This is a genomic window from Photorhabdus bodei (assembly GCF_003287735.1).
Lineage (GTDB): Bacteria > Pseudomonadota > Gammaproteobacteria > Enterobacterales > Enterobacteriaceae > Photorhabdus > Photorhabdus kayaii.
The window spans coordinates 1-57,671 of record NZ_NSCM01000026.1 but is presented as its reverse complement, the minus strand read 5'-3'; the positions used below and the strand labels follow the sequence as shown (position 1 = coordinate 57,671).

Sequence of the window (57,671 nt, the reverse complement as noted above, 5' to 3'; positions counted from 1 at the left end):
CAAATGACGGCAATTGGTCTTGGGGATGTCAGTGCATTTCCATTTGTGCAACCGCCTGATAAACGTAATATTCAGGATGGTGTTCGGCTTCTGGAAGAGCTTGGGGCTATTGACCAGAGTACTCTTGACCAAGGCGCAATGGCTAAGGCTAATTACTGTCTTACATCAATAGGGCGACAGCTTGCTCAGCTCCCGGTTGATCCTCGGCTGGCGCGTATGGTATTGGAAGCTCGTCATCATGGTTGTGTACGTGAAGTGATGGTTATCACTTCTGCGCTATCTATTCAGGACCCAAGAGAGAGGCCACTGGAGAAACAGCAGGCTTCTGATGAGAAACACCGTCGATTTGCTGATAAAGACTCCGATTTTATTGCATTTCTGAAATTATGGGATTTTTTGAAAGAGCAGCAAAAAGCACTTTCCTCTTCGCAATTTCGCAAACTTTGCCGTCAAGATTATCTTAACTACCTGAGAGTTAGAGAATGGCAGGATATATATACCCAGTTACGACAAGTTGTGAAAGAAATTGGTCTGTCGGTAAATAGTCAGGATGCAGATTACCGTGGTATTCATACTGCGTTACTTTCTGGGCTGTTATCTCATATCGGCCAAAAAGATACAGATAAACAGGAATATACCGGTGCGCGTAATGCCCGTTTTGCTATTTTTCCTGGTTCTGGTTTATTCAAGAAGCCGCCTAAATGGTCAATGGCGGCGGAATTGGTTGAAACCAGTCGCTTGTGGGGGCGTATTGCTGCGCGAATCGAACCTGAATGGGTTGAACCGTTAGCCGGGCATCTGGTGAAGTATCATCATAGCGAGCCGCACTGGCAGAAATCTCAGGGTGCGGTAATGGCTAGGGAAAAAGTCACTTTATATGGTTTGCCAATTGTGGCTAGTCGTCTGGTTAATTACAGCAAAATTGACCCAATGCTCTGCCGTGAGTTGTTTATCCGCCATGCGCTGGTGGAAGGCGATTGGCAAACTCGACATGCATTTTTCCGAGCGAATCTGAAATTACGCGAGGAAATTGAGGAGCTAGAACATAAATCCCGTCGTCGCGACATTTTGGTGGATGATGAAACCTTGTTTAGTTTCTATGATCAACGGATACCTCAGAATGTGGTTTCTGCTCGCCATTTTGATCGCTGGTGGTTGAAGACAGGTAAAGAGCAACCGGACTTGCTTAATTTTGAAAAAAATATGTTGATCAAAGGCGATGCCGATAAAATCAGTGCGCTGGATTACCCTAATTACTGGTATCAGGGGGCATTGAAATTACGGCTTAGTTACCAGTTTGAACCGGGCACGCAAGCTGATGGTGTGACCGTTCATATTCCGCTACCGGTGTTGAATCAGGTTAAGGATGAGGGGTTTGATTGGCAGATCCCCGGTATTCGTTATGATCTGGTTGTTGCGCTGATTAAATCATTGCCGAAACCGGTTCGTCGTAATTTTGTCCCTGCACCAAACTATGCTCAGGCATTTATGGAGCGGGTACCTCAACCACAATCGACCTTGTTAGATAGCTTTGAGAAAGAGTTACGGCGGATGACTGGTGTTACGGTGTCACGTGATGATTGGCAATTAGAGCAAGTACCCGATCACCTCAAAATGACATTTCGAGTGGTAGGAGAGAAGAACCGGACTATCGCTGAAAGTAAAGATTTATCTGCGCTGAAATTACGCTTGAAAGAGAAAGTTCAGGAGACACTTTCCGCTGTTGCTGATGATGGGATTGAACAGAGTGGGCTGCATATTTGGAGTTTTGGTGAATTGCCGGGACGGTATGAACAGAAACGTGGTGGTTACTCTGTTAAAGCATTTCCCGCGCTGGTGGATGAAAAAGAGAGTATCGGTATCAAATTGTTTGAAACTGAATTAGAGCAACAGATTGCCATGTGGGAAGGTACTCGTCGTCTGTTGTTGCTCAATATTCCTTCACCAATTAAGTATTTACATGAGAAATTGCCGAATAAATCCAAATTGGGACTCTATTTTAACCCTTATGGCAAGGTACTGGATTTGATTGATGATTGTATCTCCTGTGGTGTGGATAAATTGATAGTAGTGAATGGTGGGCCAGCTTGGAATGAGCAGGATTTTATTCAGCTACAGGACAAAGTTCGGGCTGAGTTGAACGATACTGTCGTGGAAATAGCTAAACAGGTAGAACAGATACTCACCACTATTTTTGCTATTAACAAACGCCTTAAGGGGAGAATTGATATTTCACTAGCCTTGGCGTTATCGGATATCAAAGAGCAGCTTTCTGGTCTGGTTTTCAAAGGATTTGTCACCGTTAATGGTTGGAAACGTTTGCCGGATGTCCTGCGTTATCTGCAGGGCATTGAGCGCCGTCTTGAAAAATTGGCGATTGATCCGCATAGAGATAGAGCACAAATGGGGCGTGTCGAAAATGTCCGGCAACAGTGGCAGCAATGGCTGGCGAAATTATCACTGCAACAGAAACAATTACCTGAGGTGCGAGAGATTCGTTGGATGATTGAAGAACTGCGGATCAGCTTGTTTGCTCAACAACTGGGTACGCCATATCCAGTCTCCGATAAACGAATTTTGCAAACAATGGAGCAAATTGCTTCCTGATTAAAAAGGAAGGTCATATTCTAAACTGCGTCTCAAATTTTGCATTTGTGATGCAGTTTTTTATAGGTTAAAGCCACCTATTCTAAAGGTGGCTTTTTGCTTAGACTAAAACGAATGAACTGGTTAGCAGGTACTTTCCGTATGTTTGGCTTTGTTAGCCTCGACGAAAGCATTAACCATAGCGGTTTTATTTTTGCGGTTACGAGCGTAGTCAGCTTGAGTTGCCTTCTTCTTGGTTGCTGTAGCACGTTTTAACAACATAATCGCCTCCTCCTAAATCTTCATACTCTAATATTAATCTTGACTGTACCTTTTGTAAAAGTCTTTCATAGGTTCTTTTATGAGAATCATTGTAACCACTAAAGTACAGGTAATGAACTTTAGATTCTTCAATATAATCCAGAATGTATGATATTAAGACATTAAAAAAGTAATTATTTTCATTTCTATTGTAATGAACAGTTTTATCTATTTTATCAAATGGAGTCCTGCCGTTTAATTCGTCTATAGGGATTGATTCATAAGATTGATCGAAGAAGATGATATACCCGTTATCTTTCAAGTTGCCTCTTTGTTGGCTGCACTCACTCACCCCGGTCACATAGTTCGCTATGCTCCCGGGGATTCGTTCCCTTGCCGTCGCGATGCATCTTGAAATCCATAGGGTATAGACACAGCGAATAAAATGTTTGGATTAACATCGTATATTTCAGCAATTCTTTCGGCTCCGACAATATCGTCAGTTAATGGAAAGAATACCAACCGAAAGGTTTGCGGTTTTTTACTATTAAAAGTGAATTCAATGTCATAACTGCTAATTTTACCGATTCCACCAATGGTTTTATTCTTGAGATTATGATACCTGGTCATTCTTTAATACTGTTGCTGTTTTGATAGTGGCTTATTATATCAATATTACATTGTCACTATCTTTCTAATTGTCTAATATGCGAGCGGGTTACAAATTTTATGTAATTGCGTCATCCAGCTAATTGGGTTTCCACACCCGGTCACAAATTTATTTGTGACGTATTTGACTTACCTGAGCCTAAATAACACGTCAATAAAATTTATTGAAAATAATTGTTAATTGTGTTAAAAAGCGCTGTTTTTACCACTAATGATTCATTTCATTCTCATTTATGATGACATTATGGATTTTTTTTAAACAAGGTGTGCAAAATGCCATTCATCGCCATGCTTTTTATGTCAATTATAACGTTTTTCTTCTTAACTATATTAGTTAACTATTTTTTCATATTAGAAAGAAATGTAAAAAAGACCATATGGGTATCGTTATTAATGGCTGTTATTTTCATATTCAGCCTCTTTGCACCAACAATTCTTTATCAAAATATTTTCTAGTTGACAAATATATTTCATATGGTCGCGCATTAAATGCGCGACTAATGGCTATTTTATCGATTGTTTTTATTGACCAAGCATGGGCTTAATTTTGTTTTCATAAATATCTTTGTTTACATCGAAATTAACTGATTCTGACCATTCTCCAGTGATAACATATGGAGTTCCATTAGGATTCCACTCTTTACCAGTTAAATCTTTCATGTCGTATGGATCGGTAAATTTATCATACAGTTCATAGTTTATTACACCAGACACTCTATATTTATCATCCACATTTTCTGCCTTGACATTTGTCAATTTTCCACGACTAGTTGCTCCTCCAATAGTCCACAATGGGTCAAGGAATGGTACTTTTTATTCCTCAACGAAATCATAATTATTTTCAAAATCAACTCTTTCACCTCTTTGAATTTGTGAAATAAAACGAGATTGAATGCTGCCTTCTGCTCTCTTAAATGCACCTGGTTTCTGCATCAATGCGCGGACTTTATCATGCACACCGATTTCATAGAGTGTGAGTACTTGGCCGAACTTTTTCAGATAAAAATAATAAAATAACAGCACATCAGCTAAGAAATAAACTTTCTATAACTGATGCAAATAAATTTATTACTGATAAGTTAATGTCATTGTTGCGGTTACATTTGCTCGCCCAGGGGTAATATTACGATCGGTCTGAAAATAGCGGGCGTGTAAAGGGATGGATAACTTCCCACCTGAATAGCTATTACCAATATTGATTTGTGAATGGATAATGGCAGGTTGGTTGTTATAAAGAATTTGCATACCTACACCGGAAGCAGTTGTATGATTATCATTTTGATCAAGCGCCCATACGTGATATAAGTTATTTTTTGCTTTCTTTCCGTCGAGCATTAATTGAATCTGGACATCATCATCACAGTCTAAAATAATCTCAAAATCTTTCCCTCCTGCGGTGCTATTAATACCAGAAAAATCACTTTTTTTGATATCTCCCATAGGAACAGTAATATTGGTATCTTTCAGTGAGCAACTTTTAGTAATAATTCTGGTATTTCCCAAACGGTAAGTATGCACGATGTGGTTATTTACCCGTGCTTGAATTAACTGCTCATTTTTGACAAAACCAGAACCTGTTGTTGGTGCTATTTTTATTAGCTGAATTGTCAAATAACCCCATGTTTTACCACAATACCAACGACCAGAACTGTCACAGCTTACAGGATTATTAGCGATACGGGGTAACCAGTCGATACCATAGCCGGGACCCCAAGTATTTATTCTTATACCTACACCGGGAACACCGGACTCGTAAATAGCATCCTTGTTGTATTCTGCACTTTTGTAGGATGTGTATCCCCATGACGTATTAACATTTGTATCGCAATAGAAAATATTGTTTTTATTGTCTAATTCATCTGCCCGATATTCATAAATTGTTGTGCCAATAGGTTGATCCCTTGGAACATATAAGGTTCCAAAAGAGAGATGAGTGATTTCTGATTTAAATCCTTTCTCAAACTGGCAGTTAGCGGAAAAACTATAAGAACTGACTATCAAACCAATTAATAAGTTGGTGATAATGAGAAAATATTTAAGTTTATTGTAAATATTAAACATAGCGTTTTCCTGTGGGTGGTTATTTACAGTGAGCTGCTATTATATAAACACCGGATAAAGGACTTTTTTCCGGTAATTTGTAATTAACGACACATTCCTGAATATCTTTATAACCCCATTTAACGAATAATTGTCCACTATCGGGTAGACCCGTGAGGTAAACTTGCCCTTCATGACTAACAATAGCGCTATTTACTTCGTCGATATCATGGCGTTTTTCTAACGTGACAACTGCACCAAAAGGAATAGGATTTTCATGATAATAGAGATTGATGAGAACTCTGTGACCTATCCGGGTTTTAAAATCGGCCAGGACTAATGCTCCACGAGTAGGAATAACGGTTTGGGCATTAACGTCAATATCGACATTATCTGCTAATGAATGCGTATCCAGTGCAATCCGATTTTTCCGGTAACTGCTGACATAAGGAATAATCGCATAACCATTCCAATCGGTGGCAATACCAACATTATTTTGGATCTTTATTCCTTGAGCGCCATCAGCCCGGACTAATGCCAATGTATCTCCCAAATGTTGTGAAAGCGTAATACCGTATGGGTGAGCAACAATGCCTCCTTGAAGACCATAATTTAATTGGTGCGAATGACGATCATAGCTATAACCAGTATTAAGTTGACCATAAGCGCCTTTATATTCCGCATGAATATGACCGCCAGCGCCAGTACCGTGATTCGTGTAACTCTGCTGTAAACTATAGATTAAATTATCGTCTTCCAGCGCTGTGCCACTTAAACCCACTTGATGGGAAATGTCTTTGTTTTTATTGGTATTAAAATTATAACTAGTCCAGCTATTCTTTAGCCAGCGATCTAATGGAATCTGTATGCTGAATGAAAAGATCTGTTCATTTTTATCCGTATCTGGAAGTTGGCTATAGGTATAATTCAAGCTGTAATTAACATTATTATAATTGGTGCTATAACCTGCGTTGATATTACGTTCATAGCCAGGTTGTTGCCAGTAATTTTGTTGAAAGGCGGACAGATATAAACTGCCAAAATTTCCCAGAGATTGATTAATATGCAGTTGTAATTTACTTCTTTTATTGGTGCGGTAACGCCAGTCACTTTTATTAGCATCATCTATGTCATTGGCTTCTTTAAAATCATAAAAACCACGTGTCGAATAACGATAACCTGCCAGAGTAAAATTAGTTCCTGTTAATGAAAGGTCTTTTGCATATTGAAAACGGTAGGATTGCCCTTTGGTACTTATATTAGATGGTAAATCGGTGTTAGCGTGAGTGATGTCAAAAGAGAGAGAGCCTAATATACCAAAGTTATAACCTGATCCTAAAGCAACGGATTGATAATCTTTTGAAAAAATCGTACCACCATAGGTAGTGATATTATTAGAAAAACCATAGACTAATGCGCCTTGGGTAAAATTAGGTTCTTGCCCATGATTATTTGATGATTGATATTGGCCCAGTGTTATCGAATATTGCAAGCCTCCTTCCCGTAACATAATCGGTATAGTCGAAAAAGACTGAGTAGATCGATATTCCTGACCATCTGCTTCCTTGATAATAACGTCCAAATCTCCACTTGTTGTCGTTGGGAAAAGGTCATTAATGACAAATGGGCCTGGTGAAACATAAGTTTGATAAATGATATAGCCGTTTTGCTTGATTGTAACTTGAGCATTACTTTGAGCAATTCCTCGGACACTAGGAGCGAAACCTTGTAAGCTGTCTGGTAACATATTGTCATCAGAAGCTAATTGTAAGCCACGGAATTGAACACCCTCAAAAATATAGGAGGGGGTAAAGCTGTCACCTAGCGTTAATTGTCCTTTTAGTGCGTGAATATCCCGTTGTAAATAGGTGTTAATACTTTTCCAACTCTTATCACGACTGGTATAGGTAGAATAATGGCGTAGGCGCCATGCTTGCCAATTAGCGCCTGTTCGAAGATTCAGATAATGGGTCTGCGTAGAGCCGGATGGATTATCTTGCCAGGTATTTGAACCACTATAATTATAGTTAATCAGTAATGAAGTTAATCCTTGCTGCCATAATTCAGGCGAAACATAACCTCTTGCCTGATTGTGTAATATTGCTTGTGGAATACTGATATCCAGCCTTTGCTGACTAAAATTGAAGATGGTGCTTGCTGATGGAATATATTGACTTAAATCAGACAACTCTGTTTCTGGTGGTAAACTGATCAGCTCTGGAAAGCTATCAACTTTTACTCCCATATCCTGTAATTGCTGAATTGTCAGCTTAGGCAGCAATTTATTATTTATCGTGACAAAGGTTACGTTCCTGGTATCTATTTTATCTCTATTAAGGTAAATATCTACCCAGTAAATACCGGGCGGATAGTTATCTTGCGTGAAAATAGAGAGATCAATGTCTTCAGATGAACCAAAATCAGTACCGATTTCCAGTGCATGAATGTTGAAATAATCTTCAGAATAAGTTTTAGCCGGGTAAAAAAGTACGCCAACAGCTATAAATGGCACTAATAAGAGCCATGAATGTTCAATATTGTATGGTTGCTTATTAATCTTATGCTGTGAGCACTTTCCCATAATTAATTTTCTGGCGTAGAGTAATGTAATAGTTTTATTAAATGGTTGTTTTTTCCTCGGCAGTAGCACCACCAAAATCATTAATTGCTTTCCAATTTACCTGTTTTATGTTCTTTGCCGGCAGAGGCCAGCTTAGTTGGCTAAAGGGTTTAATCATGCCCGCAGGTTTTATTTCATGTTGATCTACTTTAAGGTAAGAGAATGAAATGAAGTAAGGGGTGGGGTTCTCTGCGATCAATGAATTATTTTCCGTACGGAATTTGAGCTTTTTGTATGCGGTACTTGACTTTTCTGCTAAATTTGCAGGGCGGTAGAACAATTTAAACTTTGACTTAACTGTTATTTGCAATTGATTCTGGTCTGATTTCACCGAGGTAGGAATAGACTTTACATTTAACCAAAAAAGTGATTCTCGATCTTGAGGCAGGTTACTTTCTGTTTTTACAATACGCAGGATATTTTCATGACCTGCTGTGAGTTTAAAGATGGGAGGGGTAACGATAAAAGGGGTTCTCGTATTGTCATTTTCATCTTGGATCCAAGATTGAATTAGGTAAGGGGCATCTTTTTCCGGGTTATTTATAGAAATAGACGCTTCTTTTTTGTCACTCATGTAAATAACACGAGTTCCACCAATGACGACACCTGCGATAGCGAAATTTATGCTGGTAATATATAGAAAAATTATTGTCAATAGACGTTGATACTGCACAGTAACATCTCCGTTTTATTATATTATTATGTGTTATTTTGTGGGATTTGCGGGCATCCATGCCCCGTACTTCTTTATTAGAAACAAAACGTGGATGAAGTTCTGTTCTAAATTTGGCCTGCTTTAGTTATAAACAATCGTAAAATTAGCGACTGCATCACCCGATCCTGGGCTAATTGCTTGAGCTGTTGCAACATATTTTGCAATGAACTTCAGTTCTGCGGTTTTTTGATCAGTAAAAGCCTGGAGTTTGGAAGCTTGTGCCAAAGGAATTAGTGTTGAATTATCTTCTTCATAGATACCAACAGCAACACCATCAGCAACTTCTTGACCTTTATCATTGGATAAAGCCAGAAGATTATTATTTTTACTGTCTATCTGCCCGTCAAATTTAACTTGTGCATGGGTATGCTCTGGTGGGCAATCACTCATTTTAATACTAAAGGGGGTTGCAGCCGCAGTACTATCTACACCACTAAATGCATTTGAGCTAATTGTTCCCATGTTTACGTTTTGGTTCGCAGAGTCAGTATCGATTTTACAAGCATTAGAGATGATATTACCGGTAAAGTTAATCTTTCCGTCCGCTGCATTTGCTACAGGAATAAGTACAGAAGATACAAGTAAGGATGAAATAATCAGTTTAGCTTTCATTGTAAATAGATCCTAACCCTAACGTGCATGGCGTCAGGGAAGTAGAAATATTGATTTAATTGGAACTGTATAAACATCAATACAGCATGTAAATATTCATAGTTTTTATCCGATAACAACAACGATAACTCAAAATGTGTCTTTTTAGGGATAAAGTTAGGCGATCATAGCGATTAATTATGAAAAATCCAAAGAATGACTCGATAATATATTATATTTAAGATTTTTATCTGCATCTTTTACTTAAACAGGATTATTTTTTAATATTAATGTGATTTATTATATGTAATAAATCATTATGCTGGTCAATAAGAATATCTTTTAATTAATAATTGGTTATAAAATTAGTTGTGATTTATATCACAATTAATTTATTACACTTAAAAAGTTATTTTTTTGCTGTTCTACCATTTCTCGCTAACATTTTTTCTCCTTGAGAATATTTATTCTAAGGAGTAAGTCATTTGGATTAAATGGCTCTATAGTTTTCTCATGTGATCTTTCTATTTTATTATTTATAGTGATGCCTGTCTTAGCTAACGTCATATACCCGTTATCTTTCAAGTTGCCTCTTTGTTGGCTGCACTCGCTCACCCCGGTCACATAGTTTGCTATGCTCCTGGGGATTCACTCTCTTGCCGTCGCGATGCATCTTGAAATCCATAAGGTATAAACCCTCAAATAATTAACTCTGTAAGGGGAAAAAATGAAACAGTTCGTCTTTGCATTAGGCTTCTTGTCCATCGTGTTCGCAGTCGCGCAGCCCGTCTTAGCCACGGAAGTAGAGCAGAAAACCGTCACCAATGGTGCGGCACTGATCGAATATTCGGTGCGCGGGGAGGGACCGCTGATTGTGATGATTGCTTCAACCGGGAGGGGAACAGCGGAGTTTGCGCCACTCGCGAATCAACTAGTGGCACGCGGCTATCGCGTTGCTCTGCCCGAGCCGCGAGGAATCTCGGGGTCGACCGGCCCCATGGAAAATGTGACCTTCCACGACTTTGCTGGCGATTTTGCGGCAGTAGTTGCGGCGGAGGGAGGTAAGGCAATTGTGGTGGGGCACGCTTATGGCCATTGGATCGCCAAGACGATTGCTTCGGATTATCCCGAAATGACGCGTGGCATAGTACTTCTGGCAGGGGCGGCGAAATCTTGGCCCTCGGAACTCTCGGATGCGATCATGGTGATTAGTGATCCTAAATCCACTCGTGAGGAGCGGCTGACGAAACTTAGGCTTGCTTTCTTCGCGGCAGGCAATGATCCAACGCCTTGGCTTGAGGGTTGGCATTCTGATGTCATAAAAAGTCAGTCCTCGGCGCGCGAGCTAACCAATCGCAAGGATTGGTGGGCTGGCGGGGCGGTGCCTATCCTCGATCTACAGGCTGGTTCCGACCCGTTCCGACCTGAATCGTCTCGAATGGAGGCGAAGGATGAGTTCGGTAACCGTGTTACTGTCGCAGTGATTGACGGGGCCAGCCACGCGCTACCTGCTGAGAAGCCGATCGAAGCAGCGGATGCAATTGCGGATTGGGCCGACAAATTGAAATAACTTAAGGACAATATCTGGTTTCTATCAGGGCATTCGTATCGAATTTGTTTTGGTGCGAATGCCCCAGCTTGATTAAAGAATCATACCAATCAAGTTGCATTAACAATATTAGTTACAACATACTTATAAAGATAACAATAACAAAAATATGTCAGAACAACGAAAAACCAAACAAACTGCTATATAAAAATCCAGAAAGCCATTACAGGAGAATAATGGCTGGATCTGACGGGATTACTTGATTAGCAACCCAGTGGCAGGGATTGCTGTTATCAGCAATGCGACAATAGTGAGCTTTTCAGCCAGATGTAAGCTATTTTTCTGCGGGTTTTGGTGGCGTGCATACAAAAAAACAATAAGACCTGGCGCATAGAGAACAACAGACAATAGCAAATTCATCAAACCGGACGCATAAAGCAGCCATATGCCATAAATGCATGTTCCAACAGCAATGAGTAATAACCCCTTATTGCTGCGATCAAAAGCGACTTTTAAAAGAAATGCTCCGACAAGGAAATAGGGCACTAAAATCATTTCTGATGCAATTGTCAGCAATGAATTGTAGTTGCTTCCACTCAACCAGATCAAAACGAGAGAGAGTTGTACAGCGCCATTAGTGAACCATAATGAAGATGATGGCGAATTATTGCGGTTTTGCCGGTTAAATACTTTTGGAAAAGAGCCGTGTTGGGCCGCGATAAATGGCACTTCGGCTGCCATGATTGTCCAACTCAGATAAGCACCACAGACGGAGACAATCAATCCGGCAGCAATAATGATTTCACCTGCGGAGCCAACAAGTCCTACCATCAGGTTTGCCATTGATGGATTGCGCATTGCTGCTAACTCAGGTCGTGGTACTAATCCAAGGGAGAGTAGGGTGACCAAGATGTATATTGCTAACGCCGCAATGACAGCCAGCATGGTTGCAATACCCACATCTGTCCGTTTTTTCGCTCTGGCTGAAACCACAACAGCACCTTCAATACCAATAAAAACCCAAAGGGTAATTAACATGGTATCTTTTACTTGTTGCCAGACAGGAACCCCTAGATCGATGCCTTTAAAGTCGAAATGAAAGATATCCGTTTTGAAAGCTATGGCGGCAAGTATGATGAAAGCACCTAAAGGCAGCAATTTTGCCATTGTCGCCAATTTGTTGATTCCGGCTGCGGTTTGAACGCCGCGGAGTACTAACCAATGTACGAACCAGAGTAGAATAGATTCTCCCAATAGGGACTGCCAAGTATTGCCGTCACCAAAGATGACAATGCCCTCTTTATCAGTAAAGAAACTCAGAGCGGCAAAAACGATAACCAGATAGGAAACGTTGGCAACGACTGCGCATAACCAATATCCCCAGGCAGAGCAGAAGCCTATTAGTTCACCAAAGCCCTCTTTGGCATAAGTGAAAATCCCTCCATCAAGATCCGGACGAAGACGAGAGAGCAGTAACAGCGCGGTAGCCAGGAACAGGATACCGACACTTGTTATTCCCCAGCCGATCATTAACGCTGCCGGGCTGGCGATTTCAGCCATATTCTGCGGTAAGCTGAAAACACCCGCGCCGACCATAGAGCTGAGTACCAGAGCAGTAAGAGCTGTGAGACCTAGTTTCTTTTCCAAAAATATGTTCCTAATATGACATAAACTGCATTATTAACCAGTTTGTTATCCTGATCATAAAGATGAACTGGGTATCGGGTTTTCATCGCTTCCAAGCTGTACAGGACGGAGAAACAAACTGATTGAACCTAGAAATAGGGGAGGATTCTACGAAGGGTATGAGCTGGATGCAATGGTTTTCTATGCAAATAACTATAAAATTTATGCATTGTTTGATGGTGAATTTAGTGAGATGCAATTTGTTTTTATAAGCTGATATGAGTTATTTTTATAATGCTGTTTATTGTACTAAGGTAAATAGGTAATAAGCATGAATTACTATATACCCGTCATCTTTCAAGTTGCCTTTTTGTTGGCTGCACTCACTCACCCCGGTCTCATAGTTATCTATGCTCCCGGGGATTCGCTCCCTTGCCGTCGCGATCCATCTTGAAATCCATTGGGTATAGTGTTATTACTAATTAAGTAATTTTTATTTTAATTTTTTCGATCGATCTCAAAATTTAATAAAAATAGTTGTGAAAGATAAAGTTTTACCTCTAATTTTCATTTTGTTATGTAATATTACTGCTAAGTAATAATAATCTCTTGTTTTCATGTCAGATTATTAAATTAATCCATTAGATATGTAATTTCATAATGTTATGAATGTCTTATCAAATTAAAAAATATGGAATGTTTTTTTAATTCATTGATTTAATTTAAATATTTTTTTGATTTTAATTGATTCTGTTAATCTTATATTCAAGTTAATATATTTTTCATTGATTTTTCTATCAGTAACTAATTAATTTCCTGCAATGTGATATAAAACTAATCTTATATAAAAATAAAAAAATCATGTTGACAACGACTGTTTTGATTTATATTGTTTGTGAAAATATTACTCTGTGATTTATTAACTTATTTTTCTTGTATATGTTTTTAATTTTCAGGAATGATTATATGTACCTATGCCAAAAAGTATTCTCAGATGGTTAGAGGACAGTTGTTATTAAAATTTTTATCTTTTAGGTGCCGATGAATGGCTCAGTATTAAATATTCATAAAGGTTAGAACATATGAAACGTGTTCTTGTGGTGTCGTATTCCCAAAGTGGCCAATTGATCGAGGTGGTAAAAAGCTTAATTTCACCCCTGCAAGAGTTTGACGAGATATACATCCGTGAAGTTATTCTGAAACCGATTCCAGAATTTGAATTTCCCTGGAAGTTTTCTAAATTTGTTGATGTTTTCCCAGAAACAGTGCAGTTACATCCGCCTGAGCTAGCGCCTTTGAATCTGGAAGACGAAGAACCTTTTGATTTGGTCATATTAGGCTACCAAGTTTGGTATTTATCACCTGCTCCTCCGATAGTGGCATTTCTTAAGAGTGAAGAAGGAAAGCGTTTACTTAATGGCCGACCGGTGGTGACAGTTATTGCTTGCCGAAACATGTGGTTGATAGCTCAGGAAACTGTCAAAAGATTGTTGCATGAAAGTGGAGCATATTTGCGCGATAACGTGGTCTTTGTTGATAAAGCAAACTTTTTTGCAACAGTATTCACAACCCCGATATGGCTAATGACAGGAAAAAGACAGCCATTCCCTAGCTTACCGCGGGCGGGCGTATCGGAGGAAGACGTTAAAGATGCTACACGTTTTGGTGATGCATTGTTGGCAGCGCTCAAAACGGATAAAGAGAAAGTTGATGCTCCAATGTTGAAAGGTATGGGAGCAGCGGTTGTCGACCAAGCTTTTATTTTCGGTGAACGTGCGGCGCATCGAGGATTTAGATTTTGGTCCGGGTTGATTTGCCGTGTGGGCAAACGAGGGATATGGGTAAGACGCTCTTTATTAGCGTTGTTTGTAACCTATTTAATATTGATGGTATTAGTTGTTTTTCCTATTTCAGTGGTTGTTCGCCGTTTGCTTACCCCATTACTTAAAGAACGTCTTAATGAGTTACAGAAATACTATGAACAACCTTCTGGTTCTGCCCGCTACGATGATAAGGAGATAAATAAGTAAATGAGTAACAACGTTTATATCACTAAAGTTTCCGCGTTTATGCCAGGAAACCCAATAGATAATAATACAATGGAATCTGTCCTTGGTTTTGTTGGTGGTCGTCCATCAAGATCTCGTCATATAGTTCTTCGCAATAATGGTATCAAATATCGCCATTATGCCCTGGATCCAGAGACGGGTGAGACAACTTATACATCTGCTCAATTAGCGGCTGAGGCAGTAAAAGGTTTGGTTGATGAACACTTTTCTTTAGATGATATGCAAAGTCTGGCAGCAAGCAGTGGTACTTCTGATCAAATTATACCGGGTCATGGTGTCATGGTTCATGGAGAGCTCAAAAATATACCCTGTGAAGTTATCTCAACTTCCGGTGCTTGTGCTGCCGGTATGACAGCGATGAAATATGCTTATTTGTCCGTTCTCTCGGGAACGACAAGTAATGCGGTTTCAACAACGTCGGAAGTCCCTTCCACTGTATTGCATGCCCGCAATTTCCAGAGTGAAAACGAAGCTCGGGTTGCAGAACTGGAACGACGCCCTGAAATCGCTTTTGAAAAAGATTTTCTGCGTTGGATGCTTTCTGATGGTGCCGGCGCTGCTTTACTTGAAAACAAACCTCGACCTGATGGTGTTTCATTACGAATTGATTGGATAGATATTTACTCTTTTGCTAATGAGCAAGAGACATGTATGTACTCAGGTGGAGAAAAGTTAGCAGATGGAAGTTTGAAAGGTTGGGCTCAAATGAGTCAAGCTGATTGGCTTGCATATTCTGTTTTCTGCATCAAACAAGATGTCAGATATTTAAATGAGAGGGTCGTTAAATTCACACTTACCGAACCATTGAGACGGATAGTTGCTGATCGTAACTTATCGGCAGAATCTATTGATTGGTTCTTGCCTCATTACTCATCTGAATATTTCCGCATGAAATTTTCCGAGGGTCTTGAAGATATTAATTTTGGTATTGAACAAGAGCGTTGGTTTACTAACTTAACAATGAAAGGAAATACCGGATCGGCTTCTATTTATATCATGTTGGATGAGCTTATGAAGTCGGGTAAATTGAAGAAAGATCAACGTCTGTTATGTTTTATCCCTGAAAGTGCCAGATTCACAGGGGCATTCATGCACCTGACTGTCGTGTAAATATTTAATCTTAGTGTTAATGAAGAATGGGGAAGCAACCTGTTTCTGTTTCCCCTTGTAATTGGTACATCTAGGAAAATACAGCGTGGAAAATTTAGAGAATCGTGTCAAAAGTGTTGTTGCAGAACAACTTGGAATACCTGAAACCCAGATTCTTAATACACAAACATTCGAGGAATTAGGTGCCGACTCGTTAGATAATGTTGAACTGATTATGGCTCTGGAAGAGCATTTCGGAATAACTATTGATGATGAAGAAGCGGAAAAAATAGTGACGATCCAGAATGCTATTGATTGTATCGATTCGAAATTAGAATCCGCTAACTAATTTGAAGAACTTTATTATCTTTACAAATAAAAAAAGCACATATGATTATCATGTGTGCCTTTTTTTGGGTTAAATAGATTATTTGAACAGGTCTGCACTGATAGTGGAGGTTCCACCACTAGATTGCCATTCACGGGTAATATGATAGTACTTAGCCCCTTTAGCCGCGGCGCGTTTAGCCACTTCATAGGAAACATCAGGCGTGCTGTTGTAGTAACCTGAAAAGGTGATGGAATCAAAAGGAACCATCTGAGCAGCGCTGACTTTATTTAATTCTTGGATTTTTGTGCCATCAGGAAGAGTTACAGTGTAACGTTTACCTTTAGAATACTGGGTTTCAAAGAAGCGGCCAACAGAATTACTGGTTGAAGTTGAAGAGGCTAAACCAGGAATTTCTACTTTCTTAGCTGATTCGCCACCAGCAGCCAATGCAATACGTCCAGAATCGGAATCTGCCGGGATAACAGCTTCATCAGCCTGAATTTGGCGTTTTGGCGCATCATCTTTATAAACATAAGCTGTCACTGTCTGATTACCGCCATCATTGATTGCAACCTGACGAACAATAAAGAAAGCCGCAGCGCCTTTTTTCTTAGCTTCTTTTGCAATGGCTTCATTCAAATCGGGTTCATTGTCGTAAAAGCCGTTAATAGTGACTGTGTCGAATGGTTCCAACGTTATAGCTTCTGCTTTGGGTAATTCTTTGATGCCGCGGAATATACGATATTTAGGTGAATTATCAATTTCCTCTGCATCTTTGTGATACAGATCAGCTGTAACGCGCAGATTGCTGCTATTATTTAGATCGTCAAGGCTTTGGATATAAAACCCATCTGCCCCCATTTTGTCTGCATGACGGGAAACCGCATCGGCAGCTTCATAAATAGCATTAAAAGGGCCTGTAACCGTAATACGTTTAAATGGTTTCAGCTTTGCCGCTTTCTCCGGGGATAACTCCTGAGCTGCTTGAACAGTGGTAATACCCGTTAATGAGAGTACCGCTGCTGCAATGATCGTTGTTTTCAGCTTCATAAAAAATTCTTCCACCTTGCGCATTAAATAGTTGTAACTTGCTGAACATGGTTATGCATCACATAGCCGATAATTATTACATGTAATAATAGCTAATGTCCCACGAATTTATGCTATCAGTATGAATGAATGCAAGTTTATAGGATAGGGCGCTATAAGTTTTTATCAACATCGCGGGTAGTCCAGTTAAAATTGCGATTTGCACTGGTAATACTACACCGGTAATACTACACCGGTAATACTAGTTAGTTATTTTACGCATTAGTTATCTATCATCGATAATATTTTCAATTTGTTATCAAAATATTTGTTGATAGATTTTACTGATGGCAGTAATAAAGTTAATTTAGTCGCTAAATTGACTGTAACAAGCAATAATCATCATTAATCTTAGGCTTTAGGAAGGGAACATTATGCGTATTGGTGTACCGAAGGAGCGACTTGCCAATGAAGCACGTGTTGCAGCCACACCGAACACGGTGGAACACCTGCTGAAATTGGGATTTAATGTCGTTGTTGAGATTGGCGCAGGGCATTTAGCTAGCTTTGAGGATAGTGCTTACCAACAAGTAGGTGCTGAAGTTACTGATCGTCATAATATTTGGCGTTCAGATATTATTTTAAAGGTTAATGCTCCTGAGGATGATGAAATTGCATTAATGAAGGAAGGGAGTACGTTGGTGAGTTTTGTCTGGCCAGCACAAAACTCTGAGTTGATGCAGAAATTATCAGACCGCAAAGTCACGGTGTTGGCGATGGATTCAGTACCGCGTATTTCCAGAGCACAGTCGCTGGATGCGTTGAGTTCTATGGCGAATATTGCCGGTTATCGTGCAATAGTCGAAGCCGCTCACGAATTTGGTCGTTTCTTTACTGGTCAGATTACTGCGGCAGGAAAAGTCCCGCCAGCCAAGGTGATGATTATTGGTGCCGGTGTTGCTGGTTTAGCTGCTGTGGGTGCTGCGGGCAGCTTGGGCGCGGTTGTTCGTGCATTTGATACTCGTCCTGAAGTTAAAGAACAAGTTCAGAGCATGGGAGCGGAGTTTCTTGAGCTGAATTTTGAAGAAGAGGCCGGTAGTGGTGACGGATATGCAAAAGTCATGTCTGAATCCTTCATTAAAGCGGAGATGGCGCTTTTTGCTGAACAGGCAAAAGAAGTTGATATCATTGTAACAACAGCGTTAATTCCAGGGAAACCGGCTCCACGTCTTATCACCAAAGAGATGGTTGAATCCATGAAGCCGGGTAGTGTGATTGTTGATCTGGCCGCTCAGACCGGAGGGAACTGCGAATTAACGCAAGCAGATAAATTGGTTATTACTGCAAATGGTGTGAAAATTATTGGTTACACAGATTTGCCAAGTCGCTTGCCAACACAATCTTCACAACTCTACGGCACTAACTTGGTTAATTTGCTGAAATTACTGTGCAAAGAGAAAAATGGCGAAATCAATATTGATTTTGACGATGTTGTTATTCGTGGCGTGACAGTTGTCAAAGAGGGCGAAATTACCTGGCCGGCGCCACCCATTCAAGTTTCGGTTCAGCCGCAAGCAAAACCGGCATCAGTTAAAGCAGAAAAGCCAGCGGCGAAACCCGTTTCACCTTGGTTGAAATATGGTTTATTGGCATTGGTTGTTATCTTATTCAGTTGGTTAGCCAATGTTGCGCCAAAAGAATTCTTATCTCACTTTACTGTTTTCGCGTTGGCTTGTGTGGTGGGTTATTACGTGGTCTGGAATGTCAGCCATGCGTTGCATACACCGTTAATGTCGGTAACTAATGCCATTTCGGGGATTATTGTCGTTGGGGCGTTATTACAAATTGGTGATGGTGGATGGGTAAGTTTCTTCTCATTTATTGCTGTTCTTATTGCCAGCATTAATATCTTCGGTGGCTTCACTGTCACTCAACGTATGCTGAAAATGTTTCGTAAGGACTAAGGGGTAACTAATGTCGAGTGGAGTCGTTACAGCAGCATATATTGTTGCCGCCGTTTTATTTATTTTCAGCCTGGCAGGTTTATCTCGTCATGAAAGTTCTAAACGCGGAAATATTTTTGGTATCACCGGAATGGCAATCGCATTGATTGCGACTATTTTCGGGCCTGATACCGGAAGTGTTGTCTGGATTATTCTGGCGATGGTGATCGGTGCGGTGATTGGTATTCGTCTGGCAAATAAAGTTGACATGACTGAAATGCCGGAATTAGTTGCTATTCTGCACAGTTTTGTTGGTTTGGCCGCCGTGCTGGTCGGTTTTAATAGCTTTATTGCTCACGATAGTTTCGCAGAACCCGTGATGGAAAATATCCATCTGACAGAAGTTTTCTTGGGGGTTTTCATTGGTGCGGTTACCTTCACCGGTTCTGTTGTGGCATTTGGTAAATTATGTGGAAAAATTTCCTCTAAGCCGTTGATGTTGCCAAATCGCCATAAATTAAACCTTGCAGCGCTTGTGATCTCTTTTGTGCTGTTGATTACTTTTGTGAAAACGGAAAGTACAGGCCTGCAAGTGTTCACATTGTTGCTTATGACAGCAATTGCATTGGCGTTTGGTTGGCATTTGGTTGCTTCCATCGGTGGTGCGGATATGCCAGTGGTGGTTTCAATGCTGAACTCCTATTCGGGCTGGGCCGCAGCAGCGGCAGGTTTCATGTTGAGCAATGATTTGTTGATTGTAACGGGTGCACTGGTTGGTTCTTCGGGGGCGATTCTCTCTTACATCATGTGTAAAGCCATGAATCGATCTTTTATCAGTGTGATTGCCGGCGGGTTTGGTACTGATGGTTCTTCAACCGGTGATGAGCAAGAGATGGGTGAGTACCGTGAAACCACAGCGGAAGACGTTGCTGAACTATTGAAAAATTCAACTTCTGTTATCATCACGCCGGGGTACGGTATGGCTGTTGCACAGGCGCAATATCCGGTACATGACATCACGGACAAACTACGTGAGAAAGGAGTCAATGTCCGCTTTGGTATTCATCCCGTCGCGGGACGTTTGCCTGGGCATATGAACGTGCTGTTGGCAGAAGCAAAAGTGCCTTACGACGTTGTTCTTGAAATGGATGAAATCAATGATGATTTCTCTGATACCGATACTGTGTTGGTTATTGGTGCCAACGACACAGTTAACCCTGCGGCACAGGAAGATCCCAACAGCCCGATTGCGGGTATGCCCGTTCTGGAGGTTTGGAAAGCACAAAATGTTGTTGTGTTCAAACGCTCTATGAACACAGGTTACGCCGGTGTGCAAAATCCACTGTTCTTTAAAGACAATAGCCAAATGTTGTTCGGTGATGCGAAGGCAAGTGTGGAAGCAATCCTGCGTGCATTGTGATTAACTGATAAAACTTTGGTTGGGTTTTGCTGTCTCTCAATCATATCTTGATTGAGAGACAGAGATTACATCCGTTGTTTACTTAATAATGGATAAATTTCTGTTGGCCGTCCAGCTAAAACGTTAGATTCCAGTGCTTGGATATGTTTGCTAATGATATTAAATGCCGATTTTGCAGCAGTTGTATCGCGTTGATGTAAAACGATTTATATTTCTTACGGCTGCTGGAGTGACTATTACGGATGGCATTCAGGTGGTTCCTTATCCTCGCCACGTGCAAGAACATCCAACCAATTGCAAAGCTCACTGCCAGTTAAATGCAAGCCAGTAGCTTCATATTCTAACCAAGCGTTTTCGGCATCACGTAAAAATTGTTGTCTGGCCTCCAAAGTATCAATTTCGCTTTCAATTGAACGTACCATAAGCGAATGGGCAGAAATGCCTTGCGCATCAGCCAATGCCTTAATACGTGTTTTTAACCCTTCATCTAAGCGAAGGGTTATTGTCTGTTTCGTCTGTTTATGCATAGCCTTCTCACAATGATATCACTAGTAATACAAATGCTATCCATCAGGTAGCGAGCATAACAACATTTCGGGATGTAATACATTGCACGCTATGCAAATATTATTTAATCTCCAGCGTATCGTAGCCCCGCCAGCGGTAATTCATCACCGATAAGGTCCAGAACAGAATAAAAATCCCGACGACCCAAAAACCAACATTGCCCATATTGTCATTTAATGCTCCGATAGTGTTCCAGAAAACACCATGCAAATCCCACTGTTCAGCGATAAGCCCAAGCGCTTCCAACCCACCAATGAACAGTGCTACGGCAACGGAAGCGGCGGTAATGGTCATGTTGTAATAGAGTTTGCGTGTCGGTTGGGAAAAAGCCCAACCATAGGCACCCACCATCACAAAATTATCCAGTGAGTCGATGAGTGCCATACCGCTGGTAAATAGCGCCGGGAATACCATCAACGACCACAGAGGAAGCCCACTGAGAGAGCCAGCGGCAGATATACTTAGTAGCCCAACTTCAGTAGCGGTGTCGAAACCCAATCCAAACAGAAAACCGACTAAATACATATGCCAGCTTTTGCTTACCAGTCGGAAAACCGTGTGGAACAGGCGCGTCATGATTCCCCCTGGCATTGTTGCCAGTTCGGTAAAATCACTTTTAGCTAGATCTCTTCCACGTTTGAGCTCCTGAAACTTTTGATAGACGCTTTTTAATATCAGCAAATTAATCAGTGCTATTGCTAGCAGAAAGCAGGCAGAAACTAAGGTGCCAACAATACCGCCATAGTCGTGAACCCAGCCCATTTGATCTTTAAACGCCATAGAGGTCAGGACGATGGCGAAGCAGGCTAGAATAACAATGGTAGAGTGCCCAAGAGAAAAGAAAGCGCCGACGGCAATGGGTGATTTACCCTGTTGCATCAATTTACGGGTGACGTTATCAATTGCTGCGATATGATCAGCATCGACCGCATGGCGCAGTCCATAACCGTAAGCCAGTAGGGCTGCTCCCATCATAACCGCATGATGACGGAAAGCGATAAATGCCCAAACCCAAGCCAGTACGTTGGCGGCAATCAAAACAACAAGAAGAGATACAGCACGTTTTTTATCCGTTAAATTATTCATATATGGAATACCTGTAAATCTGTAAATGTAAAACCCGCCTTACGGGTGATTGCTAGAAGTCAAAAAAACAGTAAGTATTTTCTGACTTCATGACCTATAATTTTTTCACTAAGTAGGCATACTAATCAGCTTGTAATATTACCTTGGATAAACTTAAATAAGAGGTAAGAGGACCAACCTGTGTTGAGAAGAATGATCTTAATTGACATATTATGGTCTTTGTGTCAAAGCTTTTTTACTAAAAGATTATCTCAATCAATATTCGGATAAGGACAGCAGCTTTTGAATAAAGTTTGTTGGAAAAATCGTATTAAGTTATATATTGACATAGCAGTGTGACCGTATGGAATAACCAATGATTAGGGGGTTTTATGCAATTAACACCAAGGGAAATCGAAAAACTCATGGTATATACACTGGCTGATGTCGCATTAAAGCGTAAGTCTCGTGGTTTAAAACTCAATTATCCTGAAGCCGTTGCGATTATTACTGCGGCTGCATTGGAAGGCGCCAGAGAGGGGAAAACATTGGAAGAGGTAATGGATGATTCCAGGCATGTTCTGACTAAAGAGGATGTGATGGATGGCGTTGCTGATCTTATTCCGCATGTACAGGTTGAAGCAATATTTACTGATGGTAGTCGTTTGGTCACGGTGCATGATCCCATTCAATGATTGCTGAAACAAATTGTAAATAGCAGGAAAAATTATCTAGACAAAATATTAACTTATGTCTTGACTCACGTCTTAACGTAGAGATTTTCCGATGGAAAAAAATAATAAAGAAGATATTACTCCGTTGGGGGGATATATTCTGGCTAAAGACCCGATCTCCTTTAATGAAGATTGTCCGGTTATTCAATTAAAAGTTCGTAATTCTGGTGATCGTCCTATTCAGGTGGGATCTCATTTCCATTTTTTTGAGGTAAATAAAGCTTTACAATTTAATCGTGCAGCGGCGTTTGGTAAACGACTTAATATCACGGCAACAACCGCTATCCGTATTGAACCCGGTGACGAAATTGAAGTGTCATTAATCCCGATTGGTGGGAAACAAAACGTTTATGGATTTAATAATTTAGTCGATGGTTGGGCAGGTAAAAGTCTGGTTGCTATTGATGAACCTGTGGAAAAAACCTGGTTGCATGCCGGGTAGTAGAATTGAGTTATACCCTATGGATTTCAAGATGGATCGCGACGGCAAGGGAGTGAATCCCCGGGAGCATAGATAACGATGTGACCGGGGTGAGTGAGTTCAGCCAACAAAGAGGCAACTTGAAAGATGACGGGTATAAAGTTATCGAATAAATTCAAGGTAGAGTCGACGAACGTTGGAAAATCTTTCGAACAAAGGAATAAACTATGCCAACCATTTCCCGACAGGAATATGTAGGTCTTTTTGGCCCAACGACCGGCGATAAGATCCGCTTGGGTGATACCAATCTATTTATTGAAATTGAGAAAGATCTGCGTGGCTATGGTGATGAATCGGTCTATGGCGGAGGTAAATCACTGCGTGATGGTATGGGTGCGGATAACCGTATGACCAGCGAAAACGTGTTGGATTTAGTGATTACCAGCGTCACGATTTTGGATGCCCGACAAGGAGTCATTAAAGCGGATGTCGGCCTAAAAGGGGGTCGCATTGTCGGGATAGGTAAAAGCGGTAACCCCAACATGATGAATGGCGTTACGCCCGGTATGGTGGTTGGTGTCAGTACTGATGCTATATCTGGAGAACATCTCATCCTCACGGCCGCTGGCATTGATACCCATATTCATTTTATTTCTCCTCAACAGGCTGAACATGCTTTATCCAATGGTGTGACAACTTTCTTTGGCGGTGGTGTTGGCCCCACCGATGGCACTAACGGCACTACTGTTACCGCCGGCCCGTGGCATATCCACCGTATGTTGCGTGCTTTTGAAGGTTTACCGGTTAACGTAGGTATTTTGGGAAAAGGCCATGCTGCGGTAGCAATGCCGCTGGTTGAACAGATCAAAGCTGGCGTTGCCGGTCTAAAAGTGCACGAGGATTGGGGCGCAACTAATTCTGCATTGCGTAATGCCTTACGTGTAGCGGATGAAATGGACATTCAAGTCGCGGTACATACCGATAGCCTGAATGAGGGCGGTTATGTTGAGGATACCATTGATGCTTTTGAAGGTCGCACTATTCATACTTTCCACACTGAAGGCGCCGGTGGTGGACATGCACCGGATATCATTAAAGTTGCCAGCCAGATGAATGTGTTGCCTAGCTCGACTAATCCCACACTGCCTTACGGAATCAATAGTCAGGCAGAACTATTTGATATGATTATGGTTTGCCATAACCTTAATCCCAAAGTGCCGGCTGATGTTGCATTTTCGGAAAGCCGTGTACGCCCGGAGACCATTGCGGCGGAGAATGTTTTACACGATATGGGTGTACTGTCGATGTTTTCCAGTGATTCTCAGGCAATGGGACGAGTGGGAGAAAACTGGCTGCGCGTGATGCAAACTGCTCATGCCATGAAAGCGGCGCGTGGCAAGTTGCCTGAAGATGCAGCACATAACGATAACTTCCGTGTATTACGTTACGTTGCCAAAATTACGATTAACCCGGCGATTGCTCAGGGAATAAGCCATGTGCTCGGTTCGGTTGAAGTGGGCAAAATGGCTGATCTTGTGCTGTGGGAGCCACGTTTCTTTGGCGTAAAACCTAAGTTAGTCATCAAAGGCGGTATGATTAATTGGGCGGTGATGGGGGACCCGAATGCTTCACTGCCGACACCTCAGCCGACATTTTATCGTCCGATGTTTGGCGCTTTAGGCAAAACCCTTCAGGAAACCTGTGTCACTTTTGTATCTCAGGCGGCAATGGAACTGGGGGTAAAAGAGAGTCTTGGTTTGGAACGTCAGGTGATGGCGGTTCGCAACTGCCGGGCTATCTCTAAGAAAGATATGGTGCGTAATGCTGAAACGCCCACCATTGAAGTGGATGCTGAAACCTTTGCCGTCAAGGTGAATGGTGAATATGCCACAGTAAAACCGGTCAGGACAGTCGCGCTCAATCAGCGCTATTTCTTTAGTTAGTCTATTTTTTGCTGCCGGTCAGAGCGTGTTTTTTCTGGCCGGATTAACCGATCCACGCGTTCAGAGGGGTTATCTTATGATTGTTATTGAACAGATTCTTGGTAATGCCAAAAAAGATGTTTTCTGGCGAGATCGCTTGCAAGGGATCTCGCCGGATATCTTGGTGCTTTCGCAATGGGAAGCGCAAAAAAGCCGTTGTCGTAAATCCACCCTTAACGGATTGGATTTAGGTATTTCCCTTGACCGTCATCAGGTATTGTCTGACGGCGATGTTTTATTGTGGGATGAAACCAAAGGGCTGGCGGTTATTGTCCAGATGAGCTTGCGTGATGTGATGGTTATTCATTTGAAATCATTGCTGTCACTAGATTCAGAGACGGTAATGAAAACCAGCTTTGAACTTGGTCATGCCCTAGGTAACCAGCATTGGAAGTCAGTGATTAAAAATCACCAGATTTATATTCCGCTAACAGTATCAACTAAGGTCATGGATTCAGTCATGAAAACCCATGGTTTTCACGCATTGCCTTACTCCTTTGTTAAAGGCGAAGAGATATTGCCTTCTCTTAGTAACGCCGAAGCTCGTTTATTATTCGGTGGCGCAGAGGATTCTGCAACACACGTTCATGTCGATAATACGTTTCTGAACCAGCATGTGATTAAACTAAAATGAACGCTCTCCATTTAATCAGAATCATGCAATTTGCGGATTCAGTACTGCCTGTTGGCGCATTTTCTTTCTCAAACGGTTTGGAATCAGCCATTCAGAGCAAAATCGTGTATGACGTGGCAACGTTAAGCGAGTTTACGCGGACAGCGCTGTTACAAGCAGTGAGTAGTGATGGCCGCGCAGTAGTGGCCGCGTGTCAGGCGCTGAATTGTGGGCAGCATGACGCTGCTATCTCCCACGATTGGGCGGTACTTAACCGCAAATTAAATGAAGAAAGTCGCACCATGGTTACGCGGATGGGGAAAAAGTTAGCGGAAATGGCGGTTGAAGTCACCGGTGAGTCGTTAATTGCATGGTGGTTAGCACAGATAAAGAGCGATATTGCCGCAGGTACCTATCCGATTACTTTGGCGGTCGTCATGAGCGCATTGGGTGCTTCTCCACGTGAAGTGATCGTCATGCATCAATATGGCGTTGCAATGACGATACTCAGTGCGGCTATACGCCTGATGCGTGTTACCCATATTGAAATTCAACGTATCTTGTTCTCATTAAATCAGGATATTGAACTGTTTTGTGATGAGGCGGAAAAGGGGGGAATTGACCAAATGACATCTTATGCACCTATGACTGATGTTCTAGCGGCACTACATGTTAGCGCGTTCACCCGGCTGTTCAGTAACTAACTTAATCCTGATATTGCTTTTAACCACCTCTTAATCGTGTGAGGAAATCTCTGTGAAAAAAATTACTCGAATTGGTATTGGCGGTCCGGTGGGTTCAGGCAAAACTGCCGTTATTGAAGTGATCACACCTATTTTGATTCAGCGCGGAATAAAACCTCTGATTATCACCAATGATATTGTTACCACCGAGGATGCTAAACAGGTTAAACGTACCTTGAAAGGCATTTTAGATGAAGAAAAGATACTTGGCGTGGAAACCGGTGCTTGCCCTCATACAGCGGTGCGCGAAGATCCCAGTATGAATATTGCGGCGGTAGAGGAGATGGAGGCGCGTTTTCCTGACAGCGATGTCGTGTTAATTGAAAGTGGTGGTGATAACCTGACACTCACTTTTAGTCCGGCGCTGGCAGATTTTTATATTTATGTGATTGATGTTGCCGAAGGGGAGAAAATTCCGCGCAAGAACGGACCGGGTCTGGTACAGGCGGATATTCTGGTGATCAACAAAATTGATTTAGCACCTTATGTTGGTGCCAGCCTGGCGGTGATGGAGCATGACACTCAAGTTGTGCGTGGTCAGCGCCCTTATATCCTTACCAATTGCAAAACAGGTGAGGGTGTTGAAACGCTGGTAAATATGATCATGCGTGACTTCCTGTTTACCCATTCATTACAGGCGACACAATGACTTCCACCAGCTCGCCGCAAAATATTGGCGAAGTTATTGGCGAAGTGTATCAACGGGCAAATAATCTTGGTGCCAACGCGCCGGAACTTGCACTATTTCAGGATGAACCGCCTCAGATGGCAAGCGGTGATATCGGTAAAAGTGGCTATCTACAGTTGGGATTTGCCCGGCGTGGTGATCGTAGCATTTTGGCGCAAATGAAACGCCGGGTTCCTTATTTGGTACAGCGGGCGCTGTATTGGGATGAGGCACTGCCGCAGATGCCGTGTGTATTTATGATCTCCACGTCGGGATGTATCTTACAAGGAGATAGGTTGGCGCTGGACATTCATGTTGCTCCAGAGGCGTTTGGTCATGTTACTACCCAATCGGCTACTAAGATTCATTCGATGGTGAATAACTATGCGGCGCAAGTGCAAACTATCCAGATAGAGCAGGGAGGCTATCTGGAAATGATGCCCGATCCGGTTATACCCCACAGTGGTTCTCGGTTTATCACAGACACTCAAATAACCATTCACTCGACTGCCACACTGATTTATTCTGAAATTATTATGTCCGGTCGCAAATACCACCCTGCTGATCAAGGGTTTAAATTTGATGTTTACTCATCACGAATTACGGCAACTGATTTTGATGGCAAGATATTGTTTGCGGAACGTTATGTACTGGAGCCGAAAAAACAACCGTTGAACAGCGTAGGGGTGATGGGGCCGTTTCATGTATTCGGCAATGTGATCTTGCTCACGCCTCAAGTTCACCATGATCGTATTCTGGCGCGCATGACGCCTCAGTACGATGCTGAAACGGGTATAGCGAGTGGTACCAGTCGTTTACCTAATCAATGTGGTTTAATCTTTAAGGTGTTGGGAAAAGAAACTTATCAAGTTAAAGCGGGTGTTCGCCTTTTCTGGCGTATAGCCCGTGAGGAGATCTTGGGTGTTACACTGCCTGAGCCGTTTATCTGGCGATAAAACCTGGGATGAGAATCTGTTTCGGGCTTTATCGCCAAATGGATGGTTGTCATGCTATTACTATCACTCTTTAACGGCTTTAATTGGACATTCAAAGCCATCGGGTTTTATCGTTAGAAGGTCACATTTAAGATGGTCGATCACATGTTCTGCGGTATTTCCCAGAAAAGCAGCGGACAGCCCAGTTCTGCCGAGGATACCAAGAACGATAATGCCCGCATTCATCTCATCGCACATTTTGGGAATAACACTCTCTGGTAGTCCTTCATGGGTATGAGTATATTTTTCATCAATGCAGAATTTTTGGCGTAATTCTTTCATGGCAATAAGGTGTTGACCACGTAGAGCATGGTTATAAACACTTGGATCGAAATCGGGTAGCTCAATAGCGATATTTAGTGGCGCAACAGGATAAGCGCTGACCAAATGAATTTCCGGATTTTTCATTACTTGATTTGCCAGTTCCTGAGTTTCCTTAACCAGTTTCAGGTTCAGTTCATGGTGGTATGATTCTTCATTAGATAAATTGACCGCGACTACAACGGAGCCTTGGTCCGGCCATATCTGATCTTTTACCATCCATACTGGACATGGGCATTTGCGGAGTAACTGCCAATCAAGCGGGGTAAAAATCAAGGAGCCTAGCTTGTCATGTTTATGCGTCATTTTCAGAAGTAAATCGTGATCACCTGTAATGACCTCCTGGATAATCGCTTCATAAGGTCGATTATGCCATACCACTTTTATTTCAATATCAATACCGGCTTCCAGATAGTAGTACGCTTGTTGTTTAAGCCAGGCAGTGCGTTGGCTGGTAACACCTTTACGCATAGCACTACCTTCTTCTGGGGAGAGTAAGGTGGTCATCTCATAAGAGAGATCATAAATGGGCAAGAAAGCTTTAATCCGGCCACCGTTACGTTGCACTATATAAACTGCGCGTCTTAATGCCGGTTGATCGTCCTGACTTGGGTCAATTGCAACTAAAAGGTTTTGATAGTTTGCCATAATAGTATCCTCACAGAGGCTAGACAAAACACGCTTCAATACTAAAGATAAACCAATATAAGCAAACCGAACAGGTCAGAGGAGAACCAGATCAACAAAATAAGATGATCTGGTTTTAAGATCAGGTAATTGAAACAGATTTTTTTCCGACTAACTCAGACAACTTATCCATGTTTTCAATCGTGATGTATTTACCTTTTACACCGAGAGTTTGGTTTTTCTGGAAACGCCCAAGCAGACGACTAATAGTTTCAACCGTTAAACCTAGGTAATTACCAATATCACTGCGGGTCATGGTTAAACGGAATTCTTTTGGTGAGAAACCACGCTGAGCGAAACGACGAGAGAGATTATAAATAAATGCGGCTAACCGTTCTTCAGCGTTTTTCTTAGATAACAACAATATCATTTCTTGGTCGCCTTTAATTTCTCCACTCATCAAGCGCATCATTTGCTGGCGGAGATTAGGCATTTTGCCGGACAGATCATCGAGAGTTTCAAACGGAATTTCACAGACCATTGATGTTTCCAGAGCCTGAGCAAAACTTGGATGCTGAGTATTGAGGATAGCATCAAAACCGACCAAATCCCCTGCGAGGTGGAAACCTGTAATCTGCTCATCACCTTCTTCGGTGATGGTGTAGCTTTTAATTGTGCCAGAACGGATAGCATAAAGAGATTTCAACTCATCGCCTGCTTTAAATAACGTTTGCCCTTTCTGGATAGGTTTCTTACGCTCAATGATATTATCAAGCTGGTCAAGCTCGTGCTCATTCAAGGTAAAAGGAATACACAGTTGGCTAATGCTACAATCCTGGCAGTGGATCGCACAACCACCAGACTGGATTCGACGAATAACACGTTTTTCCTGGATCATATGGCATGCTCATTTGAAATATTCATATCTTTCAACTTTAGCATTTCTTGATGATTCTGGTAAGAGCTATAATGGTTTTCTGCAATTTATTTAGGAAAATGTATTACTTGTTTATCCTATCCATAAGAAATTATTGCGTTGTATGTATAAAGCTGTTGTTCTGCTATTGCCATCGTTTGCATAAGGCTGAATAATGTAGAGTTTTGTTGAGTTGGTGGACTTAAGTAAGAGTTCTAACATGCGGTTGGTATCATTGTATAAATAATTCACCGTGAGCGTCTAGAGTTCGCTGAACTTGAGTAGATGAACTTGATATAAATGGAATCATCGATGATTATTTTGTGTTTTTATTATTAATTACCTATTTTTTTATAAATAAAGATAAATAAATAAGTTACACTCTCTCTTCTTCCTTAATTTAATGATATGAAAAGTGATGTAAGTGATTTATGTTCCTGCCACTAAGTTGCCAGTAGCTTTGTTGCCAATAGCTTTGGTGGGGGCTTTTTATGACTCCTATTAATAAACTAAGGCTAATTTTTCAAGCAAAACTGACCTTGGCAGATCCCACACCGAGTAAGTTAATTTTCAACTGATCACCCGTATTAACTGGCACCATGGTGGTGAGGGAGCCAGAGAGAATGATCTCTCCACGGAGTAACGCCATATTCAGTGTTCCTAGCATATTCGCTAGCCAGGCAACCGCGTTGGCTGGATGCCCTAGTGCAGCGGCACCAATGCCAGTGTCAACCAGTTTACCGTTTTTCTCTAGCGTTATTGTCACGGCAGCTAAATCAATTTCTGAGGGCAGACGGGTACCATTGCCAATGACAAATAACCCTGATGAGGCATTATCAGCAACAGTATCTGTGATTTTTATTTTCCAGTCACGGATACGGGAATCGACAATTTCGATACAGGGCACGACATAATCTGTTGCTCTGAGTACATCTCCTGCCGTAATACCGGGTCCACACAGGTTGTGTTTCAGGATAAAACCAATTTCGCCTTCAGCTTTCGGCGCAATTAATTGCTCAATGGGTACAGTGGCATTGTTTTTGTAATGCATACCTGAGGTGAGAATGCCAAAATCGGGTTGATCGACGTTCAATATATCCATAACTGCTTGACTAGTGATACCGATTTTTTTACCGACAATTCGCTCTCCAGTTGTTTCCAACCGGTAAGCAATAACTTTTTGCTGGATGAGATAGGCGTCGTGTAATGTTAGTTCTGGATATTCACTAGAGATAGGCTCGATGGCTTGATGACTCTGCCATGATTGAAACAATTTTTCACCAAGATGGGTTATGACGTTATTCATCTGTTGTTGCTCCTGCTCAAACCACAGAAGTGACATCCCAACTGGAATATCACTCGTCTGAAAGGGACATTATTTGTTGCCGTTGAGTAAAAAATCGATATGGAGCCGGTTGAATGTGTCCGGGTCTTCATATTGAGGCCAGTGACCGCATTTTTCCATCACGACAAAACGGCTATTTTCGATAAGCCCGGCAAGACGCTGACCTACTGAAACCGCAGCAGTCGGATCGTGTGTAGTCCATAGCACTAAGGTTTCAGCCTGGATCTTTGCCAGTTCATCTTCGGTCAAAAGGTTACGTAAACGGGTATCCATATCTTGCAGGCACATGATGTTTTCCATTGCGGACAACATACCCGGCTGACGATAAATGGCAAAACGGGCTTCAACCAAGTCTTCTGTCACCATTGCAGGATCTTCCATCAGGAATTCAAGACGCTTGCGGGTAGCTTCCCGATCTGGGTTTTTCACTGCATTTAAGCTCAGTGTGCGCAGGCGTTCCATCACATTTAGATCAGCAATCATGCCACCAGCGGTGTTCAACACCAGACGGTGAATATATTGCGGATATTTTGCCGCAAACCGGGCTGCAACCCATCCGCCTAGCGACTCGCCAGAAAGGTGAATTTTTTTCAGATTTAATGTCTCAATAAGATCCCGTAGGTGTTCCACATAATCGATAATCTCATAGGAACGGACTGGTTTATCCGTGAAGCCATGCCCTAGCATATCAATTGCCAGTACACGAAAATGGGCAGCATGGGGCAGTATGTTGCGCATATAAGCTTCTAAATGACCTGCAATACCATGCAAGAAAATCAGAGTAGGTCCGTTACCTGCTTCAAGAACACGAGTTTTTATCCCTTTTACATCGAGATAATGTAGATGGATTTCACCGCTGGCAATAGCAGACCAAAGCGAACGTAATTCGGGTTGTATAAGTTTATGTTGAGGATTCGCTGATATTGACATCATGATATCTTCCTTATTTATTTTAAATTAATACGTTATTAATATAACGACAGCGGGTAATATTCACTAATACTTAATATGTCTAGTCTGAAAGAAAAAAACGATGATGCTTATTTTTATTCTTGCAGGTATTTATTTTCAACAACATCTATTAAGTGCGATAATAATTCTGATGTATTGTCTTTTCGCCATGCCATTATTAACTCTATTGTGGGAGAATATCCTGATAATGGCCGGCAAATAACGGCATCTGTCATGATGCTGGTAATATAGAATGGTACTATTGCACACCCTAAATTTAGACTAACCATGTTTAAAATTAATAGCATATTATTAGCTGTTTGAATAATATTAGGTACGACATTATGTTCAGTAAAATAATTTTCTATAATCTGTTGTAATACACCAGATTGTGTTGGATCAGGAATAATAAAATTTTCTCCTTGTAGGTCGTTGACTGAAATTTTCTCACAATATCTTAACCTGTGATTAGCAGGCATCAGAACCACCAGCGGTTCATTAAGAATGACTTTAAAATCAATATAATCACTCTTTATTGGCGGGCGCATGAAAGCGACATCAATGTCACCTTGTAATAATTTCTCTTCTTGTCCTGGATTAAATAAACTAATAAGTTCTACTTTTGCTCTAGGATGAGCTAAGCGAAATATTGGGATGACTTCAGGTAATACTTTAACTTCTGCTGATGGGACAAATCCGATAGTTAGCACAATTTGTTCTTGTGCCGCTCTGCGGGCCATTTTTTTTGCTTTCTCTGCATTTTCAAGAATAAGCCGGGCTTGTTGGAAAAAAACTTCTCCGGCTTTGGTTAGAGAGACTCTGCGTTTATTTCTCTCTAATAGTGTAGAACCAATATAATCTTCTAAATCTTTTATTTGTTGACTTAGCGAAGGTTGTGCAGTATGCAATTTTTTTGCGGCCTTAGTAAAGTTTAATTCTTCTGCCACCGCAATAAAATAGCGTAAGTGTCTTAATTCCATTGCTGTTTCCTCACATATCGAAAAAAAGTCTTAATTTAAACAAACAATGTATTTCACAAAATATTAATCTATTAATAGCATTCATTTTGCATGTTGGCAAAAAGTCAACTTTTCTTTTACTTGAGGACTGAATAATATGACATTGAGCAAAGATTCAGATATTTACCGCCTGATTGATGCCCGAGCCGGTCGTGTAACTCCTCAGATTTATATCGATCCCGAGCTCTATCAATTAGAACTCGAAAGAATATTTGGCCGTTGTTGGCTGTTTCTAGCTCATCAGAGCCAAATTCCCAATCCGGGTGATTTTTTCAATACTTATATGGGAGAGGACAGTGTTGTTGTTGTCCGTCAAAAAAATGGTTCCGTTAAAGCTTTCCTAAATCAATGTCGCCATCGTTCCATGCGGGTTTGTTACGCAGATAGCGGTAATACCCGTGCTTTTACTTGCCCTTATCATGGTTGGTCATATGGTGTGGACGGTCGATTAATCGACGTTCCGTTGGAAGCGTGCGCTTATCCACATGGGCTTTGCAAAGAGCAATGGGGACTTCAGGAAGTGCCGTGTGTGGAAAGTTATAAAGGATTGATTTTTGGTAACTGGGATACGACAGCCCCCTCTCTGATTGATTATCTCGGTGATATGGCTTGGTATCTTGATGGTGTGCTTGATCGCCGTGAAGGAGGAACTGAGGTTATTGGTGGTGTGCAAAAGTGGGTGATCAATTGTAACTGGAAATTACCCGCTGAACAGTTTGCCGGCGATCAATACCATGCTTTATTCAGCCATGCCTCCGCCGTACAGGTTTTGAGCGTAAAGGATGGCGACGATAAAAAAGCATTAGGTGCTGATCAGACTTCACGACCAGTTTGGGAAACGGCAAAAGATGCCGTGCAATTTGCTCAGAATGGTCACGGTTGTGGATTTTTCTTGACCGAAAAACCCGATGCCAACGTTTGGGTTGATGGTGCCGTTGCCCGTTACTACCGTGAAACCTATGCCGAGGCAGAGCAACGGTTGGGAAAAGTCAGGGCACTGCGTCTTGCCGGTCACAACAATATTTTCCCGACACTTTCCTGGCTTAACGGTACTGCAACCATGCGGGTGTGGCATCCACGTGGACCTGATCAGGTGGAAGTTTGGGCGTTCTGCATCGCAGATAAAGCCGCTTCTTCGGAAGTAAAAGCCGCTTTTGAAAACAGTGCGACCCGTGCATTTGGTCCGGCAGGTTTTCTCGAACAGGATGATTCAGAAAATTGGGTGGAAATTCAGAAGGTACTTAGAGGTTACAAAGCCCGTAACAGCACCTTGTGTATGGAAATGAGATTAGGACAAGAAAGAGTGCGGGATGATGGAATTCCGGGTGTGACCAATTATGTTTTTTCCGAAACCGTTGCCCGTGGCATGTATCAGCGTTGGGCTGACTTACTCACCAGTGAAACCTGGGATGAGATAGAGGAAAAAAGCCGGGTTTATCAGCAGGAGTTGGTCAAATGAAAGAGTTAATTGTTAATCAGGAAAAAAGGGTATCGTCGGAACTGCACTATGAAATAAGCCAGTTCTTGTATTACGAAATTACATTGCTGGATGAGTGGAGATTTCGCGATTGGCTTGAGTTGTTATCAGAAGATCTCAGCTATACCATGCGCACCATTGTTAATGCCCAAACCCGCGATCGCCGTAAGAGTATCCAGCCGCCAACCACTTGGTTGTTCAATGACAATAAATTTCAGCTTGAACGCCGGATAGCTCGGTTGGAGACCGGTATGGCATGGGCAGAGGAACCCCCATCCCGTACACGTCATCTACTGACAAACTTAGTGATTACTGAAACGGATTTGCCTGACCAATTTCATGTTCAGTCCAATTATTTGTTGTACCGTTCACAAAAAGAGCGAGATGAAGCTTTTTATGTTGGTAAGCGTCTGGATTGTGTTCGCCGTCATCCGAAAACGGATAGCTGGCTGATTTGCAAACGTGAAATTACTTTGGATCAGGCAGTCTTAACTTTCCATAACTTGAGTGTCTTATTCTGATGAGTCAATTATTCGTATGTACTGTTGAAGAATTGCCCGAAGGAGGAGCGCGTAAGGTTGAATACACACCGGATATTGCGTTGTTTCACTATGATGGCGAATTCTTTGCTGTTGATGACCGGTGCAGTCATGGTAATGCCTCTATATCCGAAGGGTATTTGGAAGACAATGCGACAGTTGAGTGTCCACTGCATACGGCCAGTTTTTGTCTTAGAACCGGGAAGGCGCTTTGCCTTCCTGCTACAGATCCATTGAAGACCTATCCTGTTGTTGTTAAAGACGGAAACATTTATATCACTGTATCGGAGGAGCAATAATGAGTTGGATCAAAGATCAAGTCATTTTATTAACAGGCGGTGGCTCCGGTTTAGGTTTGGCTTTAATAGCGCGTTTTATTGCTGAAGGTGCCAAAGTGGGCGTTTTGGAGTTATCGGCAGAAAAAGCGACAGCTTTGGCACACTGTTTTGGTAACGATATCTGTGTTATTCACGGTGATGTTGCCTCTTTTGAGGACAATGAACGAGCAGTGGCTGAAACTGTTCGGCGTTTTGGCAAACTAGACTGCTTTGTTGGTAATGCCGGGATATGGGATCACAAAATCAGCCTGCTTGACGCCTCACCAGAGCAGATTGATAAAGGATTTGATGAGCTGATGGGTGTTAACCTGAAAGGGTATATTCTAGGGGCTAAAGCCGCGTTACCGGCGCTAACCGCATCAGAAGGCAGCATGATTTTTACGTTGTCAAACTCGTCATGGTTTTCTGGTGGTGGAGGGGTATTGTATACCGCCAGCAAGCACGGCGCGGTCGGCATGATCCGCCAGTTAGCTTATGAATTAGCGCCAGTTATCAGGGTTAATGGTGTTGCGCCTTGTGGTATGCCAAGTGATCTTCGTGGGGCGGCTTCACTATCTCAGCAAGATAGATGTATTACAGATAACCTGTCATTAGAAAGTCTCAGTGCAATTTTGCCTTTGCAATTCATACCTCAGCCAAAAGATTTCACCGGTCCGTATGTCATGTTGGCTTCCCGTGCCAATAATCGCACTTTAACGGGGGTGATGATAACGGCTGATGCTGGATTAAGTATCCGTGGCATTCGCCAAACGACAGCGGGAGTGATGTCTCCGACCAAGAAGGAGAGTTCAGATGACCGTTAAATTGATTTGTACTTCACACACGCCTTTGATGGACTTTGGTTCTCCACCTGAAATGACAGAAAAGCATGTTCGGCAGGTTTTTCAGCAACTAGCTGAACAGATAAAAGCCTACGACCCACAATTGATAGTAATTTTCGCTCCTGACCATTTTAATGGTTTTTTTTATGATCTCATGCCGGCATTTTGCGTTGGCGTCAGGGCGAATGCAGTGGGGGATTGGGATATTGGTAAAGGTCCACTCAATGTTCCTGAAAACACAGCTCAGGATTTAATTTCCGCCTTATATAACGCCGATATTGATGTTGCCCAGTCCTGGCGTATGCAGGCTGATCACGGTTTTACTCAGCCATTGATACTGCTTTGTCAAGATTTGCAGCGTTATCCAACTATCCCAATATTTATTAACTGTGCAGCTAAACCATTGCCGACATGCCGTCGTGCTGTTGCGTTAGGTCGTGCGGTTGGTCAATTCCTATTCACCACAGATCAGCGAGTATTGCTGTTAGGTTCTGGCGGCTTATCACATGATCCACCGATACCGCAGATGGGACAGGTGCCGCCGGAAGTTGAGGAAGGACTGATTGCCGGAAGAAATCCGACAAAAGAAGTGCGCCAGAAACGGCAAAAACGAGTCATTGAGGTTGGAAAATCGTTGGCTCGTGGTGAGAATGTCGTTGCTCCATTGAATCCACAGTGGGATGACGAGTTATTGCGTATTTTTTGCAGTGGCGATATTCGACGCCTTGCTTCATTAACTGAGGGAGGGATTGCCATTCAGGGCGGGAAAGGTGGACAAGAAATTCGTTGTTGGATTGCGGCTTTTGCAGCGCTTTCTGTTTATGGCGAATATAAAGCGCAGCGACATTATTACCAACCTATTAAGGAGTGGTTGGCAGGGATGGCAATGGTCAGTGCTCAACCTGTAACTCAGATAGGAGCGTAATATGCGGAATCAGACTTTTGTTATCGTTGGAGCAGGACAAGCGGGGGCGATGGCCGCCGCGACCTTAAGGCAGCAGCAATTTGATGGCGATATTATTTTAATCGGTAAGGAATATCATGCGCCTTACGAACGGCCAATTTTATCGAAAGAGTATTTAATCAACCCAGATGAAGCGCCTAAATACCTGTTCTCCGAAGATTTTTATCTGAAAAACCAGATAGATCTACGCATAGGCCAATCGGTCAGCCGGATTGTGCCATCAAAACATTGTGTTGTTTTAGAAAATGGCGGCGAGCTTAGGTATGACAAACTCCTGCTTGCTGTGGGGGCAAGAGCCAGACGATTCCCGCTCCTCGATCAACTGGGTGAAAATGTTTATACCCTGAGGACGTTGGATGATGCGCAACGTTTACGCCAGGCGGTGAAAAAAGACAAACGGATTTTGATTGTTGGTGGTGGTGTGATTGGCTTGGAACTGGCGGCAACCTCCTGTGAATTGGGGGCGAATGTTACGGTTATCGAACAGGCGGATAACATCATGGGGCGTTGTGCCCCACCGTTATTGCAGGATTATCTTCTGAATCGTCATCAGGAAAACGGGGTGCAATTCTTCCTGGATGCCAATATTGTTTCCGCACAAAAGCAAGGGAGTGAATTAGTACTTATATTGAACACCGGAGAAAAGGTGATCGGAGATATTATTATTTATGGCATCGGCGCCGAATTCAGGGATCAGCTTGCCGCTGACGCCGGTTTGGTGACTAATGGCGGTATCGTCATTGACAACCGTTGTCAGACTTCTGAACCGGATATTTTTGCTGCCGGGGATGTTTGCCTCCAGAGAGAACCACTGACAGGTGATCTCCAGCGCCGTGAAACTTGGGAAAATGCTAACCGTCAGGCGACTATCGCCGCACATGCCATGATGGGATTGGAACCCCCGCAGCCAGGCGCTCCGTGGTTCTGGACCGATCAGTGGGGCATTAACATCCAGATGGTTGGCAACATGCAGGCTGAGGAGTGGCATGTTCAGGGTGATTTGCAATCAGATAAGGCCATTTTATTTGGTACAGAAAATGAAATTTTAGTCGGTGCTGTCGCGATTAATCAGGGAAGAGAAATGCGTAATTTACGGAAATTACTTGCTAATCCTGCGCAGGTGGTGTCCGGCGTAGAGTGGGCGTGACTTTGATAGCCTCTGAGATTACGGTTTTTAACCGTAATCTCAGATTATTGAAAAGTGCTGGTTTTTTATCCGGCATTTTTTTTAATTAAGTTCCGTTCACCAAACAGACATGCCGCCATTAAGAACACCGCCTTCTCAGACTTTCCCACCATAAACGCTCTCGCTTGACGAGCTGGTTCCTAAAAATCATTTGGTCCGTAAAGTCGATGCCGCCATTGATTTCGAATTTATCCGCGAACTAGTCGCCCCGTTGTATTGCCACAATAATGGCCGTCCTGCTATCGATCCCGTTATGTTGCTTAAGATGATGTGACGGAGCTATTTTTTATTGCTGGATAAAGGGGTATGTGGTGCGGCAAGGGCAAAAATGGCGCATCGGAGGGCGATCACATCGGCCTAATTGAGGAAATATGAGCTGTCAGGACTTGGCCGGGGGCCATTGCTGGGCCGCATGGAGCACGCGCAGCACAACCAGCGTACCGCTTTCATCCTTGAGGCGATAGACAATCACATAATTAGGCCGCACGACGATTTCACGGGTACCGTGCACACGGCCGGGGCGGTACAGTTTAGGCCGCTGCGCAGCGAGTTCGATTTTAGCATCAAAGTCTGCGTCAAGCTCAAGTGCGGCGCTGGGGTTGTTTTGTGCGATGTAATCAAAGATACGTTCTCGATCTGCTTCCGCGATCTTTCGCCAAATGATTTTCATGCGCGACCCTGTACAATGCGTTTACGCAAGGCTTCACGTTTGGCGGCAAATTTGGCCTTGACATCAGTGTGAGGGATACCCGGTCCGGGTTCATCTATGGCTTGCTGCACCTGCTCACGAAACCATGCATCATATGCAGCAGCTTCGTGGGTACGCTTGAGCGCCTCGGCACGATCTGGCCTGCGCATTGAGGTGTTGGGGGGAGCGGGGGCGTAGTTTGATGAATCCACGTCGAAGCGGGCAATGCCAATTTTTTTGAGGTAGGAAACCAGCGTTTCAAACTTGCGGAACAGCCGCACATTGCGGCTGCGCTGTGCGGCCAGTGGTCGTTCGTGCATTCCATAGCGCACTATCACGGCCCAGCCACCTGGCTGGCCTACGATGTGCGCTCCTTTAACGGCTCCGGCCTCCACTAGATGTGAGAGGGTGCCGTGGTCGATAGTTTCAGCCATGTTGTCACCTCGCAATTTCTGAATATTTCACAATGTAGACTACTGTAATATTGCAAATTATAGTAAATTGCAAGGCGATTTATTATTTTTCACCCAATAACTGAACGGAAAACAGGCAGTTTTCCTTACCACATAAATGCCCTACAGCTTTTTATGCTCTCCTCTTTATTTTAATCTTACAAACATCTCTTATTAATGCTTAATAACATAGAGATCTTTCGATGACATAAGACCAAGTGGGCTGATATGGTATCCACCAATATAAGGTTTCACTAATCTGGCACTAACATAATAATAAATAGGAATTGACGGGACATCTCTTGTAAGAATATCTTGTGCTTGCTGGAAATATTCTATGTCGTTTGTTGCTTTGGCCTTACTGATCAGATCATCATAAATATCGTTACGATATAATGATGTATTATTAGAACTATTGGTGACATAATTATTTAAAAACGAAGCAGGATTATCGTAATCAGCTATCCATGCGTATCTTACCAAATCAAAGTTACTTTGATGCATGGTGTCTAACATTGTTTTCCATTCTTGATTTTGTAAGATAACATCTATGCCCAGATTTTTCTTCCACATTGAGGTGGCTGCGATAGCAATCCTTTTATGATCCTCTGATGTATTATAAAGAAGGTTAAGCTTCAATGGGTTATTTCTATTATAACCTGCTTCATTCAATAACTGCCGGGCTTTTTCAATTCTTTTTGCCAGAGTCCATGACGCATAATCAGGCTGTTTTAAGTTCATTCCGCCTATATTTGGTGGAGTATTATTATAGGCTGGCTTTTGGCCTTGCCCTAAGACTTTATTTGTTATGATATCTTTGTCTAAAGCCAGATTTAATGCCTGTCTGACTCTAATATCGTTAAAAGGGGCTTTTTGGGTATTAAATTCGTAATAATAAACAGCTAATTTAGGTGAAATATGAACTTGATTACCTAACTTGGTTTTTAATGATTTAAATAAAACCGATGGAATACCCTTTGTAATATCTATTTCTCCTGCTAAATAACGGTTTACCACCGCTGTTTCTGATGTGACGTTAAGATAGGTGACTTTATTAATCACGGTGTGTTCATTATCCCAATATTGTGGATTCCTGATGCCAATCACCTTCTCATTGACGATCCATTCAGAGAGTTTGAATGGGCCACTACTGACAAACACATTTGGTTGAGTCCATTTTTCACCATACTTCTCAACCGCTTTTTGGCTGATAGGAACCATAACGGGGTGTGCCAGCATATTTAAAAAATAGGATAACGGTTGCTCTAATGTTACTTCTACCGTTAAATTATCCAATGCTTTTACGCCTAATTCATCGACTTTTTTCTTACCAGCAAGAATATCTTTGGCATTTACTATATACATGTTTTCAATATAACTGCCATACGGGGACGCCATTTGAGGATCAATTAAACGTCTCCAACTAAAAACCACATCATGAGCGGTAATAGGTGAACCGTCAGACCATTTTATTCCTTCTCTTAGATGAAATACCCAGGTTTTATTATCGTTAGTTTCCCAACGGATAGCTAAATTAGGATTAAACTTACCATCATTTCCTATACTGATTAATCCACTAAAAAAGTCGTTTATAATATCAAACTCAACATCACTTTCAACTTTATGCACATCAAGAGAAGCTGGTTCTGAACCATTATGACGAACAATATTCTGGTCGGTTGCCAGTTGTGTACCGGGTGGAATAATTGCTGCATGAGCTAATGTCAAGCTTCCAAGCATAATTCCTGTGAATAAGGATATGTTTTTTATTGTTTTTTTCATCATGATTTCTCCAATAATAACGCGTTTTTTTCAGGTTAATGTTGCAAGTTGTAACATCTGAAATCGGATCTAGGGTAAGTAATTCGACTGAACGTGAAGTCAAAAGTAATTATAGCTAAATATGTATTATTTCATTCCATATATCGTTGACTGATAATTTTATTTTTCTAATCACCCTGTTTAAAGAGTGATAAAAATAACCTTAATGACTTATTTTTATAAAAATCTATATGAACATTGTTAATTTTTTGATTAAAAAAATTTATTTAACGACAGTATTATCTGTTTCAGATATTAGTTGGTTTTTAACTTTTAAAATCGTGTTTTGTGAATGAATTCACAATTTATCAATAGCATGAGTTCAGATACTGTCGGGTATTAACGAAGATTTATGTAGTGTAAGAGGTGAGTATGAATGTTGTAGATTAGCGGGTGTGCAAGATTTTGCGTTTCCATGTATAATTAGTGTATAAACACATAAACACATAAACACATAATCGAGGAAAATATATTATGAATAGTGTTCGTTGGAACGTTGCTGTCTCTGCTGACACTGACCAATCCCTTCGTATATTTCTGGCTAATCAAGGAGGTGGAAAAAAAGGGGACTTATCCCGCTTTATAGAAGAGGCAGTACGGTCACATATTTTAGAGCTGACAGCAGAACAAGTTAAAGTGGCTAACATAGATGTTAATGAAATGGAGCTTGCTTCAATAGTTGATGAAGCTCTGGATTGGGCACGTAAGCGCTGATGAAAGTTGTTCTTGATACCAATATTCTATTTAGTGCTTTGATCTCACCACATGGTGCTCCAGATACGATTTACCGTGCTTGGCGTACGGCACGTTTCGAAGTGGTGACTTCACGGCTACAGCTTGATGAAATTCGCCGTGCAAGTCGTTATCCAAAATTCCAAGCTGTTTTACAACCAGCTAAAGTGGGGGCGATGATCAACAATTTACAACGTGCTCTGGTATTGGAGAAATTATATATTAAAGAGGAAACGCATGATCCTGACGATGCGTTTTTACTCGCTATGGCATGTGCTGGTGAAGCAGATTATCTTGTAACCGGAGCTCGTCGAGCTGGATTATTACAACGTAGATGTTTTGGTCGTACTCGTATTATTACGCCTGCTAATTTTTGCCTTGAGGTTTTATAAAGAAAAAAAACTAAGAGGAGAAATAGCACACGACACAGATGGATAAAGTTTGCATTGGTTAACGATTGAATGTATATTCTTTATGCTATCAATCGTTAACTTGGGGTGCATTATGCAAACTGTATATAGGAAGACCAGACTCGGTAATAACGTAGCGGCACCTCATCATGAGTACGATGACGCTGATATAGCGGCTGATCGCCTTGTGAATATCATTAAGGAACTGGCTGATGGTATTCGCAGTAAGGGTAAGGTTAACATTAAGCGTCAGCTAGCGTTGCCGGATAATCAGTTTCTGATGAATATGTTGTTTTTGGCGATACCCGCACGGGCGCTTGCTGAACTGACGCCGGAGAAGAAGAGGTTACTCAATCGTGTGCGTAGCCGTGCGCGCTTTTTTGACAACGTGCGTGAAAATGGTGGTGTGTTAAATTCTGCTGAGGTAGCGAGTTTGCTCGGTGTCAGTAAAGTAACAGTTAAAAAGAAAAAGGACACAGGTAAATTACTGGCCTTGGAATACGATGGTGAGTTTATTTATCCGGCTTTTCAGTTCACCGATGATGAAAGCAAAGGCGAAAAAGGTGTGCTCAGGGGGGTGACGGAGATCTTGTTTCATCTTAATCACTTTAGCGGTGTGATGCAGTACGGATTTTTCGTGCAGAAACGTAATGTACTGGATCACCGTTTACCAGAAGGTCAAGAGTTCACTGTTATTGATTTGCTGAGAGAGGGTGTTTCGGATGACAAGCTTCAACAGATAATCCGTTTAGCCAAGTTATTTGGTACTCAAGATGCTGCATAGTAAAAAGAGAGGGAACGGGCACACGCCGGCTCCCTCTTTTGTCATATTACGGGAATATCCAGGTCGTTCACCAGGATATCCTCGGCAATTTCTCCTTCATACTCAAATTTCCTGAGCACCTTGAGTTCCTCGGTGCGTATCACGCCTTTGCCAGAAGGATCGTCATGCCAGAGCACGATGCAGGGTTCAAGCGTGACGTTAGACATGTAGGTCAGTCCATCCGCGTGCGGTGATAGCTTTGCCGCGAGTTGTTGTGTGATCCGGTAGTCTGTGCCGGTCAGTTGATGGGCGGTGATATGCATTTTCGGCGCAAGCCGGGTAATGTCTACAATACGTAGATCTTTCTCTGTCACCAATGTAGCCATATGGTACCCATCCAGTTCCCGGTCTGTAATAGCTGGCAGACGTTGAAACACCTCCTTCATCGATGTTCTTGGAGAACTGGCAAGATATAAATTGCCATCTATGCCGTTCGTTAACCCGTACCGGGTATGTCCTCCATCTCGGTTAAAGAATACTCCATTGCCTCCGTGTTTACCCTCTTGTAGCCGGTAAAAAACTGTGCCGGCTGAGATGATAATGATACTTTGCGTAATTTTATCGACGGTGAGGGTATCGAACTGCTGCTTTATCACTGAGTCAGGGCTTACCTCAGATTTTGTTACCACTGAACACTCCTGTATCCTTGCCTGTTTCAGCCATATGTTGTCTCCGGTGTTATTACATTAACTGGACAATGAAGACTTATAATGCTGTGTATTTATCCAGTTGTGGGCAGTATATTACAAACAAGGGGCTGGGTATATGTTTTGATGCAGAGAAAGATTGGGCAATGTACCTCAGTACTCATTCACAGGGATGATGTGAAATATTTACTATTTCTCTTTTCTTCAATCACATTGTTAGATTATTAATATAATCATTGAATTCATATATTATGAAATAAACAACTGTGCAATAATTAAAGTCATTATTTATATTTTGTTTTTATACAATGATGTGCTTTATTAAACAGAATAATGAGTTAATGGTAAATAAATTTTTAGGATTTACCCTGATAATACAGTCTAATATGGTGTAATAAATTATTTTGTAGGCTGAATATAATGATATTAAAATAATAATATATTTGTTTATGGATATTTATCATCGGTTTTATTACATGGGTAAAATAATCTATCAGTTAGTTTTATGTAATTCACAAATAACGATTATATTAGCCAGGAGTATTGAAAATACTTATTTATGATTATGGTGATATGTCTTCATTAGCCTATTTTATAGCTAGAAAAATTGACATTATCAATCCATGTATAAATGGTAACCAATATGCAGAGAACTCAAAGAGTTGTTATTACAGGTATGGGCGCCGTAACACCAATTGGTGAAGATATTGAATCATGTTGGCAAAGTATTATCGAGAAACAACATCAATTTCGCAGAATTGAATTTCCTGACTCATTCATTAATTCACGTTTCTTTTCTTTCCTTGCACCCAATCCATCACGTTATCAGTTATTACCAAAAAAGTTGACTCATATGCTTTCTGACTGCGGAAAAATGGCGTTGAAAGCGACTTATCAAGCTTTTACCCAAGCATTTGGCGTGAACGTATCACCTGTTGAATATTACGATAAATACGAATGTGGGATCATACTTGGCAGTGGCTGGGGAGCTGTCGATAATGCCGGAGATCATGCCTGCCAGTATAAGGAAGTTAAATTAGCTCATCCCATGAGTAATCTTATCACCATGCCAAGTTCCATGACGGCGGCGTGTTCTATCATGTATGGACTACGTGGTTATCAGAATACCATTATGGCTGCTTGCGCAACGGGTACAATGGCGATAGGTGATGCCTTTGAAATTATCCGCTCAGGGCGGGCAAAATGTATGATTGCCGGGGCCGCTGAATCACTTATTCGAGAATGTAATATTTGGAGTATTGATGTACTGAATGCATTGTCGAAAGAGCAAATGGACCCCAATCTCGCATGTTGCCCATTTAGTCTTGATCGCTCTGGATTTGTATTGGCTGAAGGAGCGGCGGTGGTTTGTCTGGAAGATTATGATTCGGCCGTCGCGCGGGGGGCAACGATTCTGGCGGAAATCAAAGGTTACGCTCAATATTCAGACGCCGCTAATTTAACCCGGCCGACAGAAGATATTGAACCTAAAATATTATCGATAACCAAAGCCATCGAGCAGGCGCAGATTTCGTTGGAAGATATTGACTATATTAATGCTCATGGTACTTCTACACCGTTAAATGATCTTTATGAAACTCAGGCAATTAAAGCAGCACTAGGCCAATATGCTTATCAGGTACCTATATCAAGCACAAAATCTTATACCGGTCATCTTATTGCTGCCGCCGGTAGTTTCGAAACTATTGTCTGTGTAAAGGCATTAACTGAAAATTGCTTGCCAGCAACATTGAATTTACATCGGGCTGATCCAGATTGCGACCTTAATTATTTACCTAATCAACATTGCTACACCGCTCAACCAGAAGTGGCGCTTAATATCAGTGCAGGTTTTGGGGGACATAACGCTGCGTTGGTTATCTCTAAGGTAAGGTAACTGGTATGTTGATTTTTGAAATGGAAGATATTGAACATTGGTCGAATTTCTCTGGGGATTTTAATCCTATCCATTATTCGGCGAAAAGTGGATTTTTACACAATATGCAGCAGTACCCCGTGCAGGGAATGTTGAGTCTGCTTTATGTCAGGCAACAGTTATCTCAATTAACTTCCGCTTTTACATCTGGAATACTGAATATTGATACGTCATTCCGTCAATATGTTTATACTGGATTACCACATCAGTTGAGAATTGATGCTAAAAGCAAAACGTTTAAATTGGAAAATCCGTGCGGAAAAAGCGCGTTATCCGGCAATACCAGGGTAGAAAATACAATGGAGTCAATTGAAAATTGGATTGTTCAAGATAACTGCCAGAAATTGACGATAACAAGGAAAGGAGTTTGTGAAAAATATGCTGTCTTTAGACATTATTTCCCCAGTGTCACATCTGTTGGATGGTTTCTGGATGCGCTTGCTTTTCATCTTGTTATTAATTCGACAAGTTTTCTTGATTTTGAACACTACCATTTTAACCAGTTACAGGATTATCTGAATCGATCTTTTACTTTGCATACCGGACAAGCGATTAAGATCAGGGAGGACATTGTTAATAGTACAATATTACTATCTTCTCCGGATGTCTGTGTTGAATTAAATCCTCCTTTATTGATTAAGAATGGCTCTAAAGATTATATCCGTATTTTTTATTATCGATGTTTATATGATAAAAACCCTATTTTTGTATCAAAGATTTCAATTATCTCTAAGATGAAATAAAAGGAAAGCGAAATGCCAACACAAAGTGATATCTTTACTGCAATAAAAAATAGAATATTAATGATGAAGGATATAGAAGAGGAAGAGATAATACCAGAATCTTATTTTGTTTCACTTAAATTTGACAGCCTTGACTATGTAGAAATTCAAGTGTTTGTATTGGAAACGTATGGCATTATGCTTAAAGCTGAACTTTTTTCAGATCATTCTATTTCAACATTAGATGATCTCACTGGTTATGTAAAATCAAAACTGTAAGCTGAGTTTTGATTTAACGCTGTTTTTTCACCATTAATATTAAGAGGTTATAATGAACATTCTAGAGCAAGGTAAGGTTGCTGCTTTATATTCAGCATATTCGGAAACAGAAGGTTCTTCGTGGGTTGGAAATTTGTGCTGTTTCTCAATTGATCGAGAACATTTACCTATTATCGTGAATGGGCGTCGTTTCTTGATTGAATTTGTTATTCCAGAACATTTACTTGATAAAACTATTAAACCAAGAATATTCGAATTGGATATCAATAAACAGTTTTTACTGCGTCGAGACCATCGTGAGATAAATATTTATCTTTTAGGTGAAGGCAATTTTATGGATAGGACGACGACAGACAGAAAATTATTCGAATTAAATGAAGATGGCTCACTATTTATTAAGACATTACGCCATGCGCTTGGTAAATATGTTTCTATCAATCCTTCAACCACGCAATTTATCTTTTTTGCACAAGGGAAATACAGCGAATTTATCATGAACGCCTTGAAGGAATTTGAAGACGATTTATCAAAACGTTATCGTGTCAGAATTATTCCTGAATTGCAAGGGCCATATTATGGCTTTGAACTTGATATTATTTCTATTACAGCTTAATTCACAATATTATGGAGAATGTTATGGAAAAGAGAATAACAACATTTACCATTGAAAAAACTGATGACAATTTTTATGCTAATGGGCGTCATCAATGTATGGTGAAAATTTCTGTACTTAAACAAGAATATAAGAATGGTGATTGGGTAAAATTAGCATTGAGTGATGCTGAAAAAAGATCGATTCAGGTAGCAGCATTAAGTGATAGCCTTATATATGACCAATTAAAAATGCCTTCAAGTTGGACAACGACAGAGACAAGAAATAGATATGATCTTGGGTTATTAAATGGTGTTTATCGTATTGATGCTTCTATTGATGAGCCGGCAGTAGATCATGCGGGAGATTGCTGTACAAATGAAAGCTATCAGAACAGTGTGAAGAGTGTTCCTGAATATATCTATCGTTATGTTAGTAGTAGTAGAACAAGTACAGAGTATCTAATGGCAAAAATGACCTTCGAAGATACGGATGGGAAACGCACACTAACAACGAATATGTCGGTTGGTGATGAAGTTTTTGACAGCAAGATCTTATTAAAAGCCATTGCTCCTTATGCAATTAATACAAATCAATTGCATGAGAGTATTAATACATTGTTTGATAAAACAGAAGAGCCAACCAAATCGGATACCCATCATCAAACAATTAACCTTTATCGCTGGACATTGCCATATCATTTGAGGATTCTTGAAGGAAATAACGAGACTGTTAATAGAATATATGTCCTTGGTAAGGACTCATCAAATGATAGATTCCTGACAAGAGGAAGGGTATTTAAACGAGGTACTTCATATGTGAGTGCACGTGATAATGTGAGTGGAGGATGTGTTATGGACCATTCTTATACCGTAACTATTCCAGACACGCAGCTTGCTGCTGAAGTGCTCCATGTGACAGGATGTTCATGGACGAGTGGTTATTATGATGGATATCATGATGTTACAATCATTGATAACTACGGTTGCCAGCATAAATTTAGAATATCCTCGGTTAATATCGGACGTTCGTTAAGTATTGCAAGAATAAGTTAATTATTGAATAACGTTTTTATCTATTGCTGGTAATCACATGTGTGTTTACCAGCAATTAAGATATTCCATTGTTGAAATAGGAATATAGCGGTATATGTTATTGTACATAAATGAATGGTTAAATGGATATTTTGTTTTGTTCTTAATTAATCAAACAGGAAATTTAAAATGAAAGTTAACGATATATATTCCAATGCATTTAATTTTGGATCTTATATTAATACTGGTGTCGATCCCAGAACAGGTCAATATAGCGCAAATATCAATATTATCACGTTGAGACCAAATAATGTCGGCAATGTTGAACAGGTACTTAATCTGTCATTCTCGCCATTAACAACGTTAAATAATGGGTTTGGTATTGGCTGGCGGTTTTCATTAACAACATTGGATGTAAAAACACTCACATTTAGCCGAGCAAATGGGGAGCAATTTAAATGTAAGCCATTGCCACCTAATAATAATGATATTAGCTTTAAAGATAAAAAATTAAAAGATTTGCGTGTCTATAAACTCGATAGCAATACCTTTTATGTTTATAACAAAAATGGCATTATAGAAACACTTAAACGAATTGGATCGAGTGACATTGCGAAAACGATTGCACTTGAATTTCCTGATGGGGAAGTATTTGATTTAATTTATAATTCAAGATTCGCATTATCCGAAATAAAATACCGGGTGACGGGTAAGACTTATCTTAAACTCAATTACTCTGGAAATAATTGTACATCAGTTGAATACCCAGATGATAATAATATCTCTGCGAAAATCGCATTCGATTATCGCAATGATTACCTTATTACTGTGACTGTACCTTATGATGCTTCTGGTCCTATTGATTCTGCCAGATTTAAGATGACCTATCAGACATTAAAAGGAATATTTCCAGTTATTAGCGCTTTTCGTACACCAACAGGTTATGTTGAGCTGGTGAGTTATAAGGAGAATGGACATAAAGTGACGGACACGGAATCTATTCCTTATGCTGCTGCATTGACTATTCAACCTGGTAATGGGCAGCCTGCGATCAGCAAATCCTATGAATATAGTTCAGTACATAATTTCTTGGGCTATTCTTCTGGCCGGACAAGCTTTGATTCCAGTCAAGATAATTTGTATCTGGTTACAGGGAAATATACCTATTCATCCATTGAACGTGTTTTAAACGGTCAAAATGTTATTTCAGTAACAGAAAGGGTGTTTGATAAATTTCATTTAATGACCAAAGAAGCAAAAACACAAGATAATAAGAGAATCACAACAGAAATTACTTACAATGAAGATCCGTCAAAAAGCTTTTCCGAACAACCAGAAAATTTACAACAACCCTCTCATGTGTTAACGCGTTACACAGACTTACAAACCAATACTTCACGAGAAGAGAGTGTTAATATTAAAAGCGATGATTGGGGAAATACTCTACTTATTACTGATACCAGTGGGATACAGAAAGAATACGTTTATTATCCGGTGAAGGGTGAGGGTAATAATTGTCCTGCCGATCCATTGGGTTTTTCCCGGTTTTTAAAATCAGTTACGCAAAAAGGATCACCTGATGCTGCTCAAAGTGTCGCGAATAGAGTGACTTCCTACACGTATCAAAAACTGCCCACTTTTACCGGCGCTTATGTTAAGGAATATGTCAGTAAAGCCTCAGAGACGATAGACAGTAAAATAGTCAGGACCTTTAACTATGTTAATTCACCGACAAACAAATCGCATGGTTCATTAGCAAAAATAACGTCGGTGATGAATAACCAACAAACGGTTACCACGTTTAAATATGAATATTCAGATAGTGAGATGACTACAAACTCTACGGTGACGGGTTTTGATGGTGCACATATGGAATCGAAAAATGTGACCTCCATTTATACACATCGGCAACTCCGTAAAGTTGATGTAAACCATGTCATTACAGACCAGTCTTATGATCTTTCCGGCCGAGTTATAGGACAAATTATTGACCCTGGTACGACAAAAGAAATTAAACGTAATTATGTTTATCAATATCCCGGTGGTGACGAAAATGATTTTTGGCCGGTGATGATAGAAATTGATTCCCAAGGTGTCAGACGTAAAACCCATTACGATGGAATGGGACGTATTTGTTCGATTGAAGAACAAGATGATGATGGTATTTGGGGCACATCGGGGATTTATCAAGGCACATATCGAAACGTTCTGACCAGACAATATGATGTTTTGGGGCAATTGGTCAAAGAAATTTCAAATGATTGGTCATGGGATTTATCTGCTAATCCTTTGACTCGCTTGACGACTCCTTTGGTTACAACGAAAACCCATCAATATGATGGTTGGGGAAATCGTTACAGCACTGAGTATAGTGATGGTCGGATGGAGCTGGAAATCCATGATCCTATTACGAGGACAATTACTCAAGGGGTCAAAGGGTTGGGGATGTTAACTATTCAGCAAAATAACTTTGAACAGCCTGCTTCAATTAAAGTTGTGTATCCTGATGGTGCGATATATAGCACTCGTACCTATCGTTATGATGGATTTGGTCGTACGGTGACTGAAACAGATGCGGAAGGTTACGCTACTCAAATTGAGTACGATCTATTTGATCGTATAGTGAAAAAAACGTTGCCAGACAGAACAATATTAGAATCCGCTTATGCAAGCTTTAGCCATGAAGAATTAATTTCTGCCCTGAATGTGAATGGAACACCATTGGGTTCGTTAGTTTATGATGGTCTTGGGCGGGTAATCAGCGATACGGTGGGTGGTCGCAAAACGGAATATTTATATGGATCTCAAGGTGACAAACCTATTCAGTCTGTCACGCCTGCGCATAATAAACAAAACATCGATTATCTTTACTCTCTCGGTAGTGTGATGTCCAAATTTACCACAGAGACAAGCCAACAAAACTTTTATTACTATCAGAAAACGGGGGCATTATTATCTGCGACAGAAGGCGTATCCCAGAGTAATTACAGTTATTTCCCATCGGGTGTATTACAGCACGAATCATTTTCGCGGGATAATAAACCGATTTCATCGGGCGATTACCGTTATACGATGTCTGGTTTGATTCAACGTCATAAAGATAGTTTTGGTCATGATCATGTTTATAGTTACGATGCCCAAGGAAGATTAGTTAAAACAGAACAGAGTTCGCAATACGCTACATTTGAATATGACAATGTTGGACGGCTAATAACAACGACGACAAAAGACACAACGTCATTATCCCAATTAGTCACAAAAATTGAATACGATGCTTTTGATCGAGAGATAAAACGCTCGCTAATTAGTGACTTCTCAATACAAGTCATTACCTTAAGCTATACAAAGAATAATCAAATCAGTCAACGTATCACCTCCGTCGATGGGGTGGTTATAAAAAATGAACGTTATCAATATGATAGTAATCAGCGCTTAAGCCAGTACCAATGCGAGGGAGAACAATCTCCGGTTGATCATACTGGTCGAGTGTTAAATCAGCAAATTTACCATTATGACCAATGGGGTAATATCAAACGGCTTGATAATACATATCGAGATGGTAAAGAAACAGTGAATTATCATTTCAGTCAAGCCGATCCAACCCAACTTATTCGTATTACCAGCGATAAACAGCAAATAGAGTTAAGTTATGATGCCAACGGTAATCTAATACGCGACGAAAAAGGGCAAACGCTCATTTACGATCAGAATAATCGCCTGATACAGGTCAAAGACCGGCTGGGTAATCTGGTGTGCAACTACCAGTATGATGCATTGAACAAATTAACCGCCCAAGTTTTAGCGAATGGTACGGTTAATCGTCAACATTATGCTTCAGGTAACGTGGCGAATGTTCAATTGGGTGATGAAGCGATTACCTGGCTGAATAGTGATAAACAACGGCTTGGTCATCAGAGCACCAAGAATGGTCAGTCAGTCTACTATCAATACGGCACTGACCATAATAGTACAGTTATAGCCAGTCAGAACGAAAACGAGTTGATGGCTTTGTCCTACACGCCTTATGGTTTTAGGAGTTTAATTTCTTCATTACCGGGTTTGAATGGAGCGCAGGTCGATCCAGTAACAGGCTGGTATTTCTTAGGTAACGGATATCGTGTTTTCAATCCGGTTCTTATGAGATTTCATAGTCCCGACAGTTGGAGCCCCTTTGGTCGGGGAGGGGTTAATCCCTATACTTATTGCCAGGGCGATCCCATAAATCGGATTGATCTGAACGGTCATCTTAGTGCAGGCGGAATATTAGGCATTGTGCTAGGGGCAATTGGTGTCATTGTTGGGATTGTGTCACTGGGGGCTGGCGCGGCGATTAGTGCGGGTCTCATTGCTGCGGGGGGAGCTCTGGGGGCGATTGCTTCTACCAGTGCGTTTGCAGTTACTGCGACTGTCATTGGATTGGCCGCCGATACGATAGGGATTGCGTCAGCGGCATTATCAGAAAAAGATCCGAAAACATCTGGGATATTAAATTGGATTAGTGCAGGGTTGGGGGTTTTAAGCTTTGGCATCAGTGCAATAACCTTTACCTCTTCGCTGATAAAATCGGCACGGAATGGTTCTCAGGTAGCCAGCACGGGTGTTATCGGGTCAGTACCTATTGAATTTGGTGAAATTGCCAGCCGTTCTAGCAGACGCTGGGACATCGCTTTATCGACGGTGTCATTGAGTGCGAATGCTGTGGCCCTCTCTACGGGGATAGCGGCTTCTGCCGTTGCAGATAACAATGCTAATGCCGCTAATATCTTGGGATGGATCTCTGTAGGTTTTGGGGCTGTATCAACAACGGCGGGGCTAATTAATCTTGCGCGTACAGCTTATGCAGTGAATCATCATACTTGGGAACTCAGTTCATCAGCAGGTACTTCTGAGGGAAGTGAAGCCTATACGTTGTCTCGTTTTGCACAATTGGAGCCAGAAGCGATAAATGTTCATCCATCTATTCGAGCCGTTGAAGTGAACCAAGCATTTCGAAATAGTACCGGAAATCTATTTAGTCAATCGTCCATTGAAACCCGTAATGTGTTACGAGGCCGTTTGACAATATAAAGATTCTGCGGGCTGAACGAAATAATAACCAAGGGGCGACATGGATGTCGCCTTTTATGAGAAGTCGAAAATTGAGTTTAAAATTGTTTTGCAAGAAGTTATATGATGATGATTTTTTTATTTTGCGATACCTAAAAACAAAGCTAAACAGCGATCCACTTGCTGCATCGTCGCGTAATCGAGTTTACCAAATACTGCGCCAGCTTTTTCTTTCGGGAGAGTCATGGTTTTATCAATCATGACCTGTGACGGTTTTTCAAGATTTGTTTCAGGAAAAGGCTCGATCATCACCCGGAAAAGTGGTGCATCAATTAATGTTGAGGTCACGGGCAAAATAGTAACACTGGGATGTTCATCAAAGTTGTCAGATTGGATAACCAGCGCAGGGCGGGGCTTGCCATAAGCCCCTTGTAGAGCAACTGTTATCAAGTCTCCCCGTTTCACTCCCAGTCTCCTGAATCAGCTAGTTCATTTATCGCATTTTCTAATAGTGTATCTGTTTCCTTGTCCTGTGTTGCCATAGCCAGATGGCTTTGACGCCGACATTCCTCTCTAAAATGAGGAAGGCGTGTATCAGGCACCCATATTTGAACGGGCCTTAATCCTGACATCCTGAGCTGTTGTCTGTGTTTTCTGACACGATCTGCAACCTTATTCATACTTCACCCTCGTGACATGTAACGATGTCTATAATATAACCAAAAAAACGTTACATGCAACACGTTAGTAAAAATTGTTGTAAATTTTCTCTCAATGTAGGCAGAGATATCGAGCTAAAATCCCAAAAAGTTTTTAAGGTATTAATTTGGCGTATTCTTGTTGTCAGATTTCCTGTTTATTTCCATATAGGAATAATCTTACTGTATATTATTTTAATGTTGATATCAGTGCTGATAATAATTTTTCATCAGGTGAATATTTTGCACTTATTAGTCGAATCCGCCGTGTTTTCTTATTTTTTCTAGCAGTGTGATGAATGTGAAGTAATTTTGATCGTGGAATATTAGCGGTAATCCACTTATGGCATTATACTGTAAAAAAGAGATAATAAACAAGGTTGGGGCTATTGAGCCAAGTAAATCAATTAAAAGATGAGGCACAATGATGACTAATATTTATGTAAACAAATATGCTCCAAATGGTATCGTGATGAAATTCCCATTGACACCCGATAGAAAAATAGAGAAGTGGAATGCGGAGAATTTGAATTTTCGCATTTTTACGCCGGGATTTATATGGTTGGATGGCCGAAATACCTCAGAGTTTCGCAACTTATTTTGTTATCCCAATATTTCAAATCTCTATCTTGCATTCACGTTTAACGCGCGGTTTTTCACGCCAAAAAATGCTGCGGCTGAAATGTCAAGAGAGAAACCAACTCAAGATTGGTTTTTCAATAATGGGGAATACGTTGAAAACGGTTTTGATAATTTTGGCATATATTCCGATGATACAGGGGCTGGAGAATACAGCGTAAATTTCATTGATCCATGTTGTTATTTTATAAAAAATGGGGAATTGAGTTATAGTGGTAAGAGCGCTGTCTTTCCAAATCTTGCGCTTCTTGTAAAGAGTAAAGTTAGTTCAAATTTTTTAGCAAATTTAATTTCTACAGATTTTAACGTTATTATTAATTAGTTTCATGCTGTATATACCCAATGGATTTCAAGATGGATCGCGACGGCAAGGGAGTGAATCCCCGGGAGCATAGATAACTATGAGACCGGGGTGAGCGAGTGCAGCCAACAAAGAGGCAACTTGAAAGATGACGGGTATAGCTTTGTTGCGTAAATGATGCTGAGGGGGCTGGTGGGTGTTTCAGATATGCTGTGGTTACATGAACTGTTCTCTTTGGCGTCAAGTTTATCACCTTGATTGAAACCCTCTCTCGGATGGCTGACTTATGTCAACACACCCAAAAGAGGATGAATTTAATATATTAAATTCATATGCCGGTTTTATTTTCTCTGTAGTAAAACCTTCAAATCTGAAATTCCCCATAATTAACGCTGACTTATATATTAATTAATGTTTTTTGTTGAGCAATATTATCACACTTTTTAATATCACCGCAAAAAACATATTAATTTTCAATAAATCAGAAAGTGAAGGACATTACCTGATGGATAAAAAACGCCAAATAATAAAAAATTCTGGTCTTCTATTATTTTGCCTCTGGAAGTTTGGCGAGTTTAAACCCTAAAAGTAGAGCTAAAAGGATAAGAATGGCAATAAATAAAACAACACCATGCCAACCTAATTGGAGCCAAAATATACCGCCCAAAGTACCAGCCACACTTGAACCAAAGTAATAACAAAACAGATAAAGGGAAGACGCTTGTGCTTTGGCCCGGCGAGCACGACGTCCGACCCAACTGCTGGCAACGGCATGTGCGGCAAAGAAACCGAAAGTGAGGACTATCATCCCAATAATAATCATCACCACAGATGATAATAAGGTAATAAGCGTACCGATTAGCATCATAGTTATCATCGCGATCAGCACTTTTCCGAGTCCATATTGATGGGTTAATGTGCCCACTTTAGATGCGCCGTATGTTCCTGCCAGATAGACAATAGACAACATACCGACAATTGACTGATTAAAATGATAGGGAGAATCCAATAAACGATAACTTATATAATTAAATAGGGTAACAAAGCCGCCCATGAGTAAAAAGGCTTCAGAAAACAGTAATGGCAATCCTTTATCACTAAAATGTAATTTCAGATTGATTAATAAAGATTTAGGTTTGAGAGAACTTGGCCTAAAATGGCGCGATTCAGGTAACATACGCCAAAACATCATTGCCGCAATTAATGCTAATAAACCTAATACGATGACAGAAACCCGCCATGAGAAATAATCGGTGATAACACCTGATATTAATCGCCCGCTCATGCCACCAATAGCATTACCACTAACATAAAGTCCCATTGATAAAGCAATAAAGTTAGGGTGGATTTCCTCACTAAGATAAGTCATTGCAACGGCGGCTACGCCACTGAGAGACAAACCAACCAGAGCGCGTACAACCAAAATTCCATGCCAACTGGTGATAAATGCACTGAGTAAAGTGAAAAGTGCGGCGGCAAATAGCGCTGTTACCATCACATTTTTACGGCCAATAGCATCAGACAGAGGACCGGTGATTAATAAGCCCAATGCCAACATTCCGGTTGAAAGGGATAAAGATAAACTACTGGTAGCAGGAGAAACACCAAAATCATCCGACAGCATGGGTAAGATTGGTTGAACGAAATAGAGTAGGGCAAATGCAGCTAACCCCACGGTGAAGAGTGACAACGTCACTCTAATATACAGAGGATCGTCTTTCTGAATGTGACTTTTCTTATTTTGAACATGTTGGACAAGATGATTACCGGGAGTCAAATTTTCACCGATACTACTACTATTGTTACTATGGCTGGCGCTCACATAATTTCCTTACTTAACTCATTAGCTAGCTTATATTTTGATGAAGATCAAGCATATGAATTGCAAAATATTTCCTGATTACCATCGAATCTCAGCTAGCTTGAGTAAATACTCAGGTATAGGTGCTGCCCGGATACATGAATAAATAAGCTGTTCGAATGTTTTTTTAAGGTTAAAGCGCCAATTGAACCTGAAACAGA

Annotated in this window: 56 protein-coding genes and 3 pseudogenes (1 of these 59 running past the window's edge); 32 read left to right on the top strand and 27 right to left on the bottom strand. The window is 41.2% G+C overall.

Going from position 1 to position 57,671, the window contains the following annotated elements; all coding sequences use genetic code 11:
* Nucleotides 1–2,607 (top strand): annotated as a pseudogene (gene hrpA, locus CKY02_RS14715) (ATP-dependent RNA helicase HrpA); its annotated part reaches 1,140 nt to the left of the window's first position; the annotation flags it as partial.
* A 211-nt stretch (nucleotides 2,608–2,818) separates the two neighbouring features.
* Here the strand turns inward: hrpA and CKY02_RS23950 are convergent.
* From CKY02_RS23950 to CKY02_RS23940, 9 genes are all read right to left on the bottom strand, one after another.
* On the bottom strand, nucleotides 2,819–3,208 hold the full coding sequence (locus CKY02_RS23950; RefSeq protein ID WP_146747452.1) for a hypothetical protein: 390 nt from the start codon (nucleotides 3,206–3,208) through the stop codon (nucleotides 2,819–2,821).
* An 8-nt stretch (nucleotides 3,209–3,216) separates the two neighbouring features.
* Nucleotides 3,217–3,477 (bottom strand): hypothetical protein, encoded by a 261-nt coding sequence (locus tag CKY02_RS23945; protein WP_146747451.1) that lies wholly within the window; start codon nucleotides 3,475–3,477, stop codon nucleotides 3,217–3,219.
* A 561-nt stretch (nucleotides 3,478–4,038) separates the two neighbouring features.
* On the bottom strand, nucleotides 4,039–4,248 hold the full coding sequence (locus CKY02_RS14705) for a hypothetical protein (RefSeq protein WP_146747450.1): 210 nt from the start codon (nucleotides 4,246–4,248) through the stop codon (nucleotides 4,039–4,041).
* Nucleotides 4,249–4,329: 81 nt separating this feature from the next.
* Complete coding sequence (locus CKY02_RS24735; protein WP_162120246.1) at nucleotides 4,330–4,473, bottom strand: hypothetical protein; 144 nt, start codon at nucleotides 4,471–4,473, stop codon at nucleotides 4,330–4,332.
* Nucleotides 4,474–4,584: 111 nt separating this feature from the next.
* Nucleotides 4,585–5,577, bottom strand: a complete 993-nt coding sequence (locus CKY02_RS14695; protein ID WP_112895855.1) for a fimbrial protein — start codon at nucleotides 5,575–5,577, stop codon at nucleotides 4,585–4,587.
* A 19-nt stretch (nucleotides 5,578–5,596) separates the two neighbouring features.
* Nucleotides 5,597–8,068, bottom strand: a complete 2,472-nt coding sequence (locus tag CKY02_RS14690; RefSeq protein ID WP_338047386.1) for a fimbria/pilus outer membrane usher protein — start codon at nucleotides 8,066–8,068, stop codon at nucleotides 5,597–5,599.
* A 106-nt stretch (nucleotides 8,069–8,174) separates the two neighbouring features.
* Nucleotides 8,175–8,849: a fimbrial biogenesis chaperone gene (locus CKY02_RS14685; RefSeq protein ID WP_112895854.1), complete on the bottom strand. Its 675-nt coding sequence runs from the start codon at nucleotides 8,847–8,849 to the stop codon at nucleotides 8,175–8,177.
* Between the two features lie 123 nt (nucleotides 8,850–8,972).
* Nucleotides 8,973–9,503, bottom strand: coding sequence for a fimbrial protein (locus tag CKY02_RS14680; RefSeq protein ID WP_112895853.1), 531 nt, complete (start codon nucleotides 9,501–9,503; stop codon nucleotides 8,973–8,975).
* Nucleotides 9,504–9,920: 417 nt separating this feature from the next.
* On the bottom strand, nucleotides 9,921–10,106 hold the full coding sequence (locus tag CKY02_RS23940; RefSeq protein ID WP_146747449.1) for a hypothetical protein: 186 nt from the start codon (nucleotides 10,104–10,106) through the stop codon (nucleotides 9,921–9,923).
* 103 nt (nucleotides 10,107–10,209) lie between these two features.
* On the opposite strand from CKY02_RS23940, the gene CKY02_RS14675 reads away from it, so the two are divergent.
* Nucleotides 10,210–11,052, top strand: coding sequence for an alpha/beta fold hydrolase (locus tag CKY02_RS14675; protein WP_112895852.1), 843 nt, complete (start codon nucleotides 10,210–10,212; stop codon nucleotides 11,050–11,052).
* Nucleotides 11,053–11,286: 234 nt separating this feature from the next.
* Here CKY02_RS14675 and CKY02_RS14670 read toward each other — a convergent pair whose 3' ends face one another.
* Nucleotides 11,287–12,678, bottom strand: coding sequence for an amino acid permease (locus CKY02_RS14670; RefSeq protein ID WP_112895851.1), 1,392 nt, complete (start codon nucleotides 12,676–12,678; stop codon nucleotides 11,287–11,289).
* A 310-nt stretch (nucleotides 12,679–12,988) separates the two neighbouring features.
* Between CKY02_RS14670 and CKY02_RS26330 the strand changes: the two genes are divergently transcribed.
* The 4 genes from CKY02_RS26330 to stlE all read left to right on the top strand — a co-directional run bounded on the left by CKY02_RS26330 (nucleotide 12,989) and on the right by stlE (nucleotide 16,164).
* Complete coding sequence (locus CKY02_RS26330; RefSeq protein ID WP_275658222.1) at nucleotides 12,989–13,111, top strand: hypothetical protein; 123 nt, start codon at nucleotides 12,989–12,991, stop codon at nucleotides 13,109–13,111.
* Nucleotides 13,112–13,739: 628 nt separating this feature from the next.
* The gene (gene stlC / locus CKY02_RS14665) at nucleotides 13,740–14,687 is read left to right on the top strand and encodes a stilbene biosynthesis aromatase StlC (RefSeq protein ID WP_112895850.1); all 948 of its coding nucleotides are present in this window, start codon (nucleotides 13,740–13,742) and stop codon (nucleotides 14,685–14,687) included.
* Complete coding sequence (gene stlD / locus CKY02_RS14660) at nucleotides 14,688–15,836, top strand: beta-ketosynthase StlD (protein ID WP_112895849.1); 1,149 nt, start codon at nucleotides 14,688–14,690, stop codon at nucleotides 15,834–15,836. It begins immediately after the preceding gene.
* Nucleotides 15,837–15,921: 85 nt separating this feature from the next.
* Entirely contained in the window at nucleotides 15,922–16,164 is a 243-nt protein-coding gene (gene stlE / locus CKY02_RS14655) for a stilbene biosynthesis acyl carrier protein StlE (protein WP_036775642.1), read from the top strand.
* A 78-nt stretch (nucleotides 16,165–16,242) separates the two neighbouring features.
* Here the strand turns inward: stlE and ydgH are convergent, their stop codons facing one another.
* Nucleotides 16,243–17,196, bottom strand: coding sequence for a DUF1471 family protein YdgH (gene ydgH, locus CKY02_RS14650; protein ID WP_112895848.1), 954 nt, complete (start codon nucleotides 17,194–17,196; stop codon nucleotides 16,243–16,245).
* Nucleotides 17,197–17,609: 413 nt separating this feature from the next.
* Between ydgH and pntA the strand changes: the two genes are divergently transcribed.
* The gene (gene pntA, locus CKY02_RS14645) at nucleotides 17,610–19,139 is read left to right on the top strand and encodes a Re/Si-specific NAD(P)(+) transhydrogenase subunit alpha (RefSeq protein WP_112895847.1); all 1,530 of its coding nucleotides are present in this window, start codon (nucleotides 17,610–17,612) and stop codon (nucleotides 19,137–19,139) included.
* Between the two features lie 10 nt (nucleotides 19,140–19,149).
* Nucleotides 19,150–20,538, top strand: a complete 1,389-nt coding sequence (pntB, locus tag CKY02_RS14640) for a Re/Si-specific NAD(P)(+) transhydrogenase subunit beta (RefSeq protein ID WP_112895846.1) — start codon at nucleotides 19,150–19,152, stop codon at nucleotides 20,536–20,538.
* Between the two features lie 236 nt (nucleotides 20,539–20,774).
* Here the strand turns inward: pntB and CKY02_RS14635 are convergent, their stop codons facing one another.
* Both CKY02_RS14635 and CKY02_RS14630 read right to left on the bottom strand, forming a co-directional pair.
* Complete coding sequence (locus CKY02_RS14635; protein WP_112895845.1) at nucleotides 20,775–21,065, bottom strand: CopG family ribbon-helix-helix protein; 291 nt, start codon at nucleotides 21,063–21,065, stop codon at nucleotides 20,775–20,777.
* A gap of 100 nt (nucleotides 21,066–21,165) precedes the next feature.
* Nucleotides 21,166–22,191, bottom strand: coding sequence for a HoxN/HupN/NixA family nickel/cobalt transporter (locus tag CKY02_RS14630; protein WP_112895844.1), 1,026 nt, complete (start codon nucleotides 22,189–22,191; stop codon nucleotides 21,166–21,168).
* 371 nt (nucleotides 22,192–22,562) lie between these two features.
* Between CKY02_RS14630 and CKY02_RS14625 the strand changes: the two genes are divergently transcribed.
* The gene (locus tag CKY02_RS14625; RefSeq protein ID WP_011146425.1) at nucleotides 22,563–22,865 is read left to right on the top strand and encodes an urease subunit gamma; all 303 of its coding nucleotides are present in this window, start codon (nucleotides 22,563–22,565) and stop codon (nucleotides 22,863–22,865) included.
* Nucleotides 22,866–22,956: 91 nt separating this feature from the next.
* The gene (locus tag CKY02_RS14620; protein ID WP_112895843.1) at nucleotides 22,957–23,346 is read left to right on the top strand and encodes an urease subunit beta; all 390 of its coding nucleotides are present in this window, start codon (nucleotides 22,957–22,959) and stop codon (nucleotides 23,344–23,346) included.
* Nucleotides 23,347–23,372: 26 nt separating this feature from the next.
* Here the strand turns inward: CKY02_RS14620 and CKY02_RS26325 are convergent, their stop codons facing one another.
* Nucleotides 23,373–23,504: a hypothetical protein gene (locus CKY02_RS26325; RefSeq protein WP_275658221.1), complete on the bottom strand. Its 132-nt coding sequence runs from the start codon at nucleotides 23,502–23,504 to the stop codon at nucleotides 23,373–23,375.
* Nucleotides 23,505–23,552: 48 nt separating this feature from the next.
* On the opposite strand from CKY02_RS26325, the gene CKY02_RS14615 reads away from it, so the two are divergent.
* The 5 genes from CKY02_RS14615 to CKY02_RS14595 all read left to right on the top strand — a co-directional run bounded on the left by CKY02_RS14615 (nucleotide 23,553) and on the right by CKY02_RS14595 (nucleotide 28,286).
* Complete coding sequence (locus CKY02_RS14615) at nucleotides 23,553–25,268, top strand: urease subunit alpha (protein WP_112895842.1); 1,716 nt, start codon at nucleotides 23,553–23,555, stop codon at nucleotides 25,266–25,268.
* Nucleotides 25,269–25,344: 76 nt separating this feature from the next.
* Nucleotides 25,345–25,941 (top strand): urease accessory protein UreE, encoded by a 597-nt coding sequence (locus CKY02_RS14610; protein ID WP_112895841.1) that lies wholly within the window; start codon nucleotides 25,345–25,347, stop codon nucleotides 25,939–25,941.
* Nucleotides 25,938–26,624 carry an urease accessory protein UreF gene (locus tag CKY02_RS14605; protein ID WP_112895840.1) on the top strand — a complete coding sequence of 229 codons (687 nt, stop codon included), beginning with the start codon at nucleotides 25,938–25,940 and terminating at the stop codon, nucleotides 26,622–26,624. Before CKY02_RS14610 ends, CKY02_RS14605 begins: the two co-directional genes overlap by 4 nt.
* Before the next feature lie 52 nt (nucleotides 26,625–26,676).
* Entirely contained in the window at nucleotides 26,677–27,312 is a 636-nt protein-coding gene (gene ureG, locus CKY02_RS14600; RefSeq protein WP_011146430.1) for an urease accessory protein UreG, read from the top strand.
* On the top strand, nucleotides 27,309–28,286 hold the full coding sequence (locus CKY02_RS14595; protein WP_112895839.1) for an urease accessory protein UreD: 978 nt from the start codon (nucleotides 27,309–27,311) through the stop codon (nucleotides 28,284–28,286). The genes ureG and CKY02_RS14595 overlap by 4 nt, the downstream gene beginning before the upstream one ends.
* A 63-nt stretch (nucleotides 28,287–28,349) precedes the next feature.
* On the opposite strand, the gene uspE is transcribed toward CKY02_RS14595, so the two are convergent.
* The 5 genes from uspE to hcaR form a co-directional block, all read right to left on the bottom strand.
* A complete protein-coding gene (gene uspE, locus CKY02_RS14590) occupies nucleotides 28,350–29,294 on the bottom strand; it encodes a universal stress protein UspE (RefSeq protein WP_112875998.1) in 945 nt (314 codons plus the stop codon).
* A 121-nt stretch (nucleotides 29,295–29,415) separates the two neighbouring features.
* Nucleotides 29,416–30,171, bottom strand: a complete 756-nt coding sequence (locus tag CKY02_RS14585; RefSeq protein WP_011146433.1) for an FNR family transcription factor — start codon at nucleotides 30,169–30,171, stop codon at nucleotides 29,416–29,418.
* Between the two features lie 541 nt (nucleotides 30,172–30,712).
* Nucleotides 30,713–31,495: a fumarylacetoacetate hydrolase family protein gene (locus CKY02_RS14580; protein WP_112895838.1), complete on the bottom strand. Its 783-nt coding sequence runs from the start codon at nucleotides 31,493–31,495 to the stop codon at nucleotides 30,713–30,715.
* 69 nt (nucleotides 31,496–31,564) lie between these two features.
* Complete coding sequence (locus tag CKY02_RS14575; RefSeq protein WP_240002058.1) at nucleotides 31,565–32,467, bottom strand: alpha/beta fold hydrolase; 903 nt, start codon at nucleotides 32,465–32,467, stop codon at nucleotides 31,565–31,567.
* 113 nt (nucleotides 32,468–32,580) lie between these two features.
* On the bottom strand, nucleotides 32,581–33,465 hold the full coding sequence (gene hcaR / locus CKY02_RS14570; RefSeq protein ID WP_112895837.1) for a DNA-binding transcriptional regulator HcaR: 885 nt from the start codon (nucleotides 33,463–33,465) through the stop codon (nucleotides 32,581–32,583).
* Between the two features lie 136 nt (nucleotides 33,466–33,601).
* Between hcaR and hcaE the strand changes: the two genes are divergently transcribed.
* The 7 genes and pseudogenes from hcaE to CKY02_RS14535 form a co-directional block, all read left to right on the top strand.
* Complete coding sequence (hcaE, locus tag CKY02_RS14565) at nucleotides 33,602–34,963, top strand: 3-phenylpropionate/cinnamic acid dioxygenase subunit alpha (RefSeq protein ID WP_112895836.1); 1,362 nt, start codon at nucleotides 33,602–33,604, stop codon at nucleotides 34,961–34,963.
* A complete protein-coding gene (gene hcaF / locus CKY02_RS14560; RefSeq protein ID WP_112875989.1) occupies nucleotides 34,960–35,502 on the top strand; it encodes a 3-phenylpropionate/cinnamic acid dioxygenase subunit beta in 543 nt (180 codons plus the stop codon). Before hcaE ends, hcaF begins: the two co-directional genes overlap by 4 nt.
* Nucleotides 35,502–35,819: a 3-phenylpropionate/cinnamic acid dioxygenase ferredoxin subunit gene (hcaC, locus tag CKY02_RS14555; protein ID WP_112895835.1), complete on the top strand. Its 318-nt coding sequence runs from the start codon at nucleotides 35,502–35,504 to the stop codon at nucleotides 35,817–35,819. Before hcaF ends, hcaC begins: the two co-directional genes overlap by 1 nt.
* Nucleotides 35,819–36,661, top strand: a complete 843-nt coding sequence (gene hcaB, locus CKY02_RS14550) for a 3-phenylpropionate-dihydrodiol/cinnamic acid-dihydrodiol dehydrogenase (RefSeq protein ID WP_112895834.1) — start codon at nucleotides 35,819–35,821, stop codon at nucleotides 36,659–36,661. Before hcaC ends, hcaB begins: the two co-directional genes overlap by 1 nt.
* Complete coding sequence (locus CKY02_RS14545) at nucleotides 36,651–37,604, top strand: 3-carboxyethylcatechol 2,3-dioxygenase (RefSeq protein WP_112895833.1); 954 nt, start codon at nucleotides 36,651–36,653, stop codon at nucleotides 37,602–37,604. The genes hcaB and CKY02_RS14545 overlap by 11 nt, the downstream gene beginning before the upstream one ends.
* Before the next feature lies 1 nt (nucleotide 37,605).
* Nucleotides 37,606–38,790, top strand: coding sequence for a phenylpropionate dioxygenase ferredoxin reductase subunit (gene hcaD, locus CKY02_RS14540; protein ID WP_112895832.1), 1,185 nt, complete (start codon nucleotides 37,606–37,608; stop codon nucleotides 38,788–38,790).
* A gap of 172 nt (nucleotides 38,791–38,962) precedes the next feature.
* A pseudogene (locus CKY02_RS14535) lies at nucleotides 38,963–39,100 on the top strand (transposase); the annotation flags it as partial.
* 108 nt (nucleotides 39,101–39,208) lie between these two features.
* Here CKY02_RS14535 and CKY02_RS14530 read toward each other — a convergent pair.
* The 3 genes from CKY02_RS14530 to CKY02_RS14520 form a co-directional block, all read right to left on the bottom strand.
* Nucleotides 39,209–39,499 (bottom strand): type II toxin-antitoxin system RelE/ParE family toxin, encoded by a 291-nt coding sequence (locus tag CKY02_RS14530; protein WP_112895831.1) that lies wholly within the window; start codon nucleotides 39,497–39,499, stop codon nucleotides 39,209–39,211.
* Nucleotides 39,496–39,951, bottom strand: coding sequence for an antitoxin PaaA2 family protein (locus CKY02_RS14525; RefSeq protein ID WP_112895830.1), 456 nt, complete (start codon nucleotides 39,949–39,951; stop codon nucleotides 39,496–39,498). Before CKY02_RS14525 ends, CKY02_RS14530 begins: the two co-directional genes overlap by 4 nt.
* 192 nt (nucleotides 39,952–40,143) lie before the next feature.
* Entirely contained in the window at nucleotides 40,144–41,754 is a 1,611-nt protein-coding gene (locus CKY02_RS14520) for an ABC transporter substrate-binding protein (RefSeq protein WP_112895829.1), read from the bottom strand.
* A 510-nt stretch (nucleotides 41,755–42,264) separates the two neighbouring features.
* On the opposite strand from CKY02_RS14520, the gene CKY02_RS14515 reads away from it, so the two are divergent.
* From CKY02_RS14515 to CKY02_RS14505, 3 genes are all read left to right on the top strand, one after another.
* Nucleotides 42,265–42,504, top strand: coding sequence for a ribbon-helix-helix domain-containing protein (locus CKY02_RS14515; RefSeq protein ID WP_112895828.1), 240 nt, complete (start codon nucleotides 42,265–42,267; stop codon nucleotides 42,502–42,504).
* Nucleotides 42,504–42,914: a putative toxin-antitoxin system toxin component, PIN family gene (locus tag CKY02_RS14510; protein ID WP_112895827.1), complete on the top strand. Its 411-nt coding sequence runs from the start codon at nucleotides 42,504–42,506 to the stop codon at nucleotides 42,912–42,914. Before CKY02_RS14515 ends, CKY02_RS14510 begins: the two co-directional genes overlap by 1 nt.
* A gap of 112 nt (nucleotides 42,915–43,026) precedes the next feature.
* The gene (locus CKY02_RS14505) at nucleotides 43,027–43,716 is read left to right on the top strand and encodes a hypothetical protein (protein WP_240002057.1); all 690 of its coding nucleotides are present in this window, start codon (nucleotides 43,027–43,029) and stop codon (nucleotides 43,714–43,716) included.
* A gap of 41 nt (nucleotides 43,717–43,757) precedes the next feature.
* On the opposite strand, the gene CKY02_RS14500 is transcribed toward CKY02_RS14505, so the two are convergent.
* Complete coding sequence (locus CKY02_RS14500) at nucleotides 43,758–44,384, bottom strand: RES family NAD+ phosphorylase (protein WP_112895825.1); 627 nt, start codon at nucleotides 44,382–44,384, stop codon at nucleotides 43,758–43,760.
* 661 nt (nucleotides 44,385–45,045) lie between these two features.
* Between CKY02_RS14500 and CKY02_RS14495 the strand changes: the two genes are divergently transcribed.
* From CKY02_RS14495 to CKY02_RS14470, 6 genes are all read left to right on the top strand, one after another.
* Nucleotides 45,046–46,299 carry a beta-ketoacyl-[acyl-carrier-protein] synthase family protein gene (locus CKY02_RS14495; RefSeq protein WP_240002056.1) on the top strand — a complete coding sequence of 418 codons (1,254 nt, stop codon included), beginning with the start codon at nucleotides 45,046–45,048 and terminating at the stop codon, nucleotides 46,297–46,299.
* A 5-nt stretch (nucleotides 46,300–46,304) separates the two neighbouring features.
* On the top strand, nucleotides 46,305–47,081 hold the full coding sequence (locus tag CKY02_RS14490; protein ID WP_112895823.1) for a hotdog family protein: 777 nt from the start codon (nucleotides 46,305–46,307) through the stop codon (nucleotides 47,079–47,081).
* Between the two features lie 12 nt (nucleotides 47,082–47,093).
* The gene (locus CKY02_RS14485; RefSeq protein WP_112895822.1) at nucleotides 47,094–47,339 is read left to right on the top strand and encodes an acyl carrier protein; all 246 of its coding nucleotides are present in this window, start codon (nucleotides 47,094–47,096) and stop codon (nucleotides 47,337–47,339) included.
* A gap of 52 nt (nucleotides 47,340–47,391) precedes the next feature.
* Complete coding sequence (locus CKY02_RS14480) at nucleotides 47,392–47,952, top strand: hypothetical protein (RefSeq protein WP_112895821.1); 561 nt, start codon at nucleotides 47,392–47,394, stop codon at nucleotides 47,950–47,952.
* 23 nt (nucleotides 47,953–47,975) lie between these two features.
* Nucleotides 47,976–48,986, top strand: a complete 1,011-nt coding sequence (locus tag CKY02_RS14475) for a hypothetical protein (protein WP_112895820.1) — start codon at nucleotides 47,976–47,978, stop codon at nucleotides 48,984–48,986.
* A 168-nt stretch (nucleotides 48,987–49,154) separates the two neighbouring features.
* The gene (locus CKY02_RS14470) at nucleotides 49,155–54,032 is read left to right on the top strand and encodes an RHS repeat domain-containing protein (protein ID WP_112895819.1); all 4,878 of its coding nucleotides are present in this window, start codon (nucleotides 49,155–49,157) and stop codon (nucleotides 54,030–54,032) included.
* 117 nt (nucleotides 54,033–54,149) lie between these two features.
* Here the strand turns inward: CKY02_RS14470 and CKY02_RS14465 are convergent, their stop codons facing one another.
* The gene (locus CKY02_RS14465) at nucleotides 54,150–54,476 is read right to left on the bottom strand and encodes a type II toxin-antitoxin system PemK/MazF family toxin (protein ID WP_112895818.1); all 327 of its coding nucleotides are present in this window, start codon (nucleotides 54,474–54,476) and stop codon (nucleotides 54,150–54,152) included.
* Entirely contained in the window at nucleotides 54,473–54,691 is a 219-nt protein-coding gene (locus CKY02_RS14460) for an antitoxin MazE family protein (protein WP_112895817.1), read from the bottom strand. The genes CKY02_RS14465 and CKY02_RS14460 overlap by 4 nt, the downstream gene beginning before the upstream one ends.
* A 442-nt stretch (nucleotides 54,692–55,133) precedes the next feature.
* Between CKY02_RS14460 and CKY02_RS14455 the strand changes: the two genes are divergently transcribed.
* Nucleotides 55,134–55,670, top strand: coding sequence for a hypothetical protein (locus CKY02_RS14455; protein ID WP_112895816.1), 537 nt, complete (start codon nucleotides 55,134–55,136; stop codon nucleotides 55,668–55,670).
* A 526-nt stretch (nucleotides 55,671–56,196) separates the two neighbouring features.
* On the opposite strand, the gene CKY02_RS14450 is transcribed toward CKY02_RS14455, so the two are convergent.
* Together CKY02_RS14450 and CKY02_RS25790 are read right to left on the bottom strand one after the other, a co-directional pair.
* The gene (locus CKY02_RS14450; protein WP_202924501.1) at nucleotides 56,197–57,426 is read right to left on the bottom strand and encodes an MFS transporter; all 1,230 of its coding nucleotides are present in this window, start codon (nucleotides 57,424–57,426) and stop codon (nucleotides 56,197–56,199) included.
* 123 nt (nucleotides 57,427–57,549) lie between these two features.
* A pseudogene (locus tag CKY02_RS25790) lies at nucleotides 57,550–57,671 on the bottom strand (IS1595 family transposase); the annotation flags it as partial.

Coding starts and splice junctions, on each gene's coding strand:
- CKY02_RS23945 (WP_146747451.1), bottom strand. CDS start 3,477: ATGACCAGGTATCATAATCTCAAGAATAAAACCATTGGTGGAATCGGT.
- CKY02_RS14695 (WP_112895855.1), bottom strand. CDS start 5,577: ATGTTTAATATTTACAATAAACTTAAATATTTTCTCATTATCACCAAC.
- CKY02_RS14680 (WP_112895853.1), bottom strand. CDS start 9,503: ATGAAAGCTAAACTGATTATTTCATCCTTACTTGTATCTTCTGTACTT.
- CKY02_RS14675 (WP_112895852.1), top strand. CDS start 10,210: ATGAAACAGTTCGTCTTTGCATTAGGCTTCTTGTCCATCGTGTTCGCA.
- CKY02_RS26330 (WP_275658222.1), top strand. CDS start 12,989: ATGAATTACTATATACCCGTCATCTTTCAAGTTGCCTTTTTGTTGGCT.
- stlC (WP_112895850.1), top strand. CDS start 13,740: ATGAAACGTGTTCTTGTGGTGTCGTATTCCCAAAGTGGCCAATTGATC.
- stlD (WP_112895849.1), top strand. CDS start 14,688: ATGAGTAACAACGTTTATATCACTAAAGTTTCCGCGTTTATGCCAGGA.
- ydgH (WP_112895848.1), bottom strand. CDS start 17,196: ATGAAGCTGAAAACAACGATCATTGCAGCAGCGGTACTCTCATTAACG.
- pntA (WP_112895847.1), top strand. CDS start 17,610: ATGCGTATTGGTGTACCGAAGGAGCGACTTGCCAATGAAGCACGTGTT.
- pntB (WP_112895846.1), top strand. CDS start 19,150: ATGTCGAGTGGAGTCGTTACAGCAGCATATATTGTTGCCGCCGTTTTA.
- CKY02_RS14635 (WP_112895845.1), bottom strand. CDS start 21,065: ATGCATAAACAGACGAAACAGACAATAACCCTTCGCTTAGATGAAGGG.
- CKY02_RS14630 (WP_112895844.1), bottom strand. CDS start 22,191: ATGAATAATTTAACGGATAAAAAACGTGCTGTATCTCTTCTTGTTGTT.
- CKY02_RS14625 (WP_011146425.1), top strand. CDS start 22,563: ATGCAATTAACACCAAGGGAAATCGAAAAACTCATGGTATATACACTG.
- CKY02_RS14620 (WP_112895843.1), top strand. CDS start 22,957: ATGGAAAAAAATAATAAAGAAGATATTACTCCGTTGGGGGGATATATT.
- CKY02_RS14615 (WP_112895842.1), top strand. CDS start 23,553: ATGCCAACCATTTCCCGACAGGAATATGTAGGTCTTTTTGGCCCAACG.
- CKY02_RS14610 (WP_112895841.1), top strand. CDS start 25,345: ATGATTGTTATTGAACAGATTCTTGGTAATGCCAAAAAAGATGTTTTC.
- CKY02_RS14605 (WP_112895840.1), top strand. CDS start 25,938: ATGAACGCTCTCCATTTAATCAGAATCATGCAATTTGCGGATTCAGTA.
- CKY02_RS14595 (WP_112895839.1), top strand. CDS start 27,309: ATGACTTCCACCAGCTCGCCGCAAAATATTGGCGAAGTTATTGGCGAA.
- uspE (WP_112875998.1), bottom strand. CDS start 29,294: ATGGCAAACTATCAAAACCTTTTAGTTGCAATTGACCCAAGTCAGGAC.
- CKY02_RS14585 (WP_011146433.1), bottom strand. CDS start 30,171: ATGATCCAGGAAAAACGTGTTATTCGTCGAATCCAGTCTGGTGGTTGT.
- CKY02_RS14580 (WP_112895838.1), bottom strand. CDS start 31,495: ATGAATAACGTCATAACCCATCTTGGTGAAAAATTGTTTCAATCATGG.
- CKY02_RS14575 (WP_240002058.1), bottom strand. CDS start 32,467: ATGATGTCAATATCAGCGAATCCTCAACATAAACTTATACAACCCGAA.
- hcaR (WP_112895837.1), bottom strand. CDS start 33,465: ATGGAATTAAGACACTTACGCTATTTTATTGCGGTGGCAGAAGAATTA.
- hcaE (WP_112895836.1), top strand. CDS start 33,602: ATGACATTGAGCAAAGATTCAGATATTTACCGCCTGATTGATGCCCGA.
- hcaF (WP_112875989.1), top strand. CDS start 34,960: ATGAAAGAGTTAATTGTTAATCAGGAAAAAAGGGTATCGTCGGAACTG.
- hcaC (WP_112895835.1), top strand. CDS start 35,502: ATGAGTCAATTATTCGTATGTACTGTTGAAGAATTGCCCGAAGGAGGA.
- hcaB (WP_112895834.1), top strand. CDS start 35,819: ATGAGTTGGATCAAAGATCAAGTCATTTTATTAACAGGCGGTGGCTCC.
- CKY02_RS14545 (WP_112895833.1), top strand. CDS start 36,651: ATGACCGTTAAATTGATTTGTACTTCACACACGCCTTTGATGGACTTT.
- hcaD (WP_112895832.1), top strand. CDS start 37,606: ATGCGGAATCAGACTTTTGTTATCGTTGGAGCAGGACAAGCGGGGGCG.
- CKY02_RS14530 (WP_112895831.1), bottom strand. CDS start 39,499: ATGAAAATCATTTGGCGAAAGATCGCGGAAGCAGATCGAGAACGTATC.
- CKY02_RS14525 (WP_112895830.1), bottom strand. CDS start 39,951: ATGGCTGAAACTATCGACCACGGCACCCTCTCACATCTAGTGGAGGCC.
- CKY02_RS14520 (WP_112895829.1), bottom strand. CDS start 41,754: ATGATGAAAAAAACAATAAAAAACATATCCTTATTCACAGGAATTATG.
- CKY02_RS14515 (WP_112895828.1), top strand. CDS start 42,265: ATGAATAGTGTTCGTTGGAACGTTGCTGTCTCTGCTGACACTGACCAA.
- CKY02_RS14510 (WP_112895827.1), top strand. CDS start 42,504: ATGAAAGTTGTTCTTGATACCAATATTCTATTTAGTGCTTTGATCTCA.
- CKY02_RS14505 (WP_240002057.1), top strand. CDS start 43,027: ATGCAAACTGTATATAGGAAGACCAGACTCGGTAATAACGTAGCGGCA.
- CKY02_RS14495 (WP_240002056.1), top strand. CDS start 45,046: ATGCAGAGAACTCAAAGAGTTGTTATTACAGGTATGGGCGCCGTAACA.
- CKY02_RS14490 (WP_112895823.1), top strand. CDS start 46,305: ATGTTGATTTTTGAAATGGAAGATATTGAACATTGGTCGAATTTCTCT.
- CKY02_RS14485 (WP_112895822.1), top strand. CDS start 47,094: ATGCCAACACAAAGTGATATCTTTACTGCAATAAAAAATAGAATATTA.
- CKY02_RS14480 (WP_112895821.1), top strand. CDS start 47,392: ATGAACATTCTAGAGCAAGGTAAGGTTGCTGCTTTATATTCAGCATAT.
- CKY02_RS14475 (WP_112895820.1), top strand. CDS start 47,976: ATGGAAAAGAGAATAACAACATTTACCATTGAAAAAACTGATGACAAT.
- CKY02_RS14470 (WP_112895819.1), top strand. CDS start 49,155: ATGAAAGTTAACGATATATATTCCAATGCATTTAATTTTGGATCTTAT.
- CKY02_RS14460 (WP_112895817.1), bottom strand. CDS start 54,691: ATGAATAAGGTTGCAGATCGTGTCAGAAAACACAGACAACAGCTCAGG.
- CKY02_RS14455 (WP_112895816.1), top strand. CDS start 55,134: ATGATGACTAATATTTATGTAAACAAATATGCTCCAAATGGTATCGTG.